Source organism: Mycobacterium sp. 852002-40037_SCH5390672 (assembly GCF_001665875.1).
Classification (GTDB): domain Bacteria; phylum Actinomycetota; class Actinomycetes; order Mycobacteriales; family Mycobacteriaceae; genus Mycobacterium.
Window position 1 is genome coordinate 55,686 of record NZ_LZTA01000102.1, and the last position, 55,132, is coordinate 110,817.

The 55,132-nt window shown below is 66.0% G+C and carries 55 protein-coding genes, 4 tRNA genes and 3 pseudogenes (2 of these 62 only partly in view); 24 read left to right on the forward strand and 38 right to left on the reverse strand.

All coding sequences use genetic code 11. The features are described 5' to 3' along the window. Together A5782_RS19375 and A5782_RS19380 are read right to left on the reverse strand one after the other, a co-directional pair. On the reverse strand, positions 1–460 hold the beginning of the coding sequence (locus tag A5782_RS19375; protein WP_197694283.1) for a wax ester/triacylglycerol synthase family O-acyltransferase. It extends 956 nt beyond the left edge of the window; 460 of the gene's 1,416 nt are visible here — the first part of the coding sequence; the start codon lies at positions 458–460; the stop codon falls past the left edge of the window. A gap of 131 nt (positions 461–591) precedes the next feature. Beyond that, entirely contained in the window at positions 592–1,407 is an 816-nt protein-coding gene (locus tag A5782_RS19380) for a lysophospholipid acyltransferase family protein (RefSeq protein WP_067103609.1), read from the reverse strand. Positions 1,408–1,554: 147 nt separating this feature from the next. On the opposite strand from A5782_RS19380, the gene A5782_RS19385 reads away from it, so the two are divergent. Continuing rightward, a complete protein-coding gene (locus A5782_RS19385; protein ID WP_067103612.1) occupies positions 1,555–2,616 on the forward strand; it encodes an NAD(P)-dependent oxidoreductase in 1,062 nt (353 codons plus the stop codon). A gap of 34 nt (positions 2,617–2,650) precedes the next feature. Here the strand turns inward: A5782_RS19385 and A5782_RS19390 are convergent, their stop codons facing one another. Continuing rightward, complete coding sequence (locus tag A5782_RS19390) at positions 2,651–3,118, reverse strand: hypothetical protein (protein ID WP_067103615.1); 468 nt, start codon at positions 3,116–3,118, stop codon at positions 2,651–2,653. 116 nt (positions 3,119–3,234) lie between these two features. Next, the gene (locus A5782_RS19395; RefSeq protein ID WP_067103617.1) at positions 3,235–4,062 is read right to left on the reverse strand and encodes a GntR family transcriptional regulator; all 828 of its coding nucleotides are present in this window, start codon (positions 4,060–4,062) and stop codon (positions 3,235–3,237) included. Positions 4,063–4,207: 145 nt separating this feature from the next. Here A5782_RS19395 and A5782_RS25740 point away from each other — a divergent pair. After that, positions 4,208–4,606 (forward strand): annotated as a pseudogene (locus tag A5782_RS25740) (VOC family protein); the annotation flags it as partial. Here A5782_RS25740 and A5782_RS19400 read toward each other — a convergent pair. From A5782_RS19400 to A5782_RS19430, 7 genes and pseudogenes are all read right to left on the reverse strand, one after another. Next, a complete protein-coding gene (locus A5782_RS19400; RefSeq protein ID WP_067103619.1) occupies positions 4,600–5,067 on the reverse strand; it encodes a cupin domain-containing protein in 468 nt (155 codons plus the stop codon). The pseudogene A5782_RS25740 and the gene A5782_RS19400 overlap by 7 nt on opposite strands. Positions 5,068–5,070: 3 nt before the next feature. Continuing rightward, the gene (locus A5782_RS19405; RefSeq protein ID WP_067103621.1) at positions 5,071–6,528 is read right to left on the reverse strand and encodes an NAD(P)/FAD-dependent oxidoreductase; all 1,458 of its coding nucleotides are present in this window, start codon (positions 6,526–6,528) and stop codon (positions 5,071–5,073) included. Positions 6,529–6,575: 47 nt separating this feature from the next. Then, positions 6,576–7,277 (reverse strand): haloacid dehalogenase type II, encoded by a 702-nt coding sequence (locus tag A5782_RS19410; protein WP_067103624.1) that lies wholly within the window; start codon positions 7,275–7,277, stop codon positions 6,576–6,578. 83 nt (positions 7,278–7,360) lie between these two features. Next, a pseudogene (locus A5782_RS19415) lies at positions 7,361–7,750 on the reverse strand (alcohol dehydrogenase); the annotation flags it as partial. A gap of 121 nt (positions 7,751–7,871) precedes the next feature. Then, positions 7,872–8,543: a TetR/AcrR family transcriptional regulator gene (locus A5782_RS26920; protein WP_067103626.1), complete on the reverse strand. Its 672-nt coding sequence runs from the start codon at positions 8,541–8,543 to the stop codon at positions 7,872–7,874. A 24-nt stretch (positions 8,544–8,567) separates the two neighbouring features. Further along, positions 8,568–9,263: a TetR/AcrR family transcriptional regulator gene (locus A5782_RS26925; protein WP_067103629.1), complete on the reverse strand. Its 696-nt coding sequence runs from the start codon at positions 9,261–9,263 to the stop codon at positions 8,568–8,570. A gap of 59 nt (positions 9,264–9,322) precedes the next feature. Beyond that, positions 9,323–10,192, reverse strand: coding sequence for an alpha/beta fold hydrolase (locus A5782_RS19430; RefSeq protein WP_067103631.1), 870 nt, complete (start codon positions 10,190–10,192; stop codon positions 9,323–9,325). Positions 10,193–10,425: 233 nt separating this feature from the next. On the opposite strand from A5782_RS19430, the pseudogene A5782_RS19435 reads away from it, so the two are divergent. Next, positions 10,426–12,127: pseudogene (locus tag A5782_RS19435) on the forward strand (MOSC domain-containing protein). Positions 12,128–12,130: 3 nt separating this feature from the next. Here the strand turns inward: A5782_RS19435 and A5782_RS19440 are convergent. From A5782_RS19440 to A5782_RS19450, 3 genes are all read right to left on the reverse strand, one after another. After that, positions 12,131–12,871 carry an SDR family NAD(P)-dependent oxidoreductase gene (locus tag A5782_RS19440; RefSeq protein WP_067103634.1) on the reverse strand — a complete coding sequence of 247 codons (741 nt, stop codon included), beginning with the start codon at positions 12,869–12,871 and terminating at the stop codon, positions 12,131–12,133. A 69-nt stretch (positions 12,872–12,940) separates the two neighbouring features. After that, complete coding sequence (locus tag A5782_RS19445; protein WP_067103636.1) at positions 12,941–13,738, reverse strand: family 1 encapsulin nanocompartment shell protein; 798 nt, start codon at positions 13,736–13,738, stop codon at positions 12,941–12,943. Next, a complete protein-coding gene (locus A5782_RS19450) occupies positions 13,735–14,745 on the reverse strand; it encodes a Dyp-type peroxidase (RefSeq protein WP_067103841.1) in 1,011 nt (336 codons plus the stop codon). The genes A5782_RS19445 and A5782_RS19450 overlap by 4 nt, the downstream gene beginning before the upstream one ends. A gap of 77 nt (positions 14,746–14,822) precedes the next feature. Between A5782_RS19450 and A5782_RS19455 the strand changes: the two genes are divergently transcribed. Continuing rightward, positions 14,823–16,082: a M18 family aminopeptidase gene (locus A5782_RS19455; protein ID WP_067103842.1), complete on the forward strand. Its 1,260-nt coding sequence runs from the start codon at positions 14,823–14,825 to the stop codon at positions 16,080–16,082. A gap of 18 nt (positions 16,083–16,100) precedes the next feature. Next, positions 16,101–16,448: a VOC family protein gene (locus A5782_RS19460; RefSeq protein WP_067103638.1), complete on the forward strand. Its 348-nt coding sequence runs from the start codon at positions 16,101–16,103 to the stop codon at positions 16,446–16,448. 14 nt (positions 16,449–16,462) lie between these two features. On the opposite strand, the gene A5782_RS19465 is transcribed toward A5782_RS19460, so the two are convergent. After that, positions 16,463–16,882: a nuclear transport factor 2 family protein gene (locus A5782_RS19465; protein WP_067103640.1), complete on the reverse strand. Its 420-nt coding sequence runs from the start codon at positions 16,880–16,882 to the stop codon at positions 16,463–16,465. Positions 16,883–17,008: 126 nt separating this feature from the next. Here A5782_RS19465 and A5782_RS19470 point away from each other — a divergent pair, with 126 nt between their 5' ends. Continuing rightward, on the forward strand, positions 17,009–17,797 hold the full coding sequence (locus A5782_RS19470; RefSeq protein ID WP_082943023.1) for a helix-turn-helix domain-containing protein: 789 nt from the start codon (positions 17,009–17,011) through the stop codon (positions 17,795–17,797). A 19-nt stretch (positions 17,798–17,816) separates the two neighbouring features. Here the strand turns inward: A5782_RS19470 and A5782_RS19475 are convergent, their stop codons facing one another. Next, entirely contained in the window at positions 17,817–18,038 is a 222-nt protein-coding gene (locus tag A5782_RS19475; RefSeq protein ID WP_067103644.1) for a hypothetical protein, read from the reverse strand. A 127-nt stretch (positions 18,039–18,165) separates the two neighbouring features. Here A5782_RS19475 and purL point away from each other — a divergent pair, with 127 nt between their 5' ends. Together purL and A5782_RS19485 are read left to right on the forward strand one after the other, a co-directional pair. After that, on the forward strand, positions 18,166–20,463 hold the full coding sequence (gene purL / locus A5782_RS19480) for a phosphoribosylformylglycinamidine synthase subunit PurL (RefSeq protein ID WP_067103653.1): 2,298 nt from the start codon (positions 18,166–18,168) through the stop codon (positions 20,461–20,463). Positions 20,464–20,482: 19 nt separating this feature from the next. Continuing rightward, positions 20,483–21,115, forward strand: coding sequence for a CPBP family intramembrane glutamic endopeptidase (locus tag A5782_RS19485; RefSeq protein ID WP_067103655.1), 633 nt, complete (start codon positions 20,483–20,485; stop codon positions 21,113–21,115). Positions 21,116–21,118: 3 nt separating this feature from the next. Here the strand turns inward: A5782_RS19485 and A5782_RS19490 are convergent, their stop codons facing one another. After that, positions 21,119–22,333 carry an MCE family protein gene (locus A5782_RS19490; protein WP_067103657.1) on the reverse strand — a complete coding sequence of 405 codons (1,215 nt, stop codon included), beginning with the start codon at positions 22,331–22,333 and terminating at the stop codon, positions 21,119–21,121. A 19-nt stretch (positions 22,334–22,352) separates the two neighbouring features. Between A5782_RS19490 and A5782_RS19495 the strand changes: the two genes are divergently transcribed. The 3 genes from A5782_RS19495 (at position 22,353) to purM (ending at position 25,572) form a co-directional block, all read left to right on the forward strand. Then, entirely contained in the window at positions 22,353–22,742 is a 390-nt protein-coding gene (locus A5782_RS19495) for a sterol carrier family protein (RefSeq protein WP_067103660.1), read from the forward strand. A gap of 137 nt (positions 22,743–22,879) precedes the next feature. Continuing rightward, complete coding sequence (purF, locus tag A5782_RS19500; protein ID WP_067103663.1) at positions 22,880–24,406, forward strand: amidophosphoribosyltransferase; 1,527 nt, start codon at positions 22,880–22,882, stop codon at positions 24,404–24,406. A gap of 71 nt (positions 24,407–24,477) precedes the next feature. Next, positions 24,478–25,572 (forward strand): phosphoribosylformylglycinamidine cyclo-ligase, encoded by a 1,095-nt coding sequence (purM, locus tag A5782_RS19505; RefSeq protein ID WP_067103665.1) that lies wholly within the window; start codon positions 24,478–24,480, stop codon positions 25,570–25,572. Between the two features lie 45 nt (positions 25,573–25,617). Here purM and A5782_RS19510 read toward each other — a convergent pair whose 3' ends face one another. After that, complete coding sequence (locus tag A5782_RS19510) at positions 25,618–25,803, reverse strand: DUF3073 domain-containing protein (protein ID WP_067103667.1); 186 nt, start codon at positions 25,801–25,803, stop codon at positions 25,618–25,620. 144 nt (positions 25,804–25,947) lie between these two features. Further along, positions 25,948–27,039, reverse strand: a complete 1,092-nt coding sequence (locus A5782_RS19515) for a folate-binding protein YgfZ (RefSeq protein ID WP_067103670.1) — start codon at positions 27,037–27,039, stop codon at positions 25,948–25,950. A gap of 161 nt (positions 27,040–27,200) precedes the next feature. Between A5782_RS19515 and A5782_RS19520 the strand changes: the two genes are divergently transcribed. Next, entirely contained in the window at positions 27,201–28,070 is an 870-nt protein-coding gene (locus A5782_RS19520; RefSeq protein ID WP_082943025.1) for an aminodeoxychorismate lyase, read from the forward strand. 331 nt (positions 28,071–28,401) lie between these two features. Here A5782_RS19520 and A5782_RS19525 read toward each other — a convergent pair whose 3' ends face one another. From A5782_RS19525 to lmeA, 6 genes are all read right to left on the reverse strand, one after another. Then, positions 28,402–29,067, reverse strand: a complete 666-nt coding sequence (locus A5782_RS19525) for an FABP family protein (RefSeq protein WP_156624029.1) — start codon at positions 29,065–29,067, stop codon at positions 28,402–28,404. 190 nt (positions 29,068–29,257) lie between these two features. Beyond that, positions 29,258–29,560, reverse strand: coding sequence for a DUF1416 domain-containing protein (locus A5782_RS19530; protein WP_066880637.1), 303 nt, complete (start codon positions 29,558–29,560; stop codon positions 29,258–29,260). Position 29,561: 1 nt separating this feature from the next. Further along, positions 29,562–30,395 carry a sulfurtransferase gene (locus A5782_RS19535; RefSeq protein WP_067103675.1) on the reverse strand — a complete coding sequence of 278 codons (834 nt, stop codon included), beginning with the start codon at positions 30,393–30,395 and terminating at the stop codon, positions 29,562–29,564. Positions 30,396–30,431: 36 nt separating this feature from the next. After that, the gene (locus A5782_RS19540) at positions 30,432–30,902 is read right to left on the reverse strand and encodes a DUF4395 domain-containing protein (protein ID WP_067103677.1); all 471 of its coding nucleotides are present in this window, start codon (positions 30,900–30,902) and stop codon (positions 30,432–30,434) included. Between the two features lie 222 nt (positions 30,903–31,124). Next, positions 31,125–31,544 (reverse strand): thioredoxin family protein, encoded by a 420-nt coding sequence (locus A5782_RS19545; RefSeq protein ID WP_067103679.1) that lies wholly within the window; start codon positions 31,542–31,544, stop codon positions 31,125–31,127. Continuing rightward, on the reverse strand, positions 31,541–32,338 hold the full coding sequence (lmeA, locus tag A5782_RS19550) for a mannan chain length control protein LmeA (protein ID WP_067103844.1): 798 nt from the start codon (positions 32,336–32,338) through the stop codon (positions 31,541–31,543). The genes A5782_RS19545 and lmeA overlap by 4 nt, the downstream gene beginning before the upstream one ends. A 192-nt stretch (positions 32,339–32,530) precedes the next feature. Between lmeA and A5782_RS19555 the strand changes: the two genes are divergently transcribed. From A5782_RS19555 to pstB, 6 genes are all read left to right on the forward strand, one after another. Continuing rightward, a complete protein-coding gene (locus A5782_RS19555; RefSeq protein WP_067103682.1) occupies positions 32,531–33,304 on the forward strand; it encodes a response regulator transcription factor in 774 nt (257 codons plus the stop codon). Next, complete coding sequence (gene mshD, locus A5782_RS19560) at positions 33,301–34,257, forward strand: mycothiol synthase (protein ID WP_067103684.1); 957 nt, start codon at positions 33,301–33,303, stop codon at positions 34,255–34,257. The genes A5782_RS19555 and mshD overlap by 4 nt, the downstream gene beginning before the upstream one ends. Positions 34,258–34,423: 166 nt before the next feature. Beyond that, positions 34,424–35,548 carry a phosphate ABC transporter substrate-binding protein PstS gene (gene pstS / locus A5782_RS19565; protein ID WP_067103845.1) on the forward strand — a complete coding sequence of 375 codons (1,125 nt, stop codon included), beginning with the start codon at positions 34,424–34,426 and terminating at the stop codon, positions 35,546–35,548. Between the two features lie 51 nt (positions 35,549–35,599). Continuing rightward, positions 35,600–36,643, forward strand: a complete 1,044-nt coding sequence (gene pstC, locus A5782_RS19570; protein WP_067103686.1) for a phosphate ABC transporter permease subunit PstC — start codon at positions 35,600–35,602, stop codon at positions 36,641–36,643. Further along, positions 36,640–37,554 carry a phosphate ABC transporter permease PstA gene (gene pstA, locus A5782_RS19575; RefSeq protein ID WP_067103688.1) on the forward strand — a complete coding sequence of 305 codons (915 nt, stop codon included), beginning with the start codon at positions 36,640–36,642 and terminating at the stop codon, positions 37,552–37,554. Before pstC ends, pstA begins: the two co-directional genes overlap by 4 nt. 13 nt (positions 37,555–37,567) lie before the next feature. Continuing rightward, complete coding sequence (gene pstB, locus A5782_RS19580; RefSeq protein WP_067103690.1) at positions 37,568–38,344, forward strand: phosphate ABC transporter ATP-binding protein PstB; 777 nt, start codon at positions 37,568–37,570, stop codon at positions 38,342–38,344. 26 nt (positions 38,345–38,370) lie between these two features. Here the strand turns inward: pstB and phoU are convergent, their stop codons facing one another. The 5 genes from phoU to A5782_RS19605 form a co-directional block, all read right to left on the reverse strand. Further along, positions 38,371–39,039 carry a phosphate signaling complex protein PhoU gene (gene phoU, locus A5782_RS19585; RefSeq protein WP_067103693.1) on the reverse strand — a complete coding sequence of 223 codons (669 nt, stop codon included), beginning with the start codon at positions 39,037–39,039 and terminating at the stop codon, positions 38,371–38,373. Positions 39,040–39,097: 58 nt separating this feature from the next. Next, a complete protein-coding gene (locus tag A5782_RS19590) occupies positions 39,098–41,167 on the reverse strand; it encodes an LCP family protein (protein WP_067103695.1) in 2,070 nt (689 codons plus the stop codon). Positions 41,168–41,378: 211 nt separating this feature from the next. Continuing rightward, positions 41,379–42,512: a tRNA dihydrouridine synthase DusB gene (dusB, locus tag A5782_RS19595; RefSeq protein WP_067103697.1), complete on the reverse strand. Its 1,134-nt coding sequence runs from the start codon at positions 42,510–42,512 to the stop codon at positions 41,379–41,381. A 7-nt stretch (positions 42,513–42,519) separates the two neighbouring features. Next, the gene (locus tag A5782_RS19600; protein ID WP_067103699.1) at positions 42,520–43,542 is read right to left on the reverse strand and encodes an acyl-ACP desaturase; all 1,023 of its coding nucleotides are present in this window, start codon (positions 43,540–43,542) and stop codon (positions 42,520–42,522) included. A gap of 170 nt (positions 43,543–43,712) precedes the next feature. Beyond that, positions 43,713–44,327, reverse strand: a complete 615-nt coding sequence (locus A5782_RS19605) for a TetR/AcrR family transcriptional regulator (protein WP_156624030.1) — start codon at positions 44,325–44,327, stop codon at positions 43,713–43,715. Between the two features lie 70 nt (positions 44,328–44,397). Between A5782_RS19605 and A5782_RS19610 the strand changes: the two genes are divergently transcribed. Next, entirely contained in the window at positions 44,398–45,471 is a 1,074-nt protein-coding gene (locus tag A5782_RS19610; protein WP_067103704.1) for an oxygenase MpaB family protein, read from the forward strand. 20 nt (positions 45,472–45,491) lie between these two features. Here the strand turns inward: A5782_RS19610 and A5782_RS25755 are convergent, their stop codons facing one another. From A5782_RS25755 to A5782_RS19625, 3 genes are read right to left on the reverse strand one after another with little or no spacing between them, the layout of a single operon-like run. Then, positions 45,492–45,695, reverse strand: coding sequence for a zinc transporter Slc39a7 (locus A5782_RS25755; protein WP_082943014.1), 204 nt, complete (start codon positions 45,693–45,695; stop codon positions 45,492–45,494). Positions 45,696–45,738: 43 nt separating this feature from the next. Beyond that, on the reverse strand, positions 45,739–46,146 hold the full coding sequence (locus A5782_RS19620; RefSeq protein ID WP_067103706.1) for a metalloregulator ArsR/SmtB family transcription factor: 408 nt from the start codon (positions 46,144–46,146) through the stop codon (positions 45,739–45,741). A 44-nt stretch (positions 46,147–46,190) separates the two neighbouring features. Next, positions 46,191–46,688 (reverse strand): nucleoside deaminase, encoded by a 498-nt coding sequence (locus A5782_RS19625; RefSeq protein WP_067103709.1) that lies wholly within the window; start codon positions 46,686–46,688, stop codon positions 46,191–46,193. Positions 46,689–46,808: 120 nt separating this feature from the next. Here A5782_RS19625 and A5782_RS19630 point away from each other — a divergent pair, with 120 nt between their 5' ends. Then, positions 46,809–47,708: a class I SAM-dependent methyltransferase gene (locus A5782_RS19630; RefSeq protein ID WP_067103711.1), complete on the forward strand. Its 900-nt coding sequence runs from the start codon at positions 46,809–46,811 to the stop codon at positions 47,706–47,708. A 40-nt stretch (positions 47,709–47,748) separates the two neighbouring features. Here A5782_RS19630 and A5782_RS19635 read toward each other — a convergent pair. Then, positions 47,749–47,824 (reverse strand) — tRNA-Lys (locus A5782_RS19635). A 124-nt stretch (positions 47,825–47,948) separates the two neighbouring features. Here A5782_RS19635 and A5782_RS19640 point away from each other — a divergent pair. The 3 genes from A5782_RS19640 to A5782_RS19650 all read left to right on the forward strand — a co-directional run bounded on the left by A5782_RS19640 (position 47,949) and on the right by A5782_RS19650 (position 48,227). Continuing rightward, a tRNA-Glu gene (locus A5782_RS19640) sits at positions 47,949–48,021 on the forward strand. Positions 48,022–48,050: 29 nt separating this feature from the next. Beyond that, a tRNA-Asp gene (locus A5782_RS19645) sits at positions 48,051–48,127 on the forward strand. Positions 48,128–48,153: 26 nt separating this feature from the next. After that, positions 48,154–48,227 (forward strand) — tRNA-Phe (locus A5782_RS19650). Positions 48,228–48,383: 156 nt separating this feature from the next. On the opposite strand, the gene A5782_RS19655 is transcribed toward A5782_RS19650, so the two are convergent. From A5782_RS19655 to A5782_RS19670, 4 genes are all read right to left on the reverse strand, one after another. Beyond that, positions 48,384–49,634: an MFS transporter gene (locus tag A5782_RS19655; RefSeq protein WP_067103714.1), complete on the reverse strand. Its 1,251-nt coding sequence runs from the start codon at positions 49,632–49,634 to the stop codon at positions 48,384–48,386. A gap of 310 nt (positions 49,635–49,944) precedes the next feature. Continuing rightward, a complete protein-coding gene (locus A5782_RS19660; RefSeq protein ID WP_067103716.1) occupies positions 49,945–51,123 on the reverse strand; it encodes a PPE family protein in 1,179 nt (392 codons plus the stop codon). Positions 51,124–52,142: 1,019 nt separating this feature from the next. Then, positions 52,143–52,982: a mycofactocin-coupled SDR family oxidoreductase gene (locus A5782_RS19665; RefSeq protein ID WP_067103718.1), complete on the reverse strand. Its 840-nt coding sequence runs from the start codon at positions 52,980–52,982 to the stop codon at positions 52,143–52,145. 188 nt (positions 52,983–53,170) lie between these two features. Then, positions 53,171–53,725: a TetR/AcrR family transcriptional regulator gene (locus A5782_RS19670; RefSeq protein ID WP_231986735.1), complete on the reverse strand. Its 555-nt coding sequence runs from the start codon at positions 53,723–53,725 to the stop codon at positions 53,171–53,173. 286 nt (positions 53,726–54,011) lie between these two features. Between A5782_RS19670 and A5782_RS19675 the strand changes: the two genes are divergently transcribed. Continuing rightward, on the forward strand, positions 54,012–55,132 hold the 5' portion of the coding sequence (locus A5782_RS19675) for a cytochrome P450 (protein WP_067103723.1). The gene runs 160 nt beyond the window's last position; 1,121 of the gene's 1,281 nt are visible here — the first part of the coding sequence; its start codon is at positions 54,012–54,014; its stop codon lies off the right edge, out of view.

Genomic DNA, 55,132 nt, shown 5'->3' on the forward strand with positions numbered 1-55,132 from the left:
CGCGGGCCAGCAGGTTGACCGAGGCGACACCGTCGGCCAGCGCATGGTGAACCTTGCCGATCAAGGCGAATCGACCACCGGCAAGCCCCTCGGCGAAATGAAATTCCCACAGCGGTCGGCTGCGGTCCAGCGGAGTGGACGCGATCTCGCCGATCACCTGATCGAGCTCGCGCCGCCCGCCCGGCGCGGGCACCCGCACTCGCCGCAGGTGATAATCCAGGTCGACCTCGCAGTTCTCCTGCCACATCGGGTGATGCAGATGCCAAGGGATGTCAACGAGCTTGTAGCGCAACGGTTCCAGCAGATGAAGCCGACGACGCACGTGGCGCCGGAACACGTCGAATCCGAATTCGCCGTCGGAGTCGGCGGGGTCGATGACCGCCACCTTCAGCGTGTGCGTGTGCAGGTTGGGCGTCTCGCTGTAGAGCAGCATGGCGTCCATGCCGTTGAGCCTTTTCACATGTCACCCCGCCCCGCCGACGCGTCCGGGCCGACAACCATGCCGCGATGTCACGCACCGCCGACGTGGATCGGCGGTCATCGTATCGGGGCGGCCCGGCCGGCCCGGCTCGTCCGCGGCCCCGAACATCGTCAGCCCAGGATCGGGAACCGGCGCTGCCCGGCCAGCCGCTTGAGCGCGGCTTCCATGACGGCGCGTACGTGGGCGTCGACCTCGTCGACGTCGGGGTCGTTGCCGAAGCGGGCGGTGATGTCGATCGGCTCGAGAACCTCGGTGACGACCTTTGCCGGCAGGGGCACGTTGGGCGGGAAGATCACGCTCAGCCCGAACGGGAACCCGACGCTGATCGGCAGGATGTCCATCCGTGCCTTGGTCAGCCCCAGCTTGCGGGCCAGCCAGTTGCCCCGGGTCAGGAACAGCTGAGTCTCCTGGGCGCCGATGGACACTGTCGGCACGATGGGGACCCCGTCTTCGACGGCGGTCCGCACGTAGCCGGTGCGGCCGTTGAAGTCGATCGTGTTCGCGCTGAAGGTCGGCCGGTAGGAGTCGTAGTCGCCACCGGGGAACACCAGTACCACCGCGCCGGAATGCAGGGCGGTGGCGGCGTTTTCACGGCTGGCCTCGATGACCCCGAGGCGGCGAAGCCAGCCGTCCAATGGCCCTATGAACAGCCCGTAATGGGCCAATGTGTAGACGGGGCGGTCGTAGCCGAATCTGTTGTAGAAGGCGGGCGAGAAGATCAACACGTCCGGGGTCAGCATGCCGCCGGAGTGGTTGGAGACCACCAGGGCGCCGCCTGAGGACGGAATGTTGTCGATGTTTCGCACCTCGGCCCGGTAATACCGTTTGATGGCCGGGCCGAGCACTTTGGTGACCTGTTCGGTTAAGGCCGGATCCCATTTGGCGGTTTCGTGGTTCTCCGCCGCGTCCACACCGTTGCCCTTCATGGCTTCCCCGCTGTCAGTTCCTGCACTTTGCTATTGGTTGCCGGTGTGACGCCGGTCTCAAACCTCCGCCCCAGACAGCATATGCTACTCTCCATTTAAGAGAATGTCATATCCGTTTGCTGGGGGGCGAACGCGTAGTGGGGGAGCATGTCCGAAAAGGTTCTGGTTACTGGGGGTTTCGGTCTCGTCGGATCCCAAACGGTGCGCCGGCTGGTTGCCGACGGCCATCGCGTGGCCGCGACCGACCTGGGCACTACCGCCCAGCGCAAAGCCGCGAGTTCGCTGCCGGCCGGCGCCGAAGCGCACTGGGCGGATCTGACCGACCCGGGCCAGGTTGATCGCCTGCTCGCCGAAACGTCGCCCACGGCCATCGTTCACCTGGCCGCGGTGATCCCGCCGGTGATTTATCGCCAGCGCGCGCTGGGGCGCCGCGTCAACGTCGACGCGACCGTCACGTTGCTGCACGCGGCGCAGTCGCGGCCACGTCCGGTGCGGTTCATTCAGGCGTCGAGCAACGCCGTGTACGGCGCACGCAACCCACACCGCCATCACGAGCTGTTACGCCCGGACTCCCCGATCAACCCGGCCGACCTCTACGGCGCCCACAAGGCCGAAGCGGAACGGCACATTCGATCCTCGGATCTCGACTGGGTCGTCTTGCGCCTGGCCGGGGTGATGAGTGTGGAACCGGACGCGATGCCGTTCAGTGTCGGTGCGTTGTTCTTCGAAAGCGCCCTGCCGACCGATGGCCGCATTCACACCGTCGACGTACGCGACGTCGCACGCGCGTTCGCTGCGGCGGTCACCGCCGACGTCGCCGGCGAGACGCTGCTGATAGCCGGTGATGAGTCGCACCGGCTTCGGCAGGGGGAGGTCGGCAAGGCGCTGGCGGCCGCGCGTGGTCTGGTCGACGTCTTGCCCGGGGGCCGCCCCGGCGATCCGGACAGCGATGACGACTGGTTTGTCACGGACTGGATGGACACCGATCGCGCCCAACAGGTTCTGCAATTCCAGCACCACTCGTGGCCGGACATGCTCACCGAGATGCGAGCCGCGGCCGGGTGGCGGCGCTACCCGATGCGGCTGATCTCGCCGTTTGCGCGGCGGTTCCTGAAAAGTCGTGCGGCCTATCGGGATACGCCCGGACGCTACGCCGACCCGTGGGGTGCGATCCGGACCAAGTTGGGCGAGCCGCGCCCGGATGCCTGAGACCGCACGAACCGATAGGTAGACCGCCGCGACGTCAGCCGGCGTCGAGCAGCAAGGGTCGTTCCGTGGAAGGCGATTCGTCGGCGGGGCTCAACCCCTCGAAGAGCTCGGTGGCGTCCGCAATGGTCCGGTCGACGAAGGCAGCGAAATCGCTGAAGGAGACGTCGTTTCGGATCCATTGCGACTTGCGGGCCACCACGCCGATGCGCTGCGGATCGGACGAACCGTGCACAATCGCGGTGACCTGGCGGTCGTGACGGTTCCATCTGTCGGAGAAGTACGTCAGCCAGGGGCGGTCGGCCGCCGGGAAATAACACCCGGGGCTGACGCGGATGATCAACACGTCATCGTGTGCGGGCGAAACCTCGAAGTGAATGTGCAAGCGCCGCGGAGCGCTGGTGACGAAGAAGTATTCGCCGTCGTGGTGACCACGAAAATAACGCCGCCCGCGGGTGCGCAGGTAACGTTCGACCAGGTTCGCGCACAGCTGCTCACTCGTCATGAGTTAAATTGTGTGCCCTGTGACTTTGGGAATGCTTGGAGCCAAGCGATGCGGCACCGAAGAATCTGTTGAGAATTCGCTGAGCGAACCGCCGGGCAGATATTTCGGCGCCGCACTCAGGTCGGTTCGCACCGTTCCACGATGCCGGCGCCGGGACCGGGCACCGTGCGCGGCAAACTGACCGAAAACCTGTACCGCTCGGGGCGATAGTGGAACTCCACCACCTCCAGAGGCCTGTCGTCATTTCCGTAGCTGGTGCGTTCGAGAACCAGCACCGGAGACCCCAGCGGCAGATTCAGGGCGCCGGCCACTTCCAGCGACGCGCCGGCCGCATGAATCTCATAGTTGGCCCGCGAGATGGGAACGTCCAGTCGCCGCTCCCACATGGTGTAGGTGCTTTCCATCGCCTGCGCGGTCTGCTCGTCGCTCGCGCCCTTCAGCAGCGGCTCCACGGCTTTGCCCAATCCCGTTGGCAGGTAGGCAATCATCAGGGCGAGGGGCTGCTCGCCGTCGCGAAAGCGCCTGTGCACACACAGGACTTTCGACAGGCCCAGTGTTTCGGCAATTCGTTGCGGTGCGTCTTCGACGCGATGCGACAGGACGTCGACGTTGGGCGTTATCCCGGATCCGGCCAGTACCTCGGTGATGGTGCGTACGCCGGGTCCGAGTTCTTGTTTGACCGGGTTGGCCACGAACGTACCCAGGCCCTGCTTTCGTACCAGCCATCCTTGGCGTTCGAGTAACCCGACCGCCGCACGCACGGTTACCCGGCTCACGCGGGTGCGATCGATGAGTTCCCGCTCGGTGGGCAATCGCGCGCCGCGGGGCAGCCGCTGTTTGACGATGGCCGCCTTGAGGGCTTCGGCGAGTTGGGTGCTGGCCGGCACGCTGCCGCGCGAAATTCGCAGGTCGGCAACGTCGAGATCCAGGTGATCAGAGGCCACGAGATGTATTAAAACGTTCTATGCGCGGCGCGTAAAGCAATGCGTCCCCGTGTCGGCGGCCCGACGACCGGATTAGTCTGGTAGCGAATGCTTTTCGCGCGTTCACAGACGGTTGGACCGTTTGCGCGGGTCAGGAGGATTAGAGTTGCCGATCACCGTGGAACGGTTCGACCACATTGTCTTGAACTGCAGAGACGTTGACGCCACCGCCGCGTGGTATGAGCGGGTGCTAGGCATGCGGCGTCAGACGTTTGGGCCGTCGCAAAGAACGGCGCTGTGCTTCGGGGATCAGAAGATCAATCTGCGGCCTGTCGGCGCGTTAACCGACGATCCCGACTGGTTCACCGGGTCCGTCGAAGCGGCCGGTTCCGAAGACCTGTGCTTCGTGACCAGCGCCAGGCCGGATGACGTTCGCGCCCATCTCGCTGCGTGTGGGGTGGACGTGATCTCCGGGCCGGTGACCAAGGTGGGGGCGCTGGGTGCGATGACCTCGCACTACTGCCGTGACGTCGACGGGAACCTGATCGAGGTCGCCGTTTACCCAGGACCGGCCAGCGGATACAGGGCGGGAAGATTGATCACGATGGCTTCTTGGGTGCTGCGGGCGATCACGACCTCGGCGGTGGTGTTGGGGTCGGGATTTTCCTCACGGTGCGGCAGATACGGCGGGATGAAGACGTAATCGCCGGGTGCGGCGGCGATGCGAACCTCGTCGGTGCCGTCGTGAAAGACGAACTCAGGGTTGCCGCTTCGTACATAGATGGCGGTTTCCGATTCACCGTGATGGTGGTTGTCCGAAGCCGATTGCGGCGACGCGTGTGTCTCGCCCATCCAGAGCTTCTCCGCACCGACCGACCGGCCGGACAGGGCGGCGAAGCGCCGCAGCCCCTCAGACTGTGCGGTGTCGGGGCTGATCTCCGACGCCTTGATGTGCCGTACCCGGTTGCGCGCGGCCGGTGTCGCCGTGTCGTCGAAGTCTGGATGGAATCCGTCTGAAGTGGCCATCGGTCAATTATCGTCCGGCCCGTCCCGATACGCCTCGAGCAGTCTGAGCCACAGCTCGCTGATGGTCGGGAAGCACGGCACTGCGTGCCACAACCGGTCGATGGGCACCTGGCCGGCGACGGCGATGGTGGCCGAGTGGAGCAACTCGGTCACGCCCGGGCCGACCATGGTGACGCCGAGCAGGTGGGCGCGATCCGCGTCGACCACCATCCGCGCGCGGCCCGTGTAGCCGTCCGCATAAAGCTTGGCCCCCATCACCACGTCACCGATTTCGATATCGACTGTGCGGACTCGGTATCCGGCTTGTTCGGCTTGCTGAGCCGTCAGCCCGACCGCGGCGGCTTCGGGGTCGGTGAAGAAGGCTTGCGGCACCGCATGATGATCGGCGGTCGTGGCATGCGCACCCCACGGTTTGGTGTCCAACGGCTTTCCGGCTGCGCGGGCGCCGATGGCCGTACCGGCGATGCGGCCCTGATATTTTCCCTGGTGGGTGAGCAGGGCCCGGTGGTTGACGTCGCCCGCCGCGTAGAGCCAGCCGTCCTCGACGGCGCCGCGCACCAGGCAGGTGTCGTCCACATCGAGCCAGCTGCCAGGGCTTAATCCCACTGTCTCCAAGCCGATGTCGTCGGTCAGCGGAGCACGACCGGTGGCGAAGAGCACCTCGTTGACCCGCAACTCGGTGCCGTCGTCCAACTCCAGGACAACGTGGGATTCGTCCGGTCGGCCCAGCGCCCGAACCGAAACCCCTTGCCGCACGTCGACGCCGCCCTCGACGAGGCCGCGGCCGATCAGTTCACCCACGAAGGGCTCCATCCGGGGCAGCACTGCCGAACCTCGAACCAGCAGCGTTACTTGGGAGCCCAAACCCTGCCACGCCGTGGCCATTTCGACACCCACGCCCCCGGCGCCCACGATAGCCAACCGCATCGGGACCGCGCTGCTATCGGTGGCCTGCCGGTTGGTCCATGGCTTCGCCTCGGCGACGCCTGGCAGATCGGGCAAGGCTGAGCGACTTCCGGTACAGACGACCACCGCGTGCCGTGCCGTCAGTGCCAGGCGACTGCCGTCGCCGTCGGTGACCACGACGCGGCGCGGACCGTCCAATCGCCCATGTCCCCGTATCAGGGTCGCGCCGATGCCGCTCACCCAGTCGGCCTGGCCGCTGTCGTCCCAGTCGCTGACATAGCGGTTGCGGCGGCCGAACACGCCGTCGGCGTTGAGGGTCCCCGTGACCGCCTCTCGCGCGCCGTCGACCCGGCGAGTATCGGAAAGCGCAATGACGGGGCGCAGCAGCGCTTTACTGGGCACGCACGCCCAATACGAGCACTCCCCGCCGACGAGTTCACGCTCGACCAGCGCAACACGCAGTCCGGCGGCCTGGGCGCGTTCGGCGGCATTTTGGCCGATCGGTCCGGCTCCGAGCACCACGACGTCGAAGTCGCCTCCGCCCTCTGTCGCCATGGTCGATGATCCTTTCGCTTGGTGGTCACGGCGCCGAGGGCGCCGTCTCAGTACTCAGCGGATCCGTTGATGAGTTGCTCGGCGAGCTGGCGCACGTCACTGACGACGATATTCGGCTGTGACAGACCGTCCACCGGCAGCGGTGCGTTGCCGCGCCGGGTGATCAGGGCTCCACTGAATCCGACATTTTGCGCACCGATGGTGTCCCACACGTGCGCGGCCACCATCATGCAGTCAGCCGGAGCCACCCCGAGTGTCTCGCATACCGAGCGATACACCCCGGGCGACGGCTTGAAGGCGCTGCGTGCATCGACGCTCAGTTGGTGTTCGAAAAAGTCGCCCAGTCCCGAATGTTGCAGTGCCGTCGGGCCATCCGGGTTGGGCGGGGAGTTGGTCAGGGCCACCAGCCGAAAACCGTTGTCACGCAGGGCGACAAGTCCATGGGTGGCGTCGGGGTGCGCCGGCATGGTGAGCAGTTCTGCCTTCAGGCGGTCCAGATCGTCTTGGGTTACATCCACTTGGTAGATCTCGCCCAGCATGCGCAGCACCCCTTGGGCGAGCACCGGAAACGTCACGTAGTTGTCGGCAAGTGTGATGGCCATCGAGTACATGACCAGTTGCGCGAACCATTCCCGCAGCATTCGTTCATCGCCGAACAGCTGCTTGAAAAGCGGCGCCATGGACTCGATATCGAGCAGAGTCTCGTTGACGTCGAAGACGAGGACGGACGGCACGGAGGTGGTTGTCATGGCTGGTGCTCAACGTTCTTTCGTTGCGGTATGTCCGGTCGTAGATACCCCACGAGGCACAACACAATCAGCGACATCGCCACGACATTCGCGGCGCGTACGCGAGTGTATTGCGCGTAGCTGCCATTGATGGTTCGGCCGAGGCCTCCCATGAGCGCGGCCACCTTGGCGCCCACCGGGAACTCGCCGCCCGGACACGAGTCGACGATGCCGACACATTCGATCCCGCTGACCTCGGCCGCCTCCGCCCATTCGCCGCGACGCATATGGATCTCGGCGTGATTGATGCCGAAACCCTTTACCGCGATGACGACTTCGCCGTCTTTGGGCAGCGGCTTGGGGATGTCGGTGTAGACCAGGCTCTCCAGACCGCCGAACTTCTCCAGGATGATCGCCCGCATGGTTTGCCCACCGGGTTGCTCGCGTACGACTGCCGGCGCCGTTGGCAGCTGAGGTGACTCGAGCATGGACATCGACTGCCTCTTCCAAAACGTTGGCGGGCGACGACGCCGGGTGGCGCCGCAACATAATAATGGGCCAACTGACCCATTATTATGTTCTTATGTGCCCGCTATGTCCAGCGGATGTCACCGGTCAGGATTTGCGCTGACCGCGAGACGACCCGGATCGGCCCTTGCGCGACCGGGCTTGAACCGCGAAACAGCGCACGTAGTCGACGGCGGCATTGACGGCGGTCCGCAACGGCTGCGGATCGCCGGTGGCGTGGGTGAGCATCGCGCCGCCCTGGTGCGCGGCGACCAGCGATACGGCCAGGTGCCGCGGATCGGCTTCCGGGCGCAGGTCGCCGCGATCGCGCATCGACTCGAGGCCGGCCCGAAACAGTTCAATCCATTGGTCGTATCCGGCGGACAGGTCGTCGTGTATTTCGCTGTCGGCCTCGATCAGCTCGCCGGCCAAGGACCCGTAGACGCAACCTCCGACCCGGTAGACGGTGTCGATGTCGGACACGCAAGCATCGGCCCACGCCTGCAGGGCATCGAGGCTGTCGAGGGCGGCGAACTGCGACCGAGTGTGAAAGACACGCACGTCATTGCGGCGCGCTTCGACGACATGACGGATCAGGTCGCGTTTATCGCTGAAGTAGTGGGAGATCTGGGATCCGCCCACTCCGGCGGTGCGTCGCACCCGGTCGATGCTGGTGTTGGCGACGCCATGCTCGAACATCAGGCGCGCGGCGACCTCGATGATTCGCGCGCGCGTAGCCAGTCCCTTGCGCGTCAGCCGCGAGAAGTTGCGTTCAGTCACGTCGCCGCCTTCGGCACGGATCGGTCAGCCGGCTCGTCGCGCCGAGCGGCGTCCGCGCGTCCGGCGCGGGGGACGGGGTACTCGCTCGGCGCTGTCGGTGGCGAACAGGCGTAGGTAGTTCACTGCGAAACGAACCGCGTCGGCGTGCGGCCACTCCTCTTGATAGGTGAAGGTCAAAATGCCGCCTCCTTGATGCGCGGTGATGATCACCAAGGCCAGCTGCCGCGGGTCGGCATCCCGGACCAGCAGACCGTCATCCTTCATTCGTTGAATTGCCTTCTCCAACAGGTCGATCCACTCCGAATAACCGGCCGCCAACTCCTCGCGCGTGGTGCTGTCAGATTTCGCCAGCTGGCCGGCGAGCGCATGATAGGTGGGCGTGCCGAAGTATCCGATGCGCCGCAGGTAGCGCATGTTCAGGTCGATCCACCGCTCGAAGTCGTCAAACGAACTCAGGCCCCGAAGCGCGGGTTGGCGGTGAAAGTCCAAAACCACGCCGATCTGGCGCCGGACCACCGCGCGAATCAGCGCTGCCTTGTCGGTGAAATAGTGGGCAAGCTGCGAGCCACTGACCGACGCCGCCCGGCGCACGTTGTCCATGTTCGACGCGGACAGGCCCTCGTCGACGATCAACTGGGCGGCGGCCTGCACGATCCGGTCGCGGGTGGCGCGCCCCTTGGCGGTCAGCCGTTGTTCGTCGTGAACATCGGGATGGGCCATCGCGTCAGGCTAACCCGGGTGCACCCCTATTTATGGGATCTCCAGCCCATACACCAGGATCAGGCCGCGAGCTGGCCGGCGAGGAAGTTCCGAATCAGCGGGATGACCTCATCGAGCGCGGACTCCAACAGAAAGTGTCCACCGTCGAGCAGATGGATCTCGGCGTCGGGCAGGTCGTCGGCGAACGCTTCGGCGCCGGCCGGGCCGAAGATTTCGTCGCCGCGGCCCCAGACCGCCAGCAGTGGCACCCGGCCGGCGCGGAAGTAGTCGTGCAAGCGTGGGTAGACAAGCGCGTTGGTGGCGTAATCCCGAAACAATTTGAGCTGCACCAAGTCATTTCCGGGACGGGAGATCAGGGCGTAGTCGTGATGCCAGGACTCGGGATCGACGAGAGTCTCGTCGGGCACGCCGGTCACGTACTGCCAACGGGTGGCGTCCAGCGTGAGGAACTGCCGCACCGGCGCCTCGGTGTCTGGCGTCTGCTCCTGTTGATACGCCTGCACGACCTTCCAGAAGCTCTCGACGAACCCCGCGTCATACCCATTGCCGTTCTGGCTGATGATCGCGGTGATCGCGGACGGGTCGCGCAGCGCGAGCCGCCAGCCGATCGGCGCGCCGTAATCCTGGACGTACATGGCGTACCGGTCGACACCGAGGGTTCGCAGCAGACCCGCCGTCAGGTCGGTCAGCGCATCGAAGGTGTAGTCGAACTCCTCGACCGGTGGAGCATCGGACAGGCCGAAGCCCAGGTGGTCCGGGGCGATGACGTGGTAGCGATCGGCGAGTGCCGGGATCAGCTGGCGGAACATGTATGAGCTCGTGGGAAACCCGTGCAGGAGGATCACCGCTGCAGCGGCCGGGTCGCCGGCCTCGCGGTAGAAGAGCCGATGGCCATCGACTGCGGCGTATCGATGATGAACAGCAGGCATGACGTTCCTCCTGACTCAACGCGTTTCACCATCGGGCGCCGCGGCGGCATCCCATGGAAGTGCGCGGAACCCAGATTCCAGCTTTATGGGTTGTATGACCCAGTATGCACCAAACGGGCGGCTCGCGACAGCCCGTGAAGCCGATGTATTGCCGAGCGCATCCGCCTGTCATATTGTGGGCCAACCATCCCAGTTGGCGGCCCCCGCAATACGAGCTGTTTCGAGGTGACACAGTGGGCAGGCTTGTTTCGGTGAACGTGGGCATGCCCAAGAACGTCCAATGGCGGGACAAAACCATCTACACCGGGATCTGGAAGGCCCCGATCGACGGGCCAGTCATGGTGCGCAGGCTGAACGTCGACGGCGACGGCCAAGGGGATCTCGCCGGCCATGGTGGGGAGCAACGCGCCGTCATGGTGTACCAGACCGAGGCCTACGACTTCTGGAAGGCCTACCTGGGTCGCGACGACCTGCAACCCGGACACTTCGGCGAGAACTTCACCGTCACCGGGCTCGCCGACGACGACGTCTGCATCGGGGATCGCTATCGGATCGGCGATGCCCAGTTCGAGGTCACCCAGCCACGTGTCACCTGTTTTCGGGTCGGCATCCGCCTCGACGAGCCCGACATGCCCAATCTGCTTGTCTCTCAACATCGCCCGGGCTTCTACTTCCGGGTGATCACCGAGGGCCAGGTGCGGGCCGGCGACGACATCGTGCGCACCCGCCGTGGCCGTCACGAACTCAGCGTCGCCGACGTCGACGCCCTGCTCTATCTGCCCGACCGCGGCGTCGAAACGCTGCGCAAGGCCATCGACGTTCCGGCGCTCAGCCCGGGCTGGCAGCAGTCTTTTCACGAGCTGCTGGCCGCACACGATGGCGGGGGACCCGCGGTAGCGCCACCAATCGGGGTCGAACCGGGGTGGCAGGGCTTTCGTGATTTGCGGGTCACCCAAACACGTTGGGAGAGTGCACAAGTTCTTTCGATCCGGCTCGAGGCCGTTGACCACAGTCCGCTGCCGCCGGCGCTTCCCGGCCAGTACTTGACGGTCAAGGTCAGCGGCGTAGGCGAGCCCGCGCCGCTGCGCAGCTACTCCCTGTCGGACGATTCCAACGCCGGCTATTACCGCATCAGTGTCAAGCGCGAGGACCACGGTGTGGTGAGCCGGTGGCTCCACGCCCACATCCAGCCGGGATCGGTGATAGCGGCGGCTGCCCCACGCGGCGACTTCTACCTCGCCGAAGACAGCGGTCCGGTTGTCCTGTTCTCCGCCGGAATCGGCGCGACGCCCGTCCTGGCGATGCTGCATGCGCTGTCGGTGGCCCGGAGTCGGCGTGACATCTGGTGGCTGCACACCACCCGCAACCGCGAAACTCAAATGTTTGCAGTCGAAGTCGCGAAACTCATCGATTCGTTACCGCACGCCAGGCAGCAGGTCTTCTACACCGAAACGCAGGGTCGGCTGCGCCGAGAGTCCATCGCGAAATTGGGCCTGCCCGCCAGCGCCACCGTCTACCTTTGCGGTCCAACGCAATTCATGGCGGACATGCGTGACGCTCTGACCGGCATGGGATTCGACCCGGCCCGCATCCACAGCGAGTTGTTCGGTGCGCTGCCCGCGATCAACCCGGGAGTTGTCGGCACAGGCGAGCGCAGGCCACCCCACCAACCCGGGCACCGGGCCCGCGATCACCTTCACGCGCAGCGGATTAACCGTCGACTGGTCACCCGCATACCGAAGTATCCTCGATCTCGCCGAAGCCTGTGACGTGCCGACCCGTTTCTCCTGTCGAAGCGGGGTGTGTCACGTGTGCGTGACCGGAATCGTTGCCGGGACGATCACTTACGTTCAGCATCCGTTGGAGCCGCCCGGTGACGGGTCGGTCCTCATCTGCTCCGCGGCCCCCGAGACCGACGTGGTGCTCGATCTCTAGTCCTCAGGCGACGATTGCTTGCTGCCCTCCGGTTGCGTGCAAGATAGCGCCGTTGACATAACTGGCCTCCGGAGACGCGAGAAAGACCACTGCACTGGCGATTTCACTCGCATCGGCGACCCGCTTCAGGGCGGTGATCGCCGCAATGGTGTCGAGGACACCCGGAAGCGCCGCGGCCCCGGGCGTGTCGGTCGGCCCCGCGGCCACCGCGTTCACCCGCACGCCCGCCTCGCCGAATTCATCGGCCCAGACACGCGTCAGCTGCTCCAGGCCGGCTTTGGTGGCCCCGTAGATCCCCGCTCCGCGGGTCGCCACCGACGCGGCCAGGGTGCTCACGTTGACCACGGCGCCGTTGCCCCGAGCGGTCATGGCCGGCACCAGCTGCTGCACCAGGATGTACGGCGCACGCAGGTTGACGTTGACGTGTTCGTCGAAGGTCGCGTCATCGGTGTCCGTCGTGGGGCCGAACTCGTAGATGCCGGCGTTGTTGATCAGGATGTCCACCGGCCCCGCGTCGGCGGCCAACCGCCGGACATCGGCGGCGACGTTGAGGTCGGCCGCGACGAAACGCGCCTTGCCACCGGCATTTTCAATGTCTCGAACGGTTTTGGCGCCGCGTTCGGCATTGCGGCCCTGCACCACGACCTCGGCGCCGCGAGTTGCAAGCTGCAATGCGATTTCCCGGCCGATCCCCGATGTCGCGCCGGTCACCAATGCGGTCGAGCCGGCCAATGTTGTTGCCATCGAAACCCTGCCTCCAAGAGAGAAGTTCGTTTTCTCTCCGGGTAAGCAGTGGCTCGCCGGTAATTATTCCTACGGGCTGAGCGGGACGGCCGCCTCCGCGGTGTAGCACAGGAAGGTGAGCGTCTCCTGGAGATACAGCTGCACGGTGTCCGCGTCATGGCTGGTGTACCCGATCGACACGTCGTGCCCGAGCTGCAGGTCGAAGTCGCCGCCGCGGGTGGTCAGCACGAAGGCGCCGTCGATGGCCGGCGCCCAGATGATGTCTCCGGGGACCAGCCGGTCGATGTGCTCGAGGATCGGATAGCCGTGTTCGGTCGTCTCGCTGACCCGCGTGTAGACGTCGGCGGACAGCAGCACCGAGTAGGGGCCGTCGACACCGGCGAGCCGGAGTTCCGAGATCGCCTGGGTGATGACGTCGGGAATCTCGCGCGGATCCGCCGGCAGGGTCAGCGACTTGTTCGAGCTGGCGGAGCGGATGCCCTCGATGGATGCCGCGGCGTAGCCCTCGAAGATGGCCCGGTCTTCCACGAACGCCAGCTTCTTGGCGGCCTCCTTGACCGGGTCCCAGTCGGAGTCGTTGGCGCCGCGCTCGACGTTGTCGATCTCGTAACGCGACAGTGTGAACGGAACACGCAGACGCACGAGGGGTTTGCTTTCCCGCAGGTGAGCCTCCACGCCGTCGGTCGGTGAGGCCACGTTTGCAAGCCGACCGGTGCTGACGGCGGCGGTAACCGGGCCGCCCGGCTCGCTGACGTCGACGACGCGACGCCCTGCGATGTGGCGCTTGAAGGTCCGTGTCGCCTCCAATTCGATGTCGTCCCAAGCCGCTTCGGTGACCGGGGCCAGGTCGCGATAGAGGTTGTTCATGAAGAGGTTCCTTTCAGGCTGCCGATCGAAAGTGAGCCGTTCTGCGCCACAGGCGTTTCCGCCGCCGGCGCTGCGGGAAGGGGCGGTGGATCATCGAGAAAGTCGAGCGTGGGCGAGAAGAACATTCCGCCGGTGACAGCCGTGGAGAAGTCGAGGATGCGGTCGGTGTTACCGGGCGGATCGCCGAGGAACATGTTGCGCAGCATCTGTTCAGTGACTTGCGGTGTGCGTGAATAGCCGATGAAGTACGTGCCGTATTCGCTCTTGCCGAGCTCGCCGAACGGCATGTTGTGCCGCACGATTTTCAGTTCGGTGCCGTCGTCGTCGGTGATCACGTTGAGGGCGATGTGGGCGTTGCCCGGCTTGACGTCGTCGTCGAGCTCGATGTCATCCAGTTTGGTGCGGCCGATCACCCGCTCCTGCTCGGTGACCGAGATCGAATTCCACGACGACATGTCGTGCACGTACTTCTGCACGTGCACGTAGCAGGAACCGGCGAAGTCGGGGTCCTCGTCGCCCACCGCGGTGGCACTGACGGCCAGCGCACCGTCCGGGTTCTCGGTGCCGTCAACGAATCCGAGCAAATCGCGGTTGTCGAAGTAGCGAAAACCATGCACCTCGTCGACCACGGTGACCGCGCCGGCCATCGATTTGAGGATCCGGTCGGCCAGCTCGAAGCAGACGTCCAAGCTCTCGGCCCTGATGTGAAACAACAGGTCCCCGGGCGTGGCGGGGGCGGTGTGCCGCGGTCCGCTCAGCTCGGTGAACCGATGCAGTTCGGCGGGGCGCGGTCCGGAGAACAAGCGGTCCCAGGCATCGGAGCCGATCGAGGCGATAGCCGACAACCGTTTCTGTGGTTCGCGGAAACCGATCGCGCGCACCAGGCCGGGAATGTCCGGCAGTGCGTCGTGCACCGCCCCCTCGCCGCCGTCGTCGATGGTCACCACCAGGAAGATCGCCGCGGGCGTCAGCGGCGCGAGGATCGGTTGTGGCTGGACGGGGGGCACATGGGCGACCTTAGCAAGGAGCCGCGCTATCAGGCCCAGCGTGAACTGCGCCGTCACCGGCAGCCATGATGGTGAATATGTCGGCCAGCGCCGCAGGCCTCTGCGAATTCATCGACGCCTCCCCGTCGCCGTTCCATGTCTGCGCCACCGTGGCGGGCCGGCTGCTTGCCTCCGGGTACACCGAACTCCGCGAATCCGACCCGTGGCCCGCTCAACCGGGCCGCTACTTCACCGTTCGTGCCGGCTCGCTGGTCGCATGGAACAGCGTCGAGTCCAGCGGCCCATTCCGGATTGTCGGCGCGCACACCGACAGTCCCAATCTGCGAGTCAAGCAGCATCCCGACCGGGCGGTCGCGGGCTGGCGGGTGGTCGCGCTGGAGCCGTACGGGGGAGCCTGGCTCAATTCGTGGCTGGACCGCGACCTGGGGATCAGCGGCAGGTTGTCGGTACGTGATGGCAGCGGTGTCGACCATCGGCTGGTCCGGATCGACGAGCCGATCATGCGGGTGCCGCAGTTGGCCATCCATCTGGCCGAGGACCGTAAGTCGCTGACCCTGGACCCGCAGCGACACGTCAATGCGGTGTGGGGAGTCGGGGAGACAGCGCGGTCATTCGTCGAATACGTCGCAGATCGTGCCGGAGTGGCGGCAACCGACGTGCTGGCCGCCGATCTGATGACCCACGACTTGACTCCCTCGTCGGTGATCGGCGCCGACGCCAGCCTGCTGAGTGCACCTCGGCTGGACAACCAGGCCAGTTGCTATGCGGGGCTGGAGGCACTGCTGGCCCTGGAACAGGCCCCGGCCTATCTGCCGGTGTTGGTGCTCTTCGATCACGAAGAGGTCGGGTCGTCGTCGGACCACGGCGCGCAATCCGACCTATTGGGCACCGTGCTGGAGCGAATTGTGCTGGCGGCGGGCGGTAGTCGCGAGGACTACTTGCGTCGGCTGCCGGCGTCGTTGCTGGCCTCGGCGGACATGGCGCACGCCACTCATCCCAACTACCCGGAGCGGCACGAGCCCGGCCACCCGATCGCGGTCAACGCCGGGCCCGTGCTCAAGGTGCACCCGAATCTGCGCTATGCCACCGATGGTCGCACCGCCGCGGCGTTCGCGCTCGCCTGTCAGCAGGCCGGAGTGGCACTGCAGCGCTACGAACACCGCGCCGACCTGCCGTGCGGATCGACGATCGGACCGTTGACCTCCGCGCGTACGGGCATCCCCACCGTCGACGTCGGCGCCGCGCAGCTGGCGATGCACTCCGCACGCGAGTTGATGGGCGCGCAGGACGTGGCCGCCTATTCGGCCGCGATGCACGCGTTCCTTTCCCCCAAGTAGCGGCATAAGGTCGGCCGTATGGCGCTCAACCTGGAGATGGTGACCTTCGACTGCGCCGACCCCGCGAAGCTGGCCGGCTGGTGGGCCGAGCAGTTCGGCGGGACGACGCACGAGGTGCTCGCCGACGAGTTCACCGCGGTGGTCTTCGGCGAAGGGCTGCGGCTCGGGTTCCAGAAGGTGCCTGATCTCACTCCCGGGAAGAACCGCGTGCACCTCGATCTGAGCGCGGCCGACGTCGACGCCGAAGTGTCGCGGCTGACGGCGGCCGGAGCGACCGAGGTCAGCCGGCACCAGGTCGGCGACAGCTTCCGCTGGGTGGTGCTGACCGACCCCGAGGGCAACGTGTTCTGCGTCGTGCGTCAGTAGCCGTAGCTGACAGCTCAGCCCTGGCCCACGAAAAGGGGGTCGTAGCGGATGACGTTTTCGATGACTATCCCGTTCCGGGTGCGAACCCGGTCGATGCCCCGGATCCGGAAGGGTCCGTTTGGGCCGTTGCCCTGACCGACGTAGTGCAAGAACACAAGTTCCTCGCCCGCGGCGGCACCGGGCACGGTAGCGCTGTCGATCACCTCAAGACGCAAATCCGGTGCGGCCTCGAGCAATTCGGCGATTTTCGCCGAGTATGCCTTGATCCCCCGCACCGGCTCCGGATCGCCGGGCCAGAAGCCGACGATGTCCTCGGCGAGGATGTCGAAACCGCGCGACATGGTGGGCGCGGCCCAGAATGCCGCGAACACCTCGGCGCTGAACTTCGGGACATCTGAGTCGCTATGGGCTGGAGCGGATTGAATGTCGGTCATCGTGCCTCCTTGCGTCGGGCGCTTCCGATCGAGCGCGTCGCAGCAAGCGTGTCGCCATGCCACGCGGCGACACAATTACCTCCGAGGTCATCGCCATCAGTGCACAAGCGTGGCTACCGTTGGCTGGTGAGCCACGCGGCGGTTGGTGAGTTGTTGCGCGAATGGCGGGCGCGCCGACGGGTGAGTCAGCTCGATCTGTCGCTGAGTGTTGGCGTATCGGCGCGGCATCTGAGCTTCATCGAGACGGGACGCTCGCGCCCCAGTCCGGAAATGGTGCTCACCCTCGCTGACGGCCTCGATATGCCGCTGCGGGAACGCAACGCGCTGCTGCTCGCCGCCGGCTTTGCGCCGCGCTATCAATCGCGCCCGCTCGAGGATGCCGCCCTCTCCCCGGCTCGGGACGCGGTGCAGCGCCTGCTCGATGCGCACGACCCGTACCCGGGCATCGTCATCGATCGGTACTGGAACATCGTGGGGACCAATGCCGCGGCCTCCGCGCTGACCGCCGGCCTGCCCGGGCAGCTGCTGGGCCCCCCGCCCAATGTCTACCGGTTGTCCCTGCACCCGGACGGCCTCGCTGGGCGGACCCTGAATTTCGCCGAGTGGGCGGGCTACCTGCTGCAGCAGCTGCAGCGCACGATTGCGCTCACCGGCGACCCGGTATTGGCGGCGCTCGACGAGGAGGTGCGCGGCTACCCGGGGGTCGCGGCCGCGGCCAAAGCGCTGGGCGCGCCCGCCGAAAGCGCGTCGCTGCTGATTCCGTTCATTCTCGACATCGGCCAGGGCCGACGGCTGTCGATGTTCACGACGCTGACGACCTTCGGTACACCGCTTGACGTCACCCTGGCCGAACTGGCCGTCGAATTGTTCTACCCAGCCGACGCCGAAAGCGCGGACTTACTCCGCGGCGGATAGGTCTTGCGCAGTTGCATTGCTAGAGCCGTTTGGCCAGCAGCCGCTCTGCCATTTCGGCGCCTTTGCGGCTATCCGATTGTGCTTTGCGGAACAGCTCGGCCAGGTCCTTGTCTCCGGCGCGCTCGGCGTCCTGGATGTAGGTCTCGAGCCGCAACACATTGTCGAGGCACTTTTCGGTGTACCAAATCAGGTTGTAGTTCTTGTCTTTGGTGCCGGTGACTTGTCCGGTTTCGACTGTCATTTTCGTCCTCCGTTTGTCGCTCTGCGGACCCTGTGCGGCTACCCGCCGACCTCAGCCGCAAAACGTTCGCCACCAGCGTCAGGGCGGCGAGAGCGCCGCCACGCCGCCCAGCCCTAGACTGTCTGGCGTGACTGTCTCCGGGACGAGTGCGCGCACCCAGGCCATCGACACCGTCGAGCACGCCGCCACCACTTCCGACGAGCCGCAGCCCTTCGCCGAGCTGGGCCTCAAAGACGACGAGTACCAGCGCATCCGCGAGATCCTCGGCCGTCGCCCCACCGACACCGAGCTGGCGATGTACTCGGTGATGTGGAGCGAGCACTGCTCCTACAAGTCGTCCAAGGTGCACCTGCGCTACTTCGGCGAGACCACCACAGACGAGATGCGCACCGGCATGCTGGCCGGCATCGGTGAGAACGCCGGCGTCGTCGACATCGGCGACGGCTGGGCGGTCACCTTCAAAGTCGAGTCGCACAACCACCCGTCCTACGTCGAGCCCTACCAGGGCGCGGCCACCGGGGTCGGCGGGATCGTCCGCGACATCATGGCGATGGGCGCGCGGCCGGTCGCGGTGATGGACCAGCTTCGGTTCGGCGCGGCCGACGCTCCCGACACCCGCCGGGTGGTCGACGGCGTGGTCCGCGGCATCGGCGGCTACGGCAACTCGTTGGGCTTGCCCAACATCGGCGGCGAGACGGTCTTCGATGCCTGTTACGCCGGCAACCCGTTGGTGAACGCCATGTGCGTCGGCGTCTTACGCCAGGAGGACCTGCATCTGGCCTTCGCCTCGGGCGCCGGCAACAAGATCATCCTGTTCGGAGCCCGCACCGGGCTGGACGGTATCGGCGGGGTGTCGGTGCTGGCTTCGGACACCTTCGACGCCGAGAACTCGCGCAAGAAGCTGCCTTCGGTTCAGGTGGGCGACCCGTTCATGGAGAAGGTGCTCATCGAGTGCTGCCTCGAGCTGTACGCCGGTCACCTGGTGGTCGGCATCCAGGACCTGGGCGGCGCCGGATTGTCCTGCGCTACTTCGGAATTGGCCTCAGCCGGGGACGGCGGGATGGCGATCCAGCTCGACACCGTGCCGTTGCGCACCACCGCCATGACGCCCGCGGAGATCCTCTGCAGCGAGTCGCAGGAGCGGATGTGCGCGGTGGTCACCCCGGAGAACGTCGACGCCTTCTTGGCGGTGTGCCGCAAGTGGGACGTGCTGGCCACGGTGATCGGCGAGGTCACCGATGGCGACCGGTTGCGGATCACCTGGCACGGGCAGACGGTCGTCGATGTCCCGCCGCGCACCGTCGCCCACGAAGGCCCGGTCTATCAGCGTCCGGTCGCCCGCCCCGAAACGCAGGACGCCCTGAACGCGGACAGCTCGGCGCGGCTGCCACGACCTGCCACCGGTGCCCAACTGCGCGCCACTTTGCTTGCGCTGCTGGGCAGTCCGCATCTGTGCAGTCGCGCGTTCATCACAGAGCAGTACGACAGATACGTGCGGGGCAATACCGTGCTGGCCGAGCACGCCGACGGCGGCGTGCTGCGTGTCGACGAATCCACCGGCCGCGGCATCGCCTTGTCGACCGACGCGTCCGGCCGCTACACCAAGCTGGATCCCTACGCGGGTGCCCAGCTCGCCCTGGCCGAGGCCTACCGCAACGTCGCCGTCACCGGAGCGGCCCCGGTCGCGGTGACCAACTGCCTGAACTTCGGTTCGCCCGAAGACCCCGGAGTGATGTGGCAGTTCTCGCAGGCGGTCCGGGGCCTGGCCGACGGCTGTGTGGCCCTGGGGATTCCGGTCACGGGCGGCAACGTCAGCTTCTATAACCAAACCGGATCCACGGCGATCCTGCCCACACCGGTGGTAGGGGTGCTCGGCGTGATTGACGATGTCGGCCGGCGCATCCCCACCGGTCTGGGCACCGAGCCCGGGGAAACCCTGATGCTGCTTGGCGATACGCGCGACGAGTTCGACGGATCGATCTGGGCGCAGGTGACCGCCGACCATCTGGGCGGCCTGCCGCCCAAGGTCGATCTGGAGCGCGAAAAGCTGCTGGGCGAGGTGTTGCGTTCGGCATCGCGCGACGGCCTGGTGTCCGCGGCACACGACCTTTCCGAAGGCGGACTCGCACAGGCCGTCGTCGAAGCCGCCCTGGCCGGTGAATCCGGTTGTCGCATCGTGCTTCCCGAGGATGCCGATCCGTTCGTAATGTTGTTCTCCGAGTCGGCGGGCCGCGTGCTGGTGGCGGTGCCGCGCACCGAAGAGAGCCGGTTCCGTTCGATGTGCGAGGCGCGGGGACTTCCGGCGCAGCGCATCGGCGTCGTCGACCAGGCATCGGACGCGGTGGAGGTCCAGGGCCTGTTCACGGTTCCCCTGGCCGAACTGCGTGAGACCTCCGAGGCGGTACTGCCGCGGCTCTTCGGATGAGTGCCCGCAGCGAATTCTGATGTCTGCCGGGCATTTCCGTCGGTCCGGTGCGCTGTCTTTGGCCGCCGCCCTGGTCGGCTGGAGCTTCGTCAGTCCTCGATTGCCGGCCTCGTGGCGGGCGGTGCTGCAGGCCGGCGTGGGCAGCCTGCTCGTGCTGATGACGCGGGCGCCGCTGGGATTGCGCGCACCCCGGCTACGGGCGGGCTTGCGGCTGGGGTCATTGGTCGCGGTTCCGGCGGCGGGCACGGCAGTTGCGACCGCCCTGCTGCCGCCGGTGCGCCGATCGATGGCCGAGCGCGAGCCGCCCGCGACGGCGCCGGACTGGCTGCTGCTGCGGATACCCCTGGGCACCGTGTGGTCGGAGGAGTCCGCCTTTCGCGGGGCGTTGGCCACCGCCGGCTCCGCCGCCTTCGGCGAACGCGGCGGACGGTTGCTGCAGGCCAGCGCTTTTGGCCTCTCGCACATCGCCGATGCGCGCGCGACGGGGGAGCCAGTGGCCGCCACCGTGCTGGTCACCGGAATCGCGGGCTGGCTCTTCGGTTGGCTGGCCGACCGTTCCGGCAGCCTGGCCGCACCCATGCTGGCGCACCTGGCCCTCAACGAAGCCGGGGCGATCGCCGTGCTGGCGGTGAAGGCGTCGAACCGCCGATAGTCGTCAGGGGTTGATGGTGTAGTCACCCAGTTGGCGGCCCCACACGAAATCGACCGCGAGCGGCGAGCCGAGTTCGAAGTGGTTGTAGGGAGCGATGCTCGCGCCGGTGTCCATCACCAGGAAGGGAGCGGGCCACAGTTCTCGGGTGATCTTCTGCCAACAGCCCGCCCGTCCGCCGGGGCCACCCGTGGCGTTGGTGCGCGGCAGGTTCTCCGGCCAGATGTAGGGGTTGGGGGCGCCCGCGATGGCGCCCGAGGCGTGGGCGCCCAGCGAGTAGCCGTTGTCGCCCAACGCGTTGTGGATTCTCGGCGCCACTTCATCGAAATTATGGATGGTGCAATAAATTTCGGGACTGTACTCGTCCAGCAGCTGGCTGCTGGGAACCAGGTCGGTGGCGCCACGGACGAAGAAGGGTCCGCTGCGGCCAAAGACGTCGGCGCCGGCGTCGCCCAATCCGGCGGCCGCCAGCAGCGCGGCATCCAGGTCGCGCTGCTGGGAGTTGAGGGTGCGCGCGGCGGTCACCGCGTGGTCGAGTGCGTGCCACAGGTCGGGTGAGGCGTGTGTGTAGGTATCGCCCAGGGCCGCCAACCGCTGAATGTCGTTGCGCAGGGTGGGCATCCGCGGGTTGAGGTCGTCGAGGACGGCGTTGCCGTTGGCGAGCGAAGCACCGAACTTTTCACCCAGTCCGGTCAGCGCCTGGGCGGCCGCGCTGAGCGTGAGGTTCACCTTGACCGGATCGACCTTCTCGGCGATCGAGGTGAGCGTCTCGAAGAGGGTGTTGAACTCGGTGGTCACGGACGTCGCATCGATCACGATTGAGGGTGTGATCGATTGGGCCGCAGGGTTCTTCGGTGTGCTCAGCGCGACATATTTGTTGCCGAACACGGTGGTCGCCTTGATGGTGGCCGCCACGTTGGCCGGAATCCGGTTGACGTATTTCGGGGTGATGTCCAGGACTATCGCGGCGGCCGGCTTGCCGTCATGCGTGGTCTCCGAAATGCTCGACACCCGGCCGACCTGCACCCCGTTGTAGGTGACCTTGGAGCCGGGATCCATCACCAGGCCCGCCCTGGCCGCCACCATCGTCAGCTTCGTGCTCGGCGTGAGGTCGCCCCGAAATTGCAGGTACAGGAGCAACCCGATCAATCCAATGACCACAATCGTCACCATGCCGGCGGTCTTGTACGGCGGCCGCGTCCTTGAGCGACGGGGCTCCATGATTTTGAGACCCTAGGGTATGGCCCCCCGCGACAAAGCCGATCCGGCCAGGACTCGCCAGGCCGTGTTGGCCGTCGCGGACTGGCTTCGAGACGAATCCCGTCCGGCGCCCGCCCGTCAGGAATTGGCAACGGCCGTGCGGCTGACCGCCCGCACCCTGGCCGCGGTGGCGCCCGGGCGAAGCGTGGAGCTGCGCGTTCCGCCGTTCGTCGCGGTGCAGTGCATCGCGGGGCCCACGCACACCCGTGGCACACCGCCCAATGTGGTGGAAACCGAACCGCGGGCCTGGCTGCTGCTGGCCGCCGGGAAGATGTCGTTCGCCGAGGCGAAGCGCACCGGTGCCCTGCGTCTTTCCGGCTCGCGAGCCGGTGAGATTGAACACTGCCTGCCCCTGTTCGATGTTGGCTGAAGGTAACCCTGAACTGCAGGTATAGGTATATGCAGCGGCAATTCGTCGCCCAACACGCCCGGCGGATTCGTCGGCGCGGCCCGGGTGCCCGTAGACTCCGTTACGTCACCAACCGTTCCCCGGGGAGCCGCCTGATCGTGACCGTCCAAGAACCCGAACAGGACTTCAACGCGCCCCGTGAAGAATGCGGTGTATTCGGGGTTTGGGCCCCGGGCGAGGACGTCGCCAAACTCACCTATTACGGCTTGTACGCGCTACAGCACCGCGGCCAGGAAGCCGCCGGCATCGCCGTCGCAGATGGTTCCCAGGTGCTGGTCTTCAAAGACCTGGGCCTGGTCAGCCAGGTGTTCGATGAGCAGACGCTGGCCGCCATGCCGGGTCACGTCGCGATCGGACACTGCCGATACTCGACCACGGGCGACACGACGTGGGAGAACGCGCAGCCGGTGTTCCGCAACACCGCGGCAGGTACCGGGGTTGCGTTGGGACACAACGGGAACCTGGTGAACACCGCCGAGCTTGCCGCCCGCGCCCGCGACGAGGGGCTGATCGCCAAACGCGCCCCGGCGCCGGCGACGACGGACTCGGACATCTTGGGCGCGCTGCTGGCCCACGGAGCGGCGGATTCCACCTTGGAGCAGGCGGCGCTGGATCTGCTGCCGACGGTGCGCGGCGCGTTCTGCCTGACCTTCATGGATGAGAACACCCTGTATGCGTGTCGCGACCCACATGGGGTGCGGCCACTTTCGCTCGGACGGCTGGACCGCGGCTGGGTGGTGGCCTCCGAAACGGCGGCCCTCGACATCGTCGGCGCCTCGTTCGTCCGGGACATCGAGCCCGGCGAATTACTGGCGATCGACGCCGACGGCGTTCGCTCCACCCGCTTCGCCAACCCCACCCCCAAAGGCTGTGTCTTCGAATACGTCTACCTGGCCCGACCAGACAGCACCATCGGCGGTCGGTCCGTGCACGGCGCCCGGGTGGAGATCGGCCGTCGGCTGGCGCGTGAAGCGCCGGTGGAGGCCGACCTGGTGATCGGCGTGCCGGAATCGGGCACCCCGGCCGCGGTGGGATATGCGCAAGAGTCGGGTGTTCCGTACGGACAGGGCCTGATGAAGAACGCCTACGTGGGGCGAACCTTCATCCAGCCGTCGCAGACCATCCGCCAGTTGGGTATCCGGCTGAAGCTCAACCCGCTTCGTGAGGTGATCCGCGGCAAGCGACTCATCGTCGTCGACGACTCGATCGTGCGGGGCAACACGCAGCGTGCGTTGTTGCGAATGCTGCGCGAGGCCGGCGCCGTCGAGGTGCACGTGCGGATCGCTTCACCCCCGGTGAAGTGGCCGTGCTTCTATGGCATCGACTTCCCGTCGCCGGCCGAGCTGATCGCCAACGCCGTTGAGGACGAGGACGAAATGCTCGAGGCGGTACGGCATGCCATCGGTGCCGACACGCTGGGCTACATCTCGCTGCGGGGCATGATCGCCGCCACCGAACAGCCCGCTTCACGGCTGTGCACCGCCTGCTTCGACGGCAAGTATCCGATCGAGCTGCCCAGCGAAACAGCACTGGGCAAGAACGTCATCGAGCACATGCTCGCCAATGCCGCCCGCGGCGCCGGACTCGACGATCTTGCGGTCGACGAAGTGCCGGTCGTGCACTGAGGGAACTCGGTTGCGCTTGTTCACCGACGTTTGATACCGGCCGTCAGCGCCGCCCGGTAGCCTTTATCGCGATGACGGATCCCGGAAAGAGCCCCGGACGCCACCAAGGCACTCAGGGCATCACCTACGCGTCGGCCGGGGTGGACATTGAAGCCGGCGACCGCGCCGTCGAATTGTTCAAGCCGCTGGCGACAAAAGCCACGCGACCCGAGGTTCGGGGCGGTTTGGGCGGATTCGCCGGCCTGTTCGCGCTACGCGGCGACTACCGCGAGCCGCTGCTCGCGGCCTCCACCGACGGCGTCGGCACCAAACTGGCGGTCGCCCAGGCGATGGACAAGCACGACACCGTCGGGCTCGACCTGGTGGCCATGGTGGTCGACGACCTTGTGGTGTGTGGCGCCGAGCCGTTGTTCCTGCAGGATTACATCGCGGTGGGCCGGACGGTGCCGGAACGCTTGAGCGCCATCGTCAGTGGCATCGCCGAGGGATGTGTGCGGGCCGGCTGCGCGCTGCTGGGCGGCGAGACGGCCGAACATCCCGGCCTGATGGAACCGGACCACTACGACATATCGGCCACCGGAATCGGCGTCGTCGAGGCCGACGACGTGCTCGGGCCCGACCGGGTCAAACCCGGCGACGTCATCATCGCGATGGGCTCGTCCGGTCTGCATTCCAACGGATATTCCCTGGCGCGCACGGTATTACTCGAGATCGACCGGATGAACCTCGAAGGCTACGTGGAGGAGTTCGGCCGCACCCTGGGTGAGGAGCTGCTCGAACCCACCCGGATCTACGCCAAGGACTGCCTGGCGCTCACGGCCGAAACCCACGTCCGCACCTTCTGCCACGTCACAGGTGGTGGACTGGCAGGCAATCTGGCACGCGTAATCCCGCACGGCCTGGTCGCCGAAATGGACCGCGGCACCTGGACGCCCGCGCCGGTGTTCGCCATGATCGCGCAGCGCGGACGGGTCACGCGGGATGAGATGGAAAAGACGTTCAACATGGGCGTCGGCATGATCGCCGTCGTGGCCCCGGAAGACACCGACCGCGCTCTGGCGATCCTGACCGCACGGCACCTGGGCTGCTGGGTGCTGGGCACCGTCGGCAAAGGCGGAAAAGAGGGCCCGCGGGCCAAGATGGTCGGCCAGCACCCGAGATTCTAGGAGCTCAGGCTGCCGCAGGACTAACGTGGCGCCGGGGCGCTGGTCCTATGGCCGCCAGCTGTCCTGGTCTTTCCAGGATTCGTCGGATCCGTCGCTGTCGAGGTCGCCGGATTCGTCCGAACCCGTCCCTGCCAGCTCTTGCTGAAGCCGCTGGAAGTCGGTCTGCGGAGAACTGTATTTGAGTTCTCGAGCAACCTTGGTCTGCTTTGCCTTAGCCCGGCCGCGGCCCATGGGGGAACCCCCTCGCGCAATAACGGAGCGGCCTAACGAGTAGGCGGCTCCGATCTCCTGGTGTCATTGATCCTGCCAACAGTTTACCGTGCCCGCCACCGGGCGTTGGCACCCCCTGCTCGCTGTGGCGGACGTTACCGTTCATTATCCCGCACCGCCGCGCAACCGTTCAACAGCTAACCGCCCGGCGCCGATCTGTTCGGTGGGCGGCAGGGAATCGACGTCGATCGCCGCGGCCACCGACGCCTCCGCTCCGGTGGCCAGTTCCGTCTCGGCGGGCAGCCCGCGCTTGAGCAGCGCCAGCGCTATCGGCCCGAGATCCACGTGGTCGACCACAGTGCCGAGGCGGCCGACCGGTCGGCCACCGGCCAGCACCGGATCACCGGTCGATGGGCGGTCCACCGACCCGTCGAGGTGCAGCAGCGCCAGCACCCGGGGCGGCCTGCCCAGGTTGTGCACCCGCGCGACGGTCTCCTGCCCCCGGTAACAGCCCTTGTCCAGATGCACGGCCCCGGCACCGGGACCACCGATCCATCCCACCTCGTGCGGAATCGTGCGCTCATCGGTGTCGACGCCGAGACGGGGCCGCACGGCCGCGACCCGGTGAGCTTCGTACGCCCACACCCCGCCCGGCCGCACTCCAACCTGCGCCAGGCGATTTCGCCACTCATCCACCGCGGCGCGCGGGATCAGCAGATCCAGCTCGAGCTGGCCGGCCGGGAGGCCTGGCATCCGCCGGACAAAGCCGCCGCCCGTGGGAACCGCGGTCAGCTCGGCGGGTAACGCATCCACCCCGAGCGCATCGAGAACTGCCTGATCAGCCAGCTTCGGGCCGAGCAATGACAGCACGGCCAGGTCGGCGGCGGCCGGGGTGACCTCGGACCAGAACACCATCCTGCGTAGGTATTCCAGTAGCTGCGTGGCCCGCCACGGTTCGGTGTCGAGGTAGGTGGTGCCCCCCAGCTCGGACTGGATCCAGTGATCCTCGACGCGGCCCTGGCCGTCGAGGCTGAGATTCTGGGTGCTGGCGCCGTCGGGGAGGTCGCTGACGAATTGCGTCGAGATGCTGTGCAACCAGGTCTGCCGGTCGTTACCGGTCAAGGTGAGTACGCCACGGTGCGAGCGGTCGACCAAGATCGCCTCTGTGTCGGCCGCACGCTGCTCGCCCAGCGGATCGCCGTAATGCCAGACGGCACCGGCGTCGGGTCCGGTCTCGGGTGCGGGGACAGCACTCATGTGCGCCGCTCCTCCTCATCGCTTCGCTCTGCATCGTCGTGGGCGCGGGTCACGAGTCAACTCTACGGACCCCCAGTCGCCCGGGCCCGGCGTCGACGCGCTCGCGGTCGCGGGGCGGTGGTCATTGGATAGGCTTCTCGACCATGGCTGGCCAGACGGGTGTGATTGTCACGCTGGACGGCGAAATACATTCGCCGGACACGCCACTGCTGTACGCCGACGACCTGGCAGCGGTCCGAGGCGACGGTGCCTTCGAGACGCTGTTGGTCCGCGACGGCAGGGCTTGTCTGATCGAGTCGCATCTGCAGCGGCTGAGGAAGTCGTCCGCGTTGACCGACCTTCCCGAGCCCGACCTGCCGCGGTGGCGAAGCTCGATTGAGGTAGCCAGCCGACAGTGGTGCGCGGACAACGCCGACGAGGGCGCGATGCGGTTGATCTACAGCCGCGGGCGCGAGGGCGGTTCGGTACCAACGGCCTACGTCATGGTCACCGCCGTCCCCGAACGGGTGACGGCGGTCCGGCGTGGCGGGCTGGCGGCGATCACGCTCGATCGCGGGCTGCCCGCCGCCGGTGTCGACGCGATGCCGTGGCTGCTGGCCGGCGCCAAGACCTTGTCCTACGCGGTCAATATGGCCGCCCTGCGCCACGCCGCCCGCCAAGGCGCAGGTGACGTGATTTTCGTCAGCACGGATGGCTACATCTTGGAAGGTCCACGCTCGACCGTGGTGATCGCCACCGCCTCCGAGACGTCGGACGGTCATCCGTGCTTGCTGACACCGCCGCCCTGGTATCCCATCCTGCGCGGCACCACCCAGCAGGCCTTGTTCGAGGTGGCCAGGGACAAGGGCTATGACTGCGACTACCGGGCGCTACGCGTCGCGGACCTGCATGCCGCGCAGGGTGTTTGGCTGATCTCCAGCATGACCTTGGCCGCCCGCGTGCACACCCTCGACGGGCGCCCACTGAGACCGTCACCAATGGCCGCAGAATTCGCCGAGCTGATCGACGCCGCCATCGTCAGCGATCGCTGAGCGCTGAATTCTGTTGTCGGCTGGCCTATTCCCGGGTACGGTCGGCCGTACACAAGGAAGGAGGTGGTCCGCGAAATTGATAGCTTCATGGACATGTGAGGTGGCTGCGCGCTAGCTGCACCGGCTCGGAAGAGCTGGCGTCACACGTGCGCTGGCGAATTCCCCGCAGTCACCCGGCCCCCGGGCTTCCGGTTTTTGTCCAACCAGGAACATGGCTCGGGGGCCGCTCCATGTCTGGAGCGATTACCGGCTAGACCTTCGCGGCGATCTTGCCGGCCACACTGGATTCCTTCCCGCAACTGTTCTTCAAAGGTCGGCCGCGGGCCGGTCGTCAACCGGCGAAGCGGGACAGCCGCGCCGAGAGATGCGGCACCAGACCGCCGTCGGCGTCCACGCGCTCCTCGACGTAGGCCAGGTCGCCGCCTTCGACGATGCCGTAGAGGCGTTTGGCGCCGCCGACCAGCATGCCCGACCTGCTGCGGGCCAGCGCGTCGGTGACCAGCTCCCACGACGACTGGGTCAGGGGGCGGCCGTAGAACAGTTCGACATAGCCCGCCGAATGAGCCAATAGCAGTTCGATCGCGTGGGATTCGGCGGGGTCGTCGGGATCACTGACAAAGCGCCAGAAACCGGTCTCACGTAAGCCGCGTGCTTCGTAGTCGCCCGTCTCGCTGAGCCGCCAGGAGCGGGCTTCCCAGTTCAGGTAGTCGCCACCGTCGTGCGAGACCACGATCTGCTGACCGAACCGGTAGTCGCCGTCATTGCCACGGCCTTCGCCTTCACCCCGCCAGACGCCGACGAGCGGCAGCAGCGCCAGCAAGGCGTCGCTCAGGTTGGCGCCTTCGCGCAGGTTCGCGGTGTCGGCGGGCAGGGGCAGGTCATCGTAGGACGGGATGTTGCGGCCGGCGGTCAGCTTGGCGCGTTCCGCGGCGGCGGCCACGGCCCGGTCGCCGGAGCGGGCGGGACTCAACGGTTCGTCCGGGGCCACGTGCGCCACTCCTCCCCATCGCTGCGCTCTGGATCGTCGCCTGCGGGGGTCACGACTCGTCGGTGATGAGCCGGTAGAGGGTGTACAGGGCGAACCATGAAATCACCACGACCGCCACGACCAGCATGATCTCGAAGAACAGCACCACGGGGACAAGTCTATTCGTCCCGCGCCGTCCCCGTCGGGGGCGGCTGGTGGGTCAGGCGATCTTGACGTCGACCTCGTGGATGCCCGCACCCGACGGAGCCACCACGGCGTCACCGTTGCCGGCCTTCGACAGGGCGCGCAGGGTCCACGATCCCGGTGCGGCGAAGAACCGGAAGTCGCCGGTGGCCGAGGCCACCACCTCGGCGGTGAACTCGTCGGAGGAGTCCAGCAAGCGGACGAACGCGCCACCCACTGCCTGACCGTCGCCGTCCACGACGCGTCCGGTGATCACCGTTTCCTTCTCCAGGTCGACGCTGGCGGGCAACGTCAGTCCTTGTTTCGGCGCAGAGCACATATCAGCTTCCCAACTCGATCGGGGCACCCACCAGGGAGCCGTATTCCGTCCAACTGCCGTCGTAGTTCTTCACATTCCGATGCCCGAGCAATTCATAAAGAACGAACCAGGTGTGCGACGACCGCTCGCCGATGCGGCAGTAGGCGATCGTTTCTTTTTCTCCGTCCAGGCCGGCATTGGCGTAGAGCTTGGCCAGCTCCTCGTCGGACTTGAAGGTGCCGTCCTCGTTCGCGGCTTTGCTCCACGGCACGTTGATGGCGCCGGGGATGTGACCGGGCCGCTGGCTTTGCTCCTGCGGCAGGTGTGCGGGCGCCAAGATCTTGCCGGAGAACTCGTCGGGGGAGCGCACGTCGACCAGGTTCTTGACGTTGATGGCCGCGATGACGTCGTCGCGGAACGCCCGGATGCTGTTGTCCGGCGCGGCGGCCGTGTACGACGTCGCCGGCCTGCTGACGGTGTCGTTGGACAGCGCGCGACCGTCGAGCTCCCATTTCTTGCGGCCGCCGTCGAGCAGTTTGACCTTGTCATGGCCGTACAGCTTGAAATACCAGTACGCATAGGCGGCGAACCAGTTGTTGTTCCCGCCGTAGAGGATCACGGTGTCGTCGTTGGAGATGCCCCGCTCGCTGAGCAGTTTGGAGAACTGCTGGGCGTCGACGAAGTCGCGTTTGACCGGGTCCTGCAAATCGGAGCGCCAGTCCAGCTTGATCGCGCCGGGGATGTGGCCGGCGTCGTAGGCGCTGGTGTCTTCGTCGACTTCGACGAAGACGACGCCTGAGGCGTCGAGATTGCTCTCAGCCCAGTCGGTGGAGACCAGGACGTCGGAGCGTGCCATGGAATGGATCCTTTCAATCGCTTTTGTTACAGCAGGTCAGGTGGGATGCGCAGTGCGTCGGAAACGGGCCACCAGCGGGTAGAGCTGGCAGCCCAGGCAGATGCCGAAGGCCGCGTTGAGGAAAGCGGCCGCCAGGGCGGCCCCGGTGGCGATGACGCCGACGAGGACGGCGCCGGCGGCGAAGCCGGCAGTTCCCAGGACGGCGAAGATCAGGCCGACGAGTTGGGCGAATTTCAGCGGTGCGGTCGGTTCGCGATCCTGCACCGGCCCCAGCCGGGGCGCGACGACGGTGGCGAAGATCCGGCCGTACGGATGCTTGCGCGGCCCGCCGGCCGCGCCGATGGCGAAGATGACGGCCTGAACGCCCAGAATCAACGCCGCTGCCAGCGGACTCGCCGCCGAGACGACGAGCGCCAGCACCAGGACTGCGGTGGTGACCCAAGCGGCGAATCGCGGTCCACGCACGTCGACCAGGTCGGGCTGCGTGGTGGTGTTGCTGCTTGGCAAGGTACTACTCCTCGATACCCCTATTGCTGACGGAAACGACGAATGGAGACGTGCCTCGGTCTGGATCCGGGGCCGCTCCGAGTGCTACGCGAAGCGCGGCTACTCAGCAGCAACAGCAACAACAACAGCCCGCGGTGCGGCACAGGGCAACTGCGCGACGCTGGGTGAGCATGGGCTCGAGGCGGGCTAACACGTCGGTCAGCTTACCCAATGACACCGTGGTCAAGCCAACAGTGGTTGCAGCGCGGACCGCAGGTCGGCGGGGTTGGGCACTCCGGAGGTGCGGTATCGCTGCCGGCCGTCGGCGTCGAAGATCAACGTGGTGGGCAGGGAAAGGACCGAATACCGGCGTGCGGTCTCCGGATTGGCGTCGAGGTCGATCTCGATATGGGCCACCGCACCCAGGTCGTCGCAGACCTGTTCGACGACGCGGCGGACCCGGTCGCACGGCCCGCACCACGGGGCGCTGAAATGCACCACGGTCGGTCCGCTGCGGGAAAGCCCGAGCGCCGCGATGTCGGCGTCGGTGTCCTGATCCGGCTTGGAAGCGATTTCCCGAATGCTTCCGGAGCGACGGGTCAACAACCACCCGGCGAGGGTTGCCGCCGCGAGCGCCGCGACGGTCACGACGATGACGGTCATGACCGTTTAAACCCCTCGAGGGTCACGGTTACTCCATGGGTGATTCCCTCGATGATGACGTCGGATCCCCGGGCTCCCTCGGTGGTCGGCGCGACACCGAAGGGCAGTCGCTGATTGGGCAGCCTTCCGCTGAAGGCGTGCAGCACGGCGTCCTGTTTGTCCGCGGGCACGGTCTGGTTGGCGGTGTCCGATCCGGTGAGCACACCGGTCGGGGTGAAAACCAACGTCGCCGGGTCGTCCGGGGCGATCGAGAGGTCGACCGAAACGCTGACCCGGCTACCGAAGCCCGCCGATTTCGGTGTTCCCGTGAATACCAGCCCGTGGCTGCCCGAGATACCGGATGCGGTGACACCGCCGGTGGAGGTGTTGGTTTCCTTGGGTGGCGCCTCGACCATCAGGTCACTGATGCCCATGAATCGGCCCAGGTGCGTCGAATCGATGATGATGCGGCTCTCCAGCTTGCCCACCGCGAGCTTTGCATCCGGGCCGATCAACCACGACGCCTGGGCCAGGTCCACCGAGTACATCGTGGCTTCCAGCGTGGCCCTGCCGGTCATCGCGTGGTCGACCGCGTTGGCCTTGATCTCCACCTGGCTGTACTTGCCGCGCATCGCCTGCGGAAGGAAGGGAAACGCCACGATGGCCACGAACGGGTCGCTGCCCAGCTTGGCCGCTTTACGGACGCTGGACGACAGCCGGTATTCGGCGTAGATGCTGGTCCCGTAGTCAGCGCTGATCGCGCCCAGGGCGACCACCGCAACCACGATCGCGGTCGCGGTCACAGCAATCAGCATCTTGCGCACCCGGACATTGTGGCGTAACACCCAGGAGCCGGTCGCTGCCGGATCGGTCGTGGCGGGGCTCACACTGGCTTGTCTGCCACGCGAAAAAACCAGGTGACACGTTATCGTTAGATGACCTGGTAACTAACGCTTAATGGCGTCGTGAATTTGGGAGATGCCGTTCCCCCGACCTGGAGGGGCTAGTTGGAACTACTGCTGCTGACCTCGGAGCTGCATCCCGACCCGGTCTTGCCGTCGTTGTCCCTGCTTCCGCATACGGTACGGACGGCGCCGCCAGAGCCCTCTTCGCTGCTCGAGGCCGGGACCGCGGATGCGGTGATCGTCGACGCGCGCACCGACTTGTCGTCGGCGCGCGGACTGTGTCGTTTGTTGAGCACGGCCGGCCGGTCGGTTCCGGTGCTGGCCGTGGTGAGTGAAGGCGGCCTGGTGGCCGTCAGCTCGGACTGGGGTCTGGACGAGATTTTGTTGCCCACCACCGGACCCGCAGAGGTCGACGCACGCCTGCGGCTGGTGGTCGGTCGCCGCGGCGGGCTCGCGGACCAGGAGAGTGCCGGCAAGGTCAGCCTCGGCGAGTTGGTCATCGATGAAGGCACCTATACCGCCCGGCTGCGCGGCCGCCCACTCGATCTCACCTACAAAGAATTCGAGTTGCTCAAATACCTGGCTCAGCACGCCGGGCGGGTGTTCACGCGCGCACAGCTGCTGCACGAGGTATGGGGATACGACTTCTTCGGCGGCACCCGCACCGTCGATGTGCATGTGCGTCGGCTGCGGGCCAAACTGGGCCCCGAGCACGAGGCGCTGATCGGCACGGTACGCAACGTGGGTTACAAGGCGGTGCGCCCCGCCCGTGGCCGCGCGCCGATTGCCGAGCCCGACGACGCCGACGGCGCGGACTCCGAATCCGAATCGCAGGACGTCCAAGATCCGCTGGTCGATCCGTTGCATACGCAGTGACTTCGCCTGACTGGCGCCGCACGTTGACCATCGAAGAGCAGCAGGGCGTACGCGAACTCGTCAGTGCGGCAACCGAATCCGATGGAGTCGCGCCCGTCGGTGAACAGGTGTTGCGTGAACTCGGGCATGACCGCACCGAGCATCTGCTGATCACGAATTCCGCAACCGGGGCCACATCGCCCGCCGACGCGATCGTCGGCTACCTCAATCTGAGCCCGCCGCGCGACGCGGAAAGCGGGATGGCCGAACTCGTGGTGCACCCGCAGGCGCGCCGGCGTGGTATCGGGTCGACACTGGCACGCGCGGCATTGGCGAAAACCGGTGCAGCAAACCGGTTTTGGGCCCACGGCACGCTGGAGCCGGCCCGTGCGACCGCGTCCGCACTGGGCCTGACCCCGGTGCGGGAACTGATGCAGATGCGGCGCTCGCTGCGTGATCTGCCCGACACCGTGCCTACGGTGCCCGGGGTGGAAATCCGCACCTACGCGGGCACCGACGACGACGCCGAGCTGCTGCGGGTCAACAACGCCGCGTTTGCCCACCACCCCGAACAGGGTGGCTGGACGGACGTCGAGCTGGCGGAGCGGCGCAATGAACCGTGGTTCGACCCGGCGGGCCTGTTCCTCGCGTTCGCCGACTCCAGCAGTGATCAGCCCGGCACCCTGCTGGGCTTTCACTGGACCAAGGTGCACCTCGATCAACCGGGCCTAGGTGAGGTGTACGTGGTGGGCGTCGATCCGTCGGCGCAGGGCCGCGGCCTGGGGCAGGCGTTGACCGCCGTCGGCATCGAATGGTTGGCGCGGCGCCTGTCCGGCCCCGAAACGCCGGCCGAACCTACCGTGATGCTCTACGTGGAGTCGGACAACGTCGCCGCGGTGCGCACCTACCAGCGCTTGGGCTTCACCACCTACAGCGTTGACACCGCATACGCGGTGGTTCCCGCGGCCAACTGACCGCGGGGACGAGCGGCGCCTCCCCAGATCGTTAATCTGGTTCTGGCTATTGAGACGTTGCTGTCGGCCGCGTCGGCGCATATTTTCGCCGTCGCTTGGCAACCTCACACGAGAGATGGCCAGCGGCACCCACGTGCGTCCGGAACGCATCAGGAAAGCGAGATCGGTGAGGCTCGACAGGCAGGGCAGGGCGCTGGCCGCCGTGGCGCTGGCGACGGCGCTCGGTGCCGGGGCGCTGACCGCCTGCGGCAGCGACGAGAACCGCCGCGGGGCCGCCCCGCCCCGCGTTTCCGGCGTCACCGGAACGGCGGGGTGCGGCGGCAAGGACAAGCTGACGGCGGAGGGCTCAACCGCTCAAGAGAACGCGATCACGGTGTTCAACCAGCTGTGGGGGCAGTACTGCCCGGGCAAGGGCCTGGCCTACAACCCGACCGGCTCGGGCGCCGGCCGTGAGCAGTTCATCGCCGGACATGTCGACTTCGCGGGCGCGGACTCCCCCTTGGTCGCGGACCAGATCGGCCCCGCCGCCAAACGCTGCGACGGCAACCCGGCATGGGACCTGCCGCTGGTCTTCGGGCCGATCGGGATCGTCTACAACCTGCCCGGAAATCCGGCCGTCGTGATCAACAGTGACGCGCTGGCCAAAATTTTCACCGGCAGGATCACCGCCTGGAACGACCCGATCCTGGCGGCCCTCAATCCGGGCGCGGCACTGCCGGACACCAAGATCACGCCGATCTACCGCACCGACTCGTCAGGAACCACGGACAACGTTCAGAAATATCTGACCGCGGCCGCACCGCAGAGCTGGTCCAAAGGAGTCGGCACGGAATTTCAGGGAGGCGTCGGCGAGGGCGCCGCGAAGTCGGCCGGCGTCATTCAGGCTGTGCGGGCCACCCCGGGCGCCATCGGATACGTCGAGAAGGGCTTCGCCGACCAGGCCGGCACGCCCTACGCCAAAATCGCCACCCGCGGTGGCGTGATCCCGTTGACCAACGACACCGCGGGGAACGCCGTGAAAGCGGCCAAATTCCTGGCCGAGGGCGATGACCTGGTGCTCGACCTCAATGCCATGTACAGCTCCGAGGAACCGGGCGTCTACCCGTTGCTGCTGGTCACCTACGAGATCGTGTGCTCAAAGGGCTACGACGCCCAGACGTCCGCGGCCGTTAAATCGTTCCTCGCGATAGCCGCCAGTAGCGGACAGGGCGAACTCGTGACGGCCGGCTACGTGCCGCTGCCCGATAAGGTCAGGGAACGACTGGCCACGGCCATCGACGCGATGCAGTAACGACGTGACTCGGGTTTCAAGGAGCGACAGCAGGACTGTGACGGGATCACAGTGACGGGTTTTTCAGGGCCAAATCCCATCGACGCGGGTTCGGGTGCGGTGGTCGCCGCGCCGTATCCGGAGTCGCAGGCGGCGCCCATCAGCCCCTGGGGACAGGGGCGGCCGCATGTCGCGGACCGGATTTTCCGCTGGGTCGCGCAGTCGTCGGGCGTGCTCATCATCGTCGTGATCGCCGCGATCGCCGCCTTTTTGCTCGGCCGCGCCATACCGGCGCTGCACCGCAATCGGGAGAACTTCTTCACTTACGGCGGCACATGGACCACCACCGACACCTCGGCGATGCACTTCGGCATCGCCAGCCTGGTGCCGGTCACCGTGTTCGTGTCACTGTTCGCGTTGATCCTGGCCATGCCGGTCGCGCTGGGCGTGGCCATCTTCATCACGCAGTACGCGCCGCGGCGGGTCGCCACACCGCTGGCCTACTCGGTTGATCTGCTGGCCGCGGTGCCTTCGATCATCTACGGAGCGTGGGGTCTATATGTGCTGGCGCCGCAGCTGCGCCCGGTCGCCACCTGGCTCAATCGCTGCCTCGGCTGGTGTTTTCTGTTCGCCGACGGCAACGCGTCGCCGGCCGGCGGGGGGACCATCTTCACGGGTGGAATCGTCTTGGCGGTGATGATCCTGCCGATCATCACCGCCGTCACGCGCGAAGTGTTCGTCCAGACACCGCAGGACCAGATCGAGGCCGTGCTGGCGCTCGGTGCCACCCGTTGGGAAGTCGTCAAGACGGTCACGCTGCCCTTCGGGCGGTCGGGCTACGTCAGCGGCTCGATGCTGGGGCTGGGCCGCGCCCTGGGCGAGACGGTGGCGATGCTGATCATCCTGCGGGGCACCCAGTCAGCGTTCGGCTGGTCGCTGTTCGACGGGGGCTCCACCTTCGCGACCAAAATCGCCGGGGCCGCGGCCGAGTTCGAAGATCGTTACAAGGCCGGCGCGTACATCGCCGCGGGACTGACGCTCTTCGTGCTCACCTTCGTAGTCGACGCCTTGGCGCGGGGTGCCGTCGCCCGGGCGGGGCGAAAGGGCGCCCGATGACCTCGATGTTGGACCGCCCGCTCAAGCCGCGCACGTTCTCACCGGTCAGCCGGCGCCGCCGTACCACGAATCTCATTGCGAGCCTGCTGGTTTCACTGTCGCTGCTGGTCGCGGTAACCCCGTTGGTGATGGTGCTGTGGTCGGTGGTCGTCAAAGGGGTCAAGGCGATCGCGTCGACCGTGTGGTGGTCACACTCGCAAGCGGGGATGACCGCATTCGTGACGGGTGGTGGCGCGTACCACGCGCTGGTCGGCACGGTGCTGCAGGGATTGGTATGCGCCGCCATCTCCGTCCCGCTCGGACTGATGGTCGCGATCTATCTGGTCGAGTACGGCGGCGGCACCGCGCTGGGCAGATTGGCCTCGTTCATGGTGGACATCCTGAGCGGTGTGCCGTCAATCGTTGCGGCGCTGTTCATCTATGCGTTATGCGTGGCCACGCTGGGACTTCCGCGGTCGGAATTCGCGGTATCGCTGGCGCTGGTCTTGCTGATGCTGCCGGTGATCGTGCGCGCCACCGAGGAGATGCTGCGGATCGTCCCGATGGATCTTCGCGAGGCCAGTTACGCGCTGGGCATCACCAAGTGGAAAACCATTGCCCGGGTGGTCATCCCCACCGGCCTGTCCGGCATCGTCACCGGCATACTGCTGGCGACGGCCAGAGTGATGGGAGAGACGGCGCCGCTGCTGATCCTCGTCGGTTACGCACAATCGATGAATTTCAATATCTTCAGCGGGTTCATGGGGACGCTGCCTGGCATGATGTTCAACCAGACGACGGCCGGCGCGAGTATCAACCCCATCCCCACGGATCGGTTGTGGGGTGCCGCACTAACCCTCATCCTGGTGATCGCCACCATCAACATCGCGGCCCGAGTGGTAGCGAAATTTCTGGGTGCCAGAAAGTCATAGGCAGGAGCACTAAGTGGCCAAACGGTTGGACCTCAAGGGCGTCAACATCTACTACGGCACGTTTCACGCGGTCGGGGATGTGACGCTGTCGGTTCTGCCCCGCAGCGTGACGGCGTTCATCGGCCCGTCGGGTTGCGGCAAGACGACGGTGCTGCGCACGCTCAACCGGATGCACGAGGTGGTGCCCGGCGGACGCGTCGAGGGCAGCGTGCTCCTCGACGACGAAGACATCTACGGCGCCGGGGTCGACCCGGTCGGCGTACGCCGGGCCATCGGGATGGTGTTCCAGCGGCCGAACCCGTTCCCCGCCATGTCGATTCGCGACAACGTGGTGGCCGGCCTGAAGCTGCAGGGGGTGCGCAACCGCAAGGTGCTCGATGAGACGGCCGAGTATTCGCTCCGCGGGGCGAACCTGTGGGACGAGGTCAAGAACCGATTGGACAGGCCTGGCGGTGGCTTGTCCGGCGGGCAGCAGCAGCGCTTGTGCATCGCGCGGGCCATCGCCGTGCAACCCGATGTGCTGCTCATGGACGAGCCGTGCTCCGCGCTGGACCCGATCTCGACGATGGCCATCGAAGAGCTGATCAGTGAACTGAAGCAGGACTACACCATCGTCATCGTCACTCACAACATGCAGCAGGCGGCGCGGGTCAGCGACTACACGGCGTTTTTCAACCTGGAAGCGGTCGGAAAACCGGGGCGGCTGATCGAAGTCGACGACACAGAGAAGATCTTTTCCAACCCGAGCCAGAAGGCGACCGAGGACTACATTTCCGGCCGCTTCGGCTAGGCCGACGCCGCGGGGCGGCTGTTCGCTTACTGCGAGGCGGGTTTGGCTTCTTCCTCGGGCAATCTGCCGGTCGCCTGGAAGATGACCCGCCGGGCCACCTCGACCGCGTGGTCGGCGAAACGCTCGTAGAACCGGCCGAGCAACGTCACGTCGACTGCCGCCGCGACGCCGTGCTTCCATTCACGGTCCATGAGTACCGAGAACAGATGCCGGTGCAGATCGTCCATGGCGTCGTCTTCTTCGCGAATACGGGCGGCCTTCTCCGGGTCGCGCGACAGCACCACCTCTTGGGCGCTATTGCCCAATTCGACTGCGATGCTGCCCATTTCGGCGAAATAGCCGTTGACCTCCTCGGGCAACGCGTGCTGGGGATGCCGCCGACGGGCTATCTTGGCGACGTGCAGCGCCAGCGCGCCCATCCGGTCGATGTCGGCCACCATCTGGATGGCACTGACAATGGCGCGCAGATCTCCGGCCACCGGTGCCTGTAATGCCAGCAGTACGAAGGCGCTTTCTTCGGCCTGCGCGCTGAGCGCGGCGATGGCTTCATGATCGGAGATGACTTGTTCGGCTAGCACCAAGTCGGCTTGCAGCAGTGCCTGGGTGGCCCGCTCCATCGCCATTCCTGCCAAGCCGCACATCTCGCCGAGGCGCTCGGATAGCTCCGCGAGCTGCTCGTGGTAGGCGGTCCGCATATCACCAAGCGTACGGTCTCGCCGCCCGAAACGGGCCGCGGAGCGCCGTGAAAAGCGGTTACTCGCAGGTGGTGTCGGCCGCGTTGGTGACGGTCAGGTCTTCGGGCAACTTGGCCGGTGCATTGCTGGAGCCGCGTTCGATTTGCAGGTTCATCGACGAGCCGCTGGGCGAAGGGGTGGTGACCGACTTGAAGTCGGGACCCAGGACTACCTGCACGACCTGCCCGTAACCGGACACCCGCTGGACTTTTGCGCTGCCGAACGAGGATGCGACGGTGGCGGCGGCCTCTTCGTTGCCCGGCGAGAACAGCACGGTGGTCGCGCTCACCGAACTCGGGTAATCGTCGGGTGACATCACGTTGAAGCCGTCCCGCTTGAGCTGGGTGGTCGCGGTGGCTGCCAGACCGCTTTGCGTGGTCGCGTTGGAAACCCGCACCGTCACACCGCCGGGCGAGGTCGTGGTGATCTGCTCGTGTTGCGCCTCCGCCGTGGGTGTCGGCGACTTCTTGGTGGTAGGCGCCTTCGACGGCCCCTTCGTCGGGGAGGTACTCAAATTCTGCGCGTTCTGGTCGTTCTCCTCGGGCAGCGGGTCGTCGTTGATGACGGCGTCGAACAGCGCCCGCACATCGGCCATCCGCGGCGGCTCGTCGCCGTTCTCGTCGGTCACGCCGGTCGGCACGGTGACGAACGTGACGTGCCCGGCCGCCATGCCCTGCAATGACTGACCGAGTTGGACCAGGTCCCTGGACTGCACGTTGTCGACGACGGTGTCGCTGATGAACATGTTGACGACGTTGTTGAGCTTGTTGAGATCCAGCAGCGTGTCTTCGGAGATCAATGACCGCAGCAGCGATGACAAGAACAACTGCTGGCGTTTGATCCGGCCGTAGTCGCCGTTGACCTCGGTGGTGACCTGGCGTGCCCGGACGTAGTTCAAGGCGGTGGAGCCGTCGAGGACCTGGCGTCCACCATGTTCGAGAACAGTGCCCAACTCGTAGTCGTGCAGCGGCGTGCTCGAGCAGACCTCAACGCCGCCGAGGGCGTCGACCATTTTCGCGAAGCCGGAGAAGTCGACGGCGATGAAGCGGTTGATGTTCAGGCCGGACAGCTTCTGGATTTCCTTCACCAGACACTTCGGCCCGCCGAAGGCGAACGCCGAGTTCAGTTTGGTCTCGGTGTAGATCGTCTTCGGGCCGTAGGTCTTGGTCTTCGGGTCGTAAAGGGGTCCGTACTTGCCGGTTTGGGGGTTCCACGCTTCGCATTGCATCGGGGTGATCGCCAGGTCGCGGGGGAATGACACCGCCACCACTCGTTTACGGTTGGCCGGAATGTTGACCAGCATGACCGTGTCCGAGCGTTCGCCGTCGGCGTCGTCGGTGGTACCGGCACCCATGTTGGCGTTGTCGCCCAAGCGCGAGTCGAGACCGACGATCAAGAAGTCCTCGTCGCCGTACTGTCCACCCGGGTCGCGGATGTCGCTGGAGTTCTGGTCGAGCGCGCTGATCGTGTTCAGCCGGGCGTTTTTCGACGTGCTCCACTGCCACGCCCCGCCGGTCATCGCCAGGGCCAGGACGGCGGCCAGGGCTGCCGTCGACCGCGCGGCCAGCAGCAGCGGACGGCGCCGGTGTTTGGGTTCCTCAGCGGTGGTGTCGAAGGAGTCGGCAACCGAGTCGTCTGGGCCGTCGTCGTTCGGATAATCGGCGGCCTCGAGGGCGCGAAGTTCGGCGGCCGCGTCCAGGGAGTAGGCCAGGTCGTCGATCACCTGTGTCTTCTGCAGCTCGATCGGCAGGCCCTGCTCGGTCCCGGACGGCTCGACCTGCGGATCCTCCGGGGCGGCGCGGCGGTGAACGGGCCGGTCGGGGGCACCGATCTTGGCGATCAGGTCGGCGACGCTGACGCCACCTCCGGTGTGGCATCCGCCCCGTTTGTTGTCGTCCTCGTACGGCTCTACGGGCTCGATCGCGGTCTCCGGCTGCCAGCGGTGGAGGCTGTCGTCGGCCGGGGGCTCGAAGAATCGCTCCCAGGGAGCGGCGCCCGACATCGTCGGGCCCGGCGCGATCGGGCGGGCGTGCGCCCCGCCCGGGCCGTGCCGACCATTACGAGTGGCGTCGTTCTCGGCGTCACTCATGTCCTACCGGCCTCCGAAGCTCTGATGCAGACGTCAGCGTGTGTGTGCGTAATACCCCAGCGCAACGCTGGATTGTGAGCGCTGCGGCTCGTGCCAACCATTTCTTGTCACCCTCGTGCAGCGGCGCGGAATCCATCCGCTACCCAAGCGCATGCAACAAAGCCCACATCGTACTGAGTTATCGGTCCAGACGCGATTTCGAGCCGGGAGCTCAGCCCCCGGAGTGCATGACGTCGGCGCCCGCCGGCACTGTGCAGTCGTCAGGGTCGGTCAGCCACCCTTCCGGGAGCACCACCCGTGCCGGTGAACCCTGCCGGCCGCGGGGGCCCGTCGCCTCGTCCGGGAACGGCACAGTGCCGTCCAGCCGGTCGAGCAGAGAATCCAGCTCGTCGAGCGTCTTGACCATCGCCAGCGCGCGGCGCAGCTCGGAACCGGCCGGAAAGCCGTGCAGGTACCAGGCGATGTGCTTGCGGATGTCGCGCATGCCCTTGTCCTCGCCGAAGTGCGCGGCCAGCAGCTGACCGTGCCGTCGGACGATGTCGGCGACCTCGCCCAGGGTGGGTGGCGTGGGCGGCGGGCTGCCGGTGAATGCGGCCGACAACTCGGCGAAAAGCCAGGGCCGGCCCAGGCAGCCGCGGCCGATGACGACGCCGTCGCATCCGGTGGTGGCCATCATCGTCAGCGCGTCGCTGGCCTCATAGATGTCGCCGTTGCCGAGCACCGGGATCGTCTGCACATGCTGTTTGAGCCGGGCGATCTCGTCCCAGTCGGCGGTGCCGGAGTAGCGTTGCGCGGCCGTCCGGGCATGCAGTGCCACGGCGGCGGCCCCTTCGGCTTCGGCGATGCGGCCGGCGTCGAGGTGCGTGTGGTGCTCGTCGTCGATACCGATGCGGAACTTTACGGTCACCGGTATCTGGGTGCCCTCGGTGCCGCGCACGGCCGCGGCAACGATCTGGCCGAACAGTCGCCGTTTGTAGGGCAGCGCCGACCCGCCGCCGCGCTTGGTCACCTTGGGCACCGGGCAGCCGAAATTCATGTCGATGTGATCGGCCAAGCCTTCGTCGGCGATCATCTTGGCGGCCGCGTAGGTGGTCGCGGGGTCGACGGTGTAGAGCTGCAGCGAACGAGGCGACTCGTCGGGGGAGAACGTGGTCATGTGCATGGTGACCGGATGACGCTCGACGAGCGCACGCGCGGTCACCATCTCGCAGACGTAGAGCCCACTGATGGTGCCGACCTTGGATTGCTCCAGTTCACGGCACAGTGTCCGGAACGCGACGTTTGTGACGCCCGCCATCGGCGCCAAGACCACCGGGCTGGCGAGCGCGATGGAACCGATGCGCACCGCTTGGTTACCGCCGGCTCATGACCAGCTTGCCCGCGGTCTGATGCAGCTCGAACGCGGTGGTCCTCTTGCCGGTACGGGCTTCGCGCTCCAGTTGGCGCTGTTTCGATATCTCGAACTTCTCGCAGGACTCTTCGAGTTCCTTGATCAGCAGGGCGAGATCGTCGCGCATCGCGGCCGCCTCGCCGGTGAAGTCCTCACGCTCGAAGATGCGCCATTTCTTGAGCACCGGCATCACGACGTCATCGAGGTGGATGCGCGGGTCGTACACGCCGCCGACGGCGATGACGACGGCCTTGCGGCGGAACTCGGGCACCTGGTAGCCCGGCATCTGGAAGTTGCGCAGCACCTTGTGCAGCGACCTCATCGCCTGATTCGGCGCAGCCTCGAAACCGGCGTCGCTGACATCGCGGTAGAAGATCATGTGCAGGTTTTCGTCGGCCGAGATCTTGGCGAGCAACTGGTCGGCGATCGCCTCGTTGCAGGCCTTACCGGTGTTGCGGTGCGAAATCCGGGTGGCCAGCTCCTGGAATGTGACGTAGATGACCGAATCGAACAGGCTCTCGGCGAACAGATCGGCTCGAATCTGCTGGTTCTGGCCCGGGCTGAAGCCACGGTTCACGACCTCGATGCGCAGCTTCTCCAGCTCGACCGGGTCCACCGCGCGGGTCACCACAAGGTAGTCGCGCAGTGCGATTCCGTGCCGGTTTTCCTCGGCGGTCCACCGGTTGACCCACTGTCCCCATGCGCCGTCCATGCCGAAGTTCATCGCGATCTCGCGGTGATACGACGGGAGGTTGTCCTCGGTCATCAGGTTCTGCACCATCGCCACCTGGGCGAGGTCAGACAGCTGTGACTGGCCTGGCTCCCAGTCCTGCCCACCGAGCGCGTAGTAGTTCTTGCCGTCCGACCACGGGATGTAGTCGTGCGGGTTCCAGTTCTTGTGCATGCTCTCGTGCCGGTTCAGGTATTTCTCGACGAACGGCTCGAGTTCGTGCAGCAGCTGTAAGTCGGTCAGCCCGGCTGACATACGGCCTCCAGTTATCTGTGTCGATGGGTAGCAGTCAATATATCTGTGTACTTCAGTAGCATCAAGTTCCTCGTGCGGCGCGCCAGGTGACGTTTTGATGCCGGTTTCGAGCTGGCACGGTTTATAGGTCTAGTTGTACGGCTTGCCAATGCCGCGCGAATGAAAACGCGTTATTGCGACTTGCCGAGTTCGCCGGCCGGAACGTACGGCGCGGCCGAGATGTACAGCATGTTGACGCAGTAATCGATGAATTGTTTGCGACTGGCGCCCAGCTGCCCGTTCAGGTAGGCGGTGAACAGGCTCGACAGCCCGCCCACCAGGCTGGTGGCGATCATCTTCTGCAGCACGGCATCGCCGATCCGGGACAGTTTGCGCTGCAGCAGATCGATGAAGTTGGGCATCCATTCCGCACCGGAGCGGGTCAGAATCGGCTCCACCGCCGGCGCCAGCAGCAGCACGCGACCGCGGACCGGGTCGTCGACCATCAGCTCGACGAATCGCTCGACGGCCTCGCGCGGGGTCGTCGCCGAGGTCAGGGTGTTCATTGCGCGCGCGCAGACATCGTCGTAGACCGCGCGCACGAATTCGTCACGGTCGGCGAAGCTTTCGTAGAAGTAGCGTTCGGTCAGCGCGGCCTCGCGGCATACCGCGCGCACGGTCAGCGCCGGTCCGCCGGGACTGCCGAGCAACTGCACGCCGGCGCTGATGAGGTCGTCACGGCGAAGCGCGAGGCGATTCTCCAAGGGGACGCCGGTCCAGCGCCCCCGTCGTTGACCCGTCTGCACATCGCTCCTAAGCTCTAGTTTGACAACGGTTGTAGTCAAAAATCGTCAAGACACCCACAGGGACCCACTAGTGACTCAAGATACGTCCGCATCGCACCCTCTGACCAGCGACGTCGCGCCCACGGGTGTCGTCGACACCCCTGAGCAGTCGATTTCGGCGGGGCCGACCGATGCGCCCAACGGTGTCCCGAACGGCTGTCCGGTATCGCCTGCGGGCTACGACGCGCCGCCCGCGCCGCTGGGCCCCGATTCGCTGACCTGGCGATATTTCGGGGACTGGCGGGGCATGCTGCAGGGTCCGTGGGCGGGATCGATGCAGAACATGCACCCGCAACTGGGCGCCGCGGTCATCGATCACTCCACATTCTTCCGTGAGCGCTGGCCGCGTCTGCTGCGCTCGTTGTATCCGATCGGGGGAGTCGTCTTCGACGGGGACCGCGCGCCGGTCACCGGTGCCGAGGTCCGCGACTATCACACCGACATCAAGGGGGTCGACGAACAGGGCCGGCGCTACCACGCGTTGAACCCCGACGTCTTCTATTGGGCGCACTCCACCTTCTTTATGGGCACCATCCATGTGGCCGAGCGATTCTGCGGCGGGATCACCGAGGCGCAGAAGCGTCAGTTGTTCGACGAACACGTCGAGTGGTATCGGATGTACGGCATGAGCATGCGGCCAGTGCCGAAGTCGTGGGAGGAATTCCAGGTCTACTGGGACCACATGTGCCGCAACGTGCTGGAGAGCAACTGGGCGGCCCGGGCCGTGCTGGATCTGACCGAGCTACCGAAACCCCCGTTCGCGCAATGGATCCCGGACGTGTTGTGGGCCGCGCAGCGCAAACTGCTGGCGCCGTTTTTCCTCTGGGTGACCGTCGGCCTGTACGACCCGCCGGTGCGCGAGCTGATGGGCTACCGGTGGTCACGGCGCGACGAGTGGTTGCATCGGCGCTTCGGTGACCTCGTGCGTGGCGTGTTCGCCCTGGTGCCCAGCAGATTCCGCAAGCACCCGCGGGCCCGCGCCGGCCTGGACCGGGCCAGCGGGCGGATCCCGATCGATACGCCACTGGTGCAGACGCCCGCGCGCAACCTGCCGCCCGAAGACGAGCGCGGCAACCCCAAGCATTACTGCCCGATGGTCTCCTGAGCCACCAGGCGCCGGTCGCGCTAGGTGTGGGCGTGACCGTGAACTTCTTCCAGGCCCGCCTGATGCACGTGCTGATGGGTGTGTTCGGTCCCGTCGGCGTGAGCGTGTGAGTGTTCGTGCTCAACGTGGTCATGCTCGTGGGCGGTGTGCGTATGGGCGTGGGTGACGTCGCCGTGCTGGTGTTCGTGCGCGTGTGGCGCGTCGTGGGTGTGCTGTTCGCTCATCGGTGTTCTCTCCTTGGGTGAAATGCGTTGGGCTGCTGCTCGCTCAGCGGCCGGCGCTGCGCTGCCGGTTCGGCGGGCGGGACGACGCAGCGACGGCCGTCAGCCCGCGGTCGCCGCGGTGGTGACCGGGAACCCCGGGGCCGGCGTGCTCGGCGTTGAAAACCGCGTCGATGACGAGCTGACGGATGTGGTCGTTTTCCAGGCTGTAGAAGATCGTCGTGCCCTCCCGGCGGGTGCGGACCAGGCGTGCCATCCGCAACTTCGCGAGGTGCTGGGAAACCGACGGCGCCGGCTTGCCCACGTGCTCGGCGAGTTCGTTGACCGACATCTCCCGATCGGTCAACGACCAGAGCACCTGCACGCGGGTGGCGTCGGCCAGCATCCGGAAAACCTCGACCACCAGGCTCGCCTGGTCGTCGGGCAGCCGGCCTTTGCCGCTATCTGCATGCATACGCAAATAGTAGCGAAGGCTGGGCCGGCTGCCAAGGACGCGATTCAGGCCGACGGGACGGCCGTCGACTGGCGGCCGCCATTGCGCTCGTTCCAGAGCCGGTAGACGCCCACGGCGTCGTCGTGGGGCTCGTAGCGCATGGGCAGGCGCCGCTGGTCCCAGTGCTTCGCGAATTCGTCGTAGAACGTGGACAACTCGAAGTATTTGCGGTTATCCAGGTAGTACTGCTCGTAGCTTTCCCGGGTGGTCAGAAAGACGACTTCCTTGGGTGAGCAGTAGTACAGCGAGCCCAGGCACATCGGGCATGGGTGTGCCAGCACGTAGATAGTGGCGTCGACGAGATGCTCGGTGCCCAGCTTCATACAGGCCTCGCGGATGGCGAGGATCTCCGCGTGGGCGGTGGGATCGTTCGTCTGGGCCACCTTGTTGGCGCTCTCGGCCAGCACCTCGCCGTCCTGGACGATCACCGTCGCGAACGGGCGACCGCCCGCTGTCACGTTTCGGCGAGCCAGCTCGATCGTCCGCTGTGCGAAATCGGTCACGGGTCCTCCGGTGTAAACGGGGAGCAGATGACTCGGAGAGTAGTCCCGCGGGCCGGGATGCGACCCTGTGATACTAACTAGATTGTCTATGTTTTTCCTGACCCGGTTAAAGGGGGCACGATGGCGCGCACCGAACGTGATCGTTGGGATCTTGCGACAAGCGTCGGGGCGACGGCGACCATGGTGGCCGCTCAGCGGGCGCTGTCTTCCGAAGCAAAGTTGATCGACGACCCGTATGCCGCACCGTTGGTGCAGTCGGTCGGGATCGACGTCTACGTCCGGCTGGTGAACGGCGAAATCGCGGCCGGCGGGAACACGGAGTTCGATCCGCAGCGAATGGCGCAGGGCATGGCCTGCCGAACCCGGTTCTACGACCAGTTCTTTCTGGACGCGACCCGCAGCGGCATCGGGCAGGTGGTGATCCTTGCCTCGGGCCTCGATTCCCGCGCCTACCGGCTGCCCTGGCCGGCGGGGACGGTCGTCTACGAGGTCGACATGCCAGAGGTGATCGAATTCAAGACCCTGACGCTGGGCGACCTGGGAGCCGAGCCGACCGCCGAGCGGCGCACCGTGGGCATCGACCTGCGCGATGATTGGGCCTCGGCCCTGCAGGCGGCCGGATTCGATCCGCAGGCGTCCTCGGCATGGAGCGCCGAAGGGCTGGTGGTCTACCTGCCCGACGAAGCCCAAGACGCGCTGTTCGACAACATCACGACGCTGAGTGCACCCGGCAGCCGTCTCGCCTTCGAATTCGTGCCTGACACTGCCGTTTTCGCCGACCCGCGGTGGCGCGCCCACCACGACCGGATGAGCGAACTCGGGTTCGAGATCGACTTCAACGATCTCGTCTACCACGGGCAGCGCAGCCACATTGTCGACCACCTGAACCGGCGCGGCTGGCAGACCTCGTCGCAAACCATTGCGGAGTTGCATGCGGCCAACGGATTCGTCTACGCCGACGACGACGTCGCCGCGGCCTTCGCCGATGTCACCTACAGCAGCGCGGTGCTCGGGCGATGAGCCGTCATCAGTGCGCGCACAGCCAGGGCCATGCGCGGTGTGGTGCCCCCACTAGGACTCGAACCTAGGACCTGCGGATTAAAAGTCCGTAGCTCTACCAACTGAGCTATAGGGGCTGAGGAGATTCAGGATACTTGGACCGAAAACGCGGCTCGTTTGAGGATTGGGCACACCGTGACCTAAGCTGACGTGGCTCCCAACGAAACCACGTTGCGGGTACCCCGGAGTGATTCGGTTCTGGCCCCCATCGTCTAGTGGCCTAGGACGCCGCCCTTTCACGGCGGTAGCACGGGTTCGAATCCCGTTGGGGGTACGCAACGCGGTGACGCGGAGCAGCAGCAAGGCCCTGTGGCGCAGTTGGTTAGCGCGCCGCCCTGTCACGGCGGAGGTCGCGGGTTCGAGTCCCGTCAGGGTCGCCAGCGCGGCGAGGCACTCGCTGCCTTCCGGCCAGGTAGCTCAGTCGGTACGAGCGTCCGCCTGAAAAGCGGAAGGTCGGCGGTTCGATCCCGCCCCTGGCCACTGCGATAGTCCCAATGCGCTGCCTTCTTTCCTGTGGCTACGAATCCGCCACGATCGCGTCGGCGAGGTCGTCCGCCAGAAACATCCTCGTCCGGTACGGCTGTGAGGATGAAGGCGCGACGGGCGCCTACGAAACTCGGAATTGTGGACCACGAGTCACCGGACGCCGCCCGATGGTGCTTCGGCTAGGTGTCGCGCTTTCGTTTCCAAGCCCCGCGGTACCAGCCCGACCGGCACCAATGGTATTGCCAGCAGCGGGAACAAACCGCACACCGCCCACGCCGGCGGAAATGCGGCGGCGGCGATCGCCGCGCCGAAGAGTGGAGGTCCGGTTGCGGCCATCAGTCGCTGAGTGGTGTTGTGCAAGCCCAGCGCGCGTCCGCTCCAGAACGGACCGGCGAACTCGGTGATCGCGGTCGCCTCCAGACCGTTGTCGAGCACCGCAATCACCGATACCGCGACCATCAGCGGCACTGCGAAGCCTGAGGCAGTGCCGTCGGTAAGGGCGCGCAGAAACAGGGCTAAGGTCGCGGCGACGGCGATGATGCGGACCGGGCGCATTCGCGAGCCGACGTGATCCGACCAACGCCCCACCGCGATGCGGCCTACAGCGCCGAGCAATTGAGAGAGAGTGACTAGGCCACCGGCCGCTGCGATCGACCAGTGGTGGTATTTGGTCAGCCAGACCAGCATGAAGGTCACGGTGATCGTCTGCGGCATCATCAGCAGGCCCGCTACTGCGTGGATTCGCCACAGCGCCAACGATTTACGATATGGGTTGGCCAGCTCCTGCTCGGTGGCTGCGTTTCGAGACTTGCGGGGCGGGTCGACTATGCCTATCGCTCCGGCGATGGCCGCCACCGCGCATACCAGGGCCGGAAACATGAGCCCCGCGTGCGGGCCGCGCTCGGACAGCTCCGGAATGACCAGCGCGCCCAAGGCGATACCCAGGGGTTGCGCGGTCTGGCGGATACCCATCGCCAGACCGCGCTGGTGGGGCGGAAACCACGCGGATACCAATCGGCCGCCAGCGGTATTGCAGCTGGCGGCGGCCATGCCACCGAGGAATAGATAGGCACCGACCAACACCATCGACTGCGCCGACGCCGCGGCATAGGCGGCCGTGGCGGTCAGTGCCGAACCCAGCGTCAGCACGATCCGCTCGCCGACTCGGTCTAGCACGTAGCCCCAAAGAACCAGCGTGACGACCATGCCGCAGCTCGGCATCGACGACAGCAGACTGGCCTCGGTCAGTGGAATCCCTTGAGCGCTCTGTAGTGAGGGGATCAAAAAGGCGATGCCGTTGATGAAGAGGAAGGAGCTCGCCGTTATTCCCAACGAGATGGCCATAATCGACCAGCGTGCGCTCGCTCCGAGTTGTGTCGCAATATTCAGCTCCCTCGTCATCGGCGCGTCATCCGACGTCGTTGCGGCAGAACGAAGTTCACGGCTCGCGGAAACCGGCGGGATTTAGTTCGCCCTCGCCCATCGTCGGTGCTTCTGCGGCGATCTTCGTCAGCAACGACGTCCCAATTCATGAACAGGATGAGAGGTATCGCTGTTTCAGCTGCCGTTGTCGCGGTGGGAAAGTCAAGCAACCGCGCCATCCGCGATGACTGGTGTCCCCCTGGGTCGACTCGTGAGTTGATATGGGTCGTGACGACATCGTCGATTTTTCGTTGCTTGAACAGCCCGAGGATCCGCACTCTCACGGCTCTCACCCGCCCGCCGGTGTTCGGGAAACCACCGTTGGACGCAGTTCGAACCGGGAGGCCGCGTCACCGACCCCACGCCCAGTGGAATTCGTCATTGGGATAAAGGGCAGACCCGTCGGCGCACTGCTCACATGTCCAGCTATCGGAGCGGAGTGCCAACTGGCGCTTGGCAACTCGGCGGAAACAGGGCTTGCTATCGGGGCGCTTGCCCAGGTGTTCGGCACCGATAGCGCACCGATCGAGATTCCGCGGCCAATGTCCGAGCGCATCGCGGTGCCGGTGCCGGCGACCCCCGCCAGCCCCATTGCCTGCGCTCCGGAGCCGATCCGTTGGGCCAGCGATGATTTCGCAGACACGGCCGTCGCGGGCGCGGCTACGTTTCTCGACAACGACAGTGCGGAATTGAGGAAATTGAGGGGATGCATGGCGATCTTTGCCGGTGTTTCCACAAGGCTGCCCAGTTTCGACATCGCCCCCGACAGTGACGCGGGTGTGGGGGTGGCCGAAGTGGATGCCGGCGCTGTGGCGAGCTCCTGCAGTGTCTGGGGAACCGTAGTGATCACTTGGGAGCCGGTCGACATCACTTCTTGCGCCTGCAGCCCGACCGAGTTGCCCGTTGTGTGGGTGACAGCGGCGCCCTGGATGGCCACACCCGCTGGATCGGTCGTCGTCGGGGGCGAAAAAAACGGAGTCAGGCTCGCAGCGGCCGCCGAAGATGCGGCGTAGCTGTACATTGCGACGGCATCTTGAGCCCACATCAGTTCGTACTCGGCCTCGGTGGTTGCGATGGTTGGGCTGTTCTGCCCGAGGACGTTGGTGGCGACCAGCAGCAGAACTCGTGCGCGATTTTCGGCGATCAGCGGCGGCGGAACCGTCGCAGCGAACGCCGCCTCGTAAGCTCCAGCAGCGGCCTGCGCATGGTTGGCGGCCTGCACAGCCTGACCGGCGGTGGTGCTCAGCCACGTGACATAGGGCGTCGCTGCTTCGGTCATCGCCGTCGAGGCGAGGCCTGCCCACTGGCAGGCGAGTGTCGAGATCACTGAGCCGTATGCGGTCGCCGCTGTGTACAGGTCGCCGGCCAGCGCGTCCCACGCCATCGTGGCGGCCAAAAACGATCCCGCACCGGGGCCCGAATACATGCGTCCGGAATTGATTTCTGGTGGTAATGCTGCGAAATCCATCGCTATCCCTCCCCGGCCATGGCTGGGAGTTTGAGGTGATTGTCGACTGTGACTGTGGCAGTGGTGAATTGCGGTGCTCGCGCGAACATGAGCTTCCCCTTCAAGGCGTGGGTGCGCACGGTATGCGCCGCCGACCGGTGTTAGCCGCGGTACGGCGGAACTGGCTCGGCTTAAGCCGATTTGCGATTGCTGCAATCGTGGTTGCGCGTCAACGCGGCTTTATACAGAGCAGGCACTTGACGCGAATAACGGCTCACCGGCTGTGGTTTGAACGCATAAGGTGGCGCCCGCAGCCTGACGCTGGCCGATCAGAGACGAGCGACGCAGAAGAGGGTCAAAAGATCTTGGCCATCAGGAGGATTGGCAGGCGCACGTGACCGGGGTGCGCTGCACGGAATCAACCGCGTGGTCATGGAGGCCGGCGTCGGCAACGACCACTCTGGTGGCGCCGACCGTGACCAGTTTGGCGGCCGATCACGCTTTATCCCAGCGCTTTTGAATGGCTTCTGGTTCGTCGATGACGGACCACGGTCAAATCGACTTGTGGGTTCGCCACGATCGTCAACCTGGGTTCGGGCGAGGTCTGTCCCAGACTGCGACGCCGCAACCTGTTGCTCAGGACCCGGCGCGGCGAGCGTCGACCGCAGTGCCCAGCACCCGGTGAGAGCGGCCAACAGGGCAAGGCACGCAACGACCGCGACGGCTGATCGCCATGGTCGACGTTTGCCTAAGTCGCAGAGTCTCACAGTGATTCACACATTATCATCGACGACAGCCTCGTCAGGTCCGACAAAGATTTGAAGATGATTAGAGGAATTCGGCAGCTGTAGCGGACGTTGAAGGCCCACCAGGTGCGCGGTTTGCCGGGCCTGCCAGCGGTTTCCGTTTCGGCCGCACCACTCGCGGATGAAGACGAGACTGACAGGAGACGTCGCGGCTATGTACTGCCCGTGGCCACCCGTGTTGCGGTCGGTGGGCAAGAGCGCGTGGGTCGGGCCGGTAACCGGTGGGGTGTGCTGCTACTTGAGCATGCTCCCGGCGTCAACGGTGACCGGAAGACCCGTGATGTAACGCGATTCGTCGGATGCCAGGAAAAGCACCGCGTTGCTGATATCAACCGGCTCGACCCAGCCGACCGGCAGTACGTGCATGAACTGCGCGGCGACCTTGAGGTCGTCCGGGCCGGGGTTCTCCAGATCCGGCCGGAACAGCTTCATCGTTCCCTCGTTCATGAACATCGGCGTGTTCACGTTGGTCGGGTGAACCGAATTCACCCGGATGAAGTGCTGACCGAGTTCCACCGCGAAGGCACGCATCAATCCGACGACACCGTGTTTGGCGGCGATGTAGTGACCGGTGTGCGGATAGGCCTTGAGGCCGCCGACCGAGCTGGTCAAGATGATCGATCCACCTTCGCCCTGGGAAATCAGATGCGGCACACCGGCTTTGACGGTCTTCCAGACACCCGACAGGTTGACGTCGATCATGTCTCGCCAGTCGTCTTCGCGGGTTTTGTCCAGAGTCTGCCCGCCGTTGCCGATTCCGGCGTTAGCGCAGATGATGTCCAAGCGGCCAAGCTGCTCGACTCCGCCGTCCACGGTCGCTTTCAGGGCGTCGTAGTCACGCACGTCGACTTCGGCGGTCACGATGCGCCGGTTGAGGCCCTTGATGAGGTCGGCGGTTTTAGCCAGGTCGTCCGGCGTCGACGGCGGGATCTCGCTGCTGCTGCTGATCGGTGTGCAGATGTCGACCGCGATGATGTCGGCACCCTCCTGCGCCAGGCGTACCGCGTGGCTGCGGCCCTGCCCCCGGGCGGCCCCGGTGATCAACGCAACCTTGCCCTCAACTCGTCCGCCCATGCCTGCACCTCACTGATCCGAAACGCCGCGATGACGATGCCCGGTGCGCATCTGCCTGTCGCGTTCAATTATTTGTCGATCGATCAGGAGAGTGGCATCATTCGGCCGCACTGTCAACTGGGCGACGGTAGGGCCGTGCGATCGGAGGCGGTGGGTCTCTGCTGCTCCCGTTGGGGTGTCGGCCAGAGCTAGGTGCCCGACGCCGGCGTCACGGCGGGTGCCTTCAACAGATTCATCTGGCGTTCGACGAACGCCCGTAACTCGTCGTGCCCTTGGGTGACGCCGACGGCATTCTCGTTGCACAGGCTGCGCGCCACCTGCGCGATCAGCATCGAGATGGCCACCGGCGGATATTTCTCGAGATCGATGTGGTTGGCGCGCAGCACCATCGTCACGGCCGCCGTCTCGATGTCGCGGACTCGCTCTGCGTAGACCTTGAGTTCGGCGCCAATTGCCTTGCGGTGGTTGGCCAGTGCCATGAACTCGGCATTCAGCGTCGTCACGGCGGAGTCGCTGTTCATCAGCCAGAGCGCTTGTAGAGGATCGGCCTCGGTGAGCAGGGCACGCATGCGCATCAATGCGGCCTCGGCGCCGGCCCGCAGCACCTCCACGAACAGATCGTCCATCGTCGGGAAGTAGTAGTAAACCAGGGCCTGCTTGACGCCGGCCTCTGCGGCCACGCGCCGGGACGTGGCCGCGGCGTAGCCCTCCTCGCGCATGATTCGGGCGGTCGCCTCGATCAGCTTGCTGCGCGCCCCGGCGCCGGCGCTCCTCTTGGTGGGGCGAGTTGCCGGGGGGTTGGGGGCGGCCGTTTTGCTTGACCGGCCCGCGCGGTCCATGGTAGGCATACCGCATCCTAGCAATTTGGTCGATCGATCAATCTATAAACCGGAAGCGCGGGTCAACCGGGATGGAGGGTGCCGATGGCGACCGCAGACCTGCGTGTCGGCGCCGAGCCGTCAGCGTGGTCCCGCAGGACGCGTCGGCGCGATGCGCCGCGCTTTTGGGCCAGGAAAAGGAATTGAACTCATGACCGAACTCGCCGACGTCGACTACTTCACCGACGCCGAGGTCGCGCAAGATCCCTATGCCTACTGGGATTACCTGCGCAGCCAGGGCCCGGTGTTCCGCGAGCCGCATTGCGGGGTCGTGGCCGTCACGGGTTACCACGAGGTCCAGGCCGCCTTCAAAGACGTCGCATCGTTCTCCGCGGTCAACGCGATCGGGGGCCCGTTCCCGCCGCTGCCGTTCACCCCGGAAGGGGATGACATCAGCGCGCAGATCGAAGCGCATCGCCACGAATTCCCGATCTTCGAGCACATGGTTGTCATGGACCCGCCCGAACACGACAAAGCGCGCTCCCTGCTCGGGCGGCTGCTCACTCCGCGTCGGCTGCAGGAAAACAAGGAGTACATCTGGCAATTGGCCGACCGGCAGTTCGACGAGTTCATCGCCAACGGTCAGTGTGAGTTCCTCGGTGAGTACGCGAAGCCCTTCGCGACGCTGGCGATCGCCGACCTGCTCGGGGTGCCCGACGAAGACCGGGCGGAGATCCGCCGCAATCTCGGGGCCGGTAACGCGCCGGGCGCCCGGGTGGGCGCGCTGGATCACGAACCGGTGGGCAGCAACCCGCTGCAGTACCTCGATGACCTGTTCAGCGCCTACATCGCCGACCGGCGGGAACGCCCCCGCCACGACGTACTGACCGGTCTGGCGACCGCCACGTACCCAGATGGCTCGACCCCACCGCTACTGGAGGTGGTGCGACCGGCCACCTTCCTGTTCGCGGCCGGCCAGGAGACCGTGACCAAGCTGCTGAGCGCCGCGGTACAGGTCCTCGGTGACCAGCCCGAGCTTCAGGCGCGATTGCGCGCTGATCGGAGCCTGATCGGCTCGTTCATCGAAGAAGCACTGCGCATACAGAGCCCCACCAAGGTGGACTTCCGGCTGGCGCGCAAGACCACCACGCTGGGCGGAGTGCACATCGCGGCCGGCACCGTCATCATGCTGTGCCTGGGTGCGGCCAACCGCGATCCACGAAAGTTCGAGAATCCCAATGAATTTCAGGCCGACCGGAAAAACGTTCGGGAACACATTGCTTTCGGTCGCGGAATCCACACCTGCGCGGGCGCACCGCTTGCGCGGGTGGA

What these genes read in the sequence shown, in the direction of transcription:
- A5782_RS19440 (WP_067103634.1), bottom strand. Translation starts at nt 12,871, where the DNA reads ATGGCAACAACATTGGCCGGCTCGACCGCATTGGTGACCGGCGCGACA.
- A5782_RS19510 (WP_067103667.1), bottom strand. Translation starts at nt 25,803, where the DNA reads ATGGGCCGCGGCCGGGCTAAGGCAAAGCAGACCAAGGTTGCTCGAGAA.
- A5782_RS25755 (WP_082943014.1), bottom strand. Translation starts at nt 45,695, where the DNA reads ATGAGCGAACAGCACACCCACGACGCGCCACACGCGCACGAACACCAG.
- A5782_RS19490 (WP_067103657.1), bottom strand. Translation starts at nt 22,333, where the DNA reads ATGGAGCCCCGTCGCTCAAGGACGCGGCCGCCGTACAAGACCGCCGGC.
- A5782_RS19400 (WP_067103619.1), bottom strand. Translation starts at nt 5,067, where the DNA reads ATGGCCACTTCAGACGGATTCCATCCAGACTTCGACGACACGGCGACA.
- A5782_RS19465 (WP_067103640.1), bottom strand. Translation starts at nt 16,882, where the DNA reads ATGACCGACATTCAATCCGCTCCAGCCCATAGCGACTCAGATGTCCCG.
- A5782_RS19455 (WP_067103842.1), top strand. Translation starts at nt 14,823, where the DNA reads ATGTCGGCCAGCGCCGCAGGCCTCTGCGAATTCATCGACGCCTCCCCG.
- A5782_RS19515 (WP_067103670.1), bottom strand. Translation starts at nt 27,039, where the DNA reads ATGAGTGCTGTCCCCGCACCCGAGACCGGACCCGACGCCGGTGCCGTC.
- A5782_RS19410 (WP_067103624.1), bottom strand. Translation starts at nt 7,277, where the DNA reads ATGACAACCACCTCCGTGCCGTCCGTCCTCGTCTTCGACGTCAACGAG.
- A5782_RS19405 (WP_067103621.1), bottom strand. Translation starts at nt 6,528, where the DNA reads ATGGCGACAGAGGGCGGAGGCGACTTCGACGTCGTGGTGCTCGGAGCC.
- pstA (WP_067103688.1), top strand. Translation starts at nt 36,640, where the DNA reads ATGACCTCGATGTTGGACCGCCCGCTCAAGCCGCGCACGTTCTCACCG.
- A5782_RS19380 (WP_067103609.1), bottom strand. Translation starts at nt 1,407, where the DNA reads ATGAAGGGCAACGGTGTGGACGCGGCGGAGAACCACGAAACCGCCAAA.
- A5782_RS19495 (WP_067103660.1), top strand. Translation starts at nt 22,353, where the DNA reads ATGGCCCCCCGCGACAAAGCCGATCCGGCCAGGACTCGCCAGGCCGTG.
- A5782_RS19600 (WP_067103699.1), bottom strand. Translation starts at nt 43,542, where the DNA reads ATGTCAGCCGGGCTGACCGACTTACAGCTGCTGCACGAACTCGAGCCG.
- A5782_RS26925 (WP_067103629.1), bottom strand. Translation starts at nt 9,263, where the DNA reads ATGGCCCATCCCGATGTTCACGACGAACAACGGCTGACCGCCAAGGGG.
- A5782_RS19655 (WP_067103714.1), bottom strand. Translation starts at nt 49,634, where the DNA reads ATGACGAGGGAGCTGAATATTGCGACACAACTCGGAGCGAGCGCACGC.
- A5782_RS19430 (WP_067103631.1), bottom strand. Translation starts at nt 10,192, where the DNA reads ATGCCTGCTGTTCATCATCGATACGCCGCAGTCGATGGCCATCGGCTC.
- A5782_RS19630 (WP_067103711.1), top strand. Translation starts at nt 46,809, where the DNA reads ATGGCGCGCACCGAACGTGATCGTTGGGATCTTGCGACAAGCGTCGGG.
- A5782_RS19660 (WP_067103716.1), bottom strand. Translation starts at nt 51,123, where the DNA reads ATGGATTTCGCAGCATTACCACCAGAAATCAATTCCGGACGCATGTAT.
- A5782_RS19445 (WP_067103636.1), bottom strand. Translation starts at nt 13,738, where the DNA reads ATGAACAACCTCTATCGCGACCTGGCCCCGGTCACCGAAGCGGCTTGG.
- A5782_RS19545 (WP_067103679.1), bottom strand. Translation starts at nt 31,544, where the DNA reads ATGACCGTCATCGTCGTGACCGTCGCGGCGCTCGCGGCGGCAACCCTC.
- A5782_RS19530 (WP_066880637.1), bottom strand. Translation starts at nt 29,560, where the DNA reads ATGTGCTCTGCGCCGAAACAAGGACTGACGTTGCCCGCCAGCGTCGAC.
- A5782_RS19385 (WP_067103612.1), top strand. Translation starts at nt 1,555, where the DNA reads ATGTCCGAAAAGGTTCTGGTTACTGGGGGTTTCGGTCTCGTCGGATCC.
- lmeA (WP_067103844.1), bottom strand. Translation starts at nt 32,338, where the DNA reads ATGCTGATTGCTGTGACCGCGACCGCGATCGTGGTTGCGGTGGTCGCC.
- A5782_RS19485 (WP_067103655.1), top strand. Translation starts at nt 20,483, where the DNA reads ATGTCTGCCGGGCATTTCCGTCGGTCCGGTGCGCTGTCTTTGGCCGCC.
- A5782_RS19590 (WP_067103695.1), bottom strand. Translation starts at nt 41,167, where the DNA reads ATGAGTGACGCCGAGAACGACGCCACTCGTAATGGTCGGCACGGCCCG.
- phoU (WP_067103693.1), bottom strand. Translation starts at nt 39,039, where the DNA reads ATGCGGACCGCCTACCACGAGCAGCTCGCGGAGCTATCCGAGCGCCTC.
- A5782_RS19460 (WP_067103638.1), top strand. Translation starts at nt 16,101, where the DNA reads ATGGCGCTCAACCTGGAGATGGTGACCTTCGACTGCGCCGACCCCGCG.
- A5782_RS19620 (WP_067103706.1), bottom strand. Translation starts at nt 46,146, where the DNA reads ATGCATGCAGATAGCGGCAAAGGCCGGCTGCCCGACGACCAGGCGAGC.
- purM (WP_067103665.1), top strand. Translation starts at nt 24,478, where the DNA reads ATGACGGATCCCGGAAAGAGCCCCGGACGCCACCAAGGCACTCAGGGC.
- A5782_RS19535 (WP_067103675.1), bottom strand. Translation starts at nt 30,395, where the DNA reads ATGGCACGCTCCGACGTCCTGGTCTCCACCGACTGGGCTGAGAGCAAT.
- A5782_RS19390 (WP_067103615.1), bottom strand. Translation starts at nt 3,118, where the DNA reads ATGACGAGTGAGCAGCTGTGCGCGAACCTGGTCGAACGTTACCTGCGC.
- A5782_RS19475 (WP_067103644.1), bottom strand. Translation starts at nt 18,038, where the DNA reads ATGACAGTCGAAACCGGACAAGTCACCGGCACCAAAGACAAGAACTAC.
- A5782_RS19665 (WP_067103718.1), bottom strand. Translation starts at nt 52,982, where the DNA reads ATGGGCGGACGAGTTGAGGGCAAGGTTGCGTTGATCACCGGGGCCGCC.